Source organism: Streptomyces sp. NPDC001634 (assembly GCF_040298185.1).
Taxonomy (GTDB): domain Bacteria; phylum Actinomycetota; class Actinomycetes; order Streptomycetales; family Streptomycetaceae; genus Streptomyces.
Genome location: NZ_JBEOZU010000017.1, coordinates 1 through 55708, shown reverse-complemented (window position 1 = coordinate 55708; position 55708 = coordinate 1). Strand labels below are relative to the sequence as shown.

General features: G+C 70.7%; 55 protein-coding genes (1 of these 55 cut by a window edge). 28 read left to right on the top strand and 27 right to left on the bottom strand.

From position 1 onward, the window contains the following. Positions 1-2382, bottom strand: partial view of an AfsR/SARP family transcriptional regulator gene (locus ABT186_RS13685; RefSeq protein WP_351925150.1) — the 5' portion only. The gene continues 990 nt to the left of window position 1, outside the view; 2382 of the gene's 3372 nt are visible here — the first part of the coding sequence; it begins with the start codon at positions 2380-2382; its stop codon lies beyond the left edge, outside the window. A gap of 49 nt (positions 2383-2431) precedes the next feature. After that, positions 2432-2977, bottom strand: coding sequence for a Uma2 family endonuclease (locus ABT186_RS13680; RefSeq protein ID WP_351225412.1), 546 nt, complete (start codon positions 2975-2977; stop codon positions 2432-2434). A gap of 134 nt (positions 2978-3111) precedes the next feature. On the opposite strand from ABT186_RS13680, the gene ABT186_RS13675 reads away from it, so the two are divergent. After that, positions 3112-3912 (top strand): site-2 protease family protein, encoded by an 801-nt coding sequence (locus ABT186_RS13675; protein WP_351225410.1) that lies wholly within the window; start codon positions 3112-3114, stop codon positions 3910-3912. A gap of 36 nt (positions 3913-3948) precedes the next feature. On the opposite strand, the gene ABT186_RS13670 is transcribed toward ABT186_RS13675, so the two are convergent. Together ABT186_RS13670 and npdG are read right to left on the bottom strand one after the other, a co-directional pair. Continuing rightward, complete coding sequence (locus tag ABT186_RS13670; protein WP_351225408.1) at positions 3949-4131, bottom strand: hypothetical protein; 183 nt, start codon at positions 4129-4131, stop codon at positions 3949-3951. Between the two features lie 59 nt (positions 4132-4190). Further along, positions 4191-4895, bottom strand: coding sequence for an NADPH-dependent F420 reductase (gene npdG, locus ABT186_RS13665; protein ID WP_351225406.1), 705 nt, complete (start codon positions 4893-4895; stop codon positions 4191-4193). Between the two features lie 159 nt (positions 4896-5054). Here npdG and ABT186_RS13660 point away from each other — a divergent pair, with 159 nt between their 5' ends. Continuing rightward, positions 5055-5657 carry a hypothetical protein gene (locus tag ABT186_RS13660; protein WP_351925148.1) on the top strand — a complete coding sequence of 201 codons (603 nt, stop codon included), beginning with the start codon at positions 5055-5057 and terminating at the stop codon, positions 5655-5657. A 101-nt stretch (positions 5658-5758) separates the two neighbouring features. After that, positions 5759-7096 carry an MFS transporter gene (locus ABT186_RS13655; protein ID WP_351225434.1) on the top strand — a complete coding sequence of 446 codons (1338 nt, stop codon included), beginning with the start codon at positions 5759-5761 and terminating at the stop codon, positions 7094-7096. A gap of 40 nt (positions 7097-7136) precedes the next feature. Here ABT186_RS13655 and ABT186_RS13650 read toward each other — a convergent pair whose 3' ends face one another. Then, a complete protein-coding gene (locus ABT186_RS13650; protein ID WP_351225402.1) occupies positions 7137-7367 on the bottom strand; it encodes a hypothetical protein in 231 nt (76 codons plus the stop codon). Between the two features lie 60 nt (positions 7368-7427). Here ABT186_RS13650 and map point away from each other — a divergent pair, with 60 nt between their 5' ends. Together map and ABT186_RS13640 are read left to right on the top strand one after the other, a co-directional pair. Continuing rightward, a complete protein-coding gene (gene map, locus ABT186_RS13645; protein ID WP_351925146.1) occupies positions 7428-8285 on the top strand; it encodes a type I methionyl aminopeptidase in 858 nt (285 codons plus the stop codon). Between the two features lie 142 nt (positions 8286-8427). Continuing rightward, the gene (locus ABT186_RS13640; RefSeq protein WP_351225398.1) at positions 8428-9096 is read left to right on the top strand and encodes a biliverdin-producing heme oxygenase; all 669 of its coding nucleotides are present in this window, start codon (positions 8428-8430) and stop codon (positions 9094-9096) included. A gap of 6 nt (positions 9097-9102) precedes the next feature. On the opposite strand, the gene ABT186_RS13635 is transcribed toward ABT186_RS13640, so the two are convergent. Beyond that, positions 9103-9747, bottom strand: a complete 645-nt coding sequence (locus tag ABT186_RS13635) for a PhzF family phenazine biosynthesis protein (protein ID WP_351225396.1) — start codon at positions 9745-9747, stop codon at positions 9103-9105. A 275-nt stretch (positions 9748-10022) separates the two neighbouring features. On the opposite strand from ABT186_RS13635, the gene efeO reads away from it, so the two are divergent. From efeO to ABT186_RS13615, 4 genes are read left to right on the top strand one after another with little or no spacing between them, the layout of a single operon-like run. After that, a complete protein-coding gene (gene efeO / locus ABT186_RS13630) occupies positions 10023-11189 on the top strand; it encodes an iron uptake system protein EfeO (RefSeq protein ID WP_351925144.1) in 1167 nt (388 codons plus the stop codon). Continuing rightward, complete coding sequence (efeB, locus tag ABT186_RS13625; protein WP_351925142.1) at positions 11186-12460, top strand: iron uptake transporter deferrochelatase/peroxidase subunit; 1275 nt, start codon at positions 11186-11188, stop codon at positions 12458-12460. Before efeO ends, efeB begins: the two co-directional genes overlap by 4 nt. A 3-nt stretch (positions 12461-12463) precedes the next feature. Next, positions 12464-13339 carry an iron uptake transporter permease EfeU gene (efeU, locus tag ABT186_RS13620; protein ID WP_351225390.1) on the top strand — a complete coding sequence of 292 codons (876 nt, stop codon included), beginning with the start codon at positions 12464-12466 and terminating at the stop codon, positions 13337-13339. Further along, complete coding sequence (locus tag ABT186_RS13615) at positions 13296-14297, top strand: SCO2278 family lipoprotein (protein ID WP_351225388.1); 1002 nt, start codon at positions 13296-13298, stop codon at positions 14295-14297. The genes efeU and ABT186_RS13615 overlap by 44 nt, the downstream gene beginning before the upstream one ends. A 15-nt stretch (positions 14298-14312) precedes the next feature. Here the strand turns inward: ABT186_RS13615 and ABT186_RS13610 are convergent, their stop codons facing one another. From ABT186_RS13610 to ABT186_RS13595, 4 genes are all read right to left on the bottom strand, one after another. Continuing rightward, complete coding sequence (locus ABT186_RS13610) at positions 14313-15050, bottom strand: bifunctional DNA primase/polymerase (protein ID WP_351925140.1); 738 nt, start codon at positions 15048-15050, stop codon at positions 14313-14315. Between the two features lie 127 nt (positions 15051-15177). Beyond that, positions 15178-16236, bottom strand: a complete 1059-nt coding sequence (locus ABT186_RS13605) for a small ribosomal subunit Rsm22 family protein (protein WP_351225384.1) — start codon at positions 16234-16236, stop codon at positions 15178-15180. Positions 16237-16963: 727 nt separating this feature from the next. Further along, complete coding sequence (locus ABT186_RS13600) at positions 16964-18142, bottom strand: serine hydrolase domain-containing protein (protein ID WP_351925138.1); 1179 nt, start codon at positions 18140-18142, stop codon at positions 16964-16966. Next, a complete protein-coding gene (locus tag ABT186_RS13595) occupies positions 18091-19413 on the bottom strand; it encodes a multidrug effflux MFS transporter (RefSeq protein WP_351925136.1) in 1323 nt (440 codons plus the stop codon). Before ABT186_RS13595 ends, ABT186_RS13600 begins: the two co-directional genes overlap by 52 nt. A gap of 136 nt (positions 19414-19549) precedes the next feature. Here ABT186_RS13595 and ABT186_RS13590 point away from each other — a divergent pair, with 136 nt between their 5' ends. Next, a complete protein-coding gene (locus tag ABT186_RS13590; protein ID WP_351225378.1) occupies positions 19550-20308 on the top strand; it encodes an SDR family oxidoreductase in 759 nt (252 codons plus the stop codon). Positions 20309-20551: 243 nt separating this feature from the next. On the opposite strand, the gene ABT186_RS13585 is transcribed toward ABT186_RS13590, so the two are convergent. Then, positions 20552-21739 carry a D-alanyl-D-alanine carboxypeptidase family protein gene (locus tag ABT186_RS13585; protein WP_351925134.1) on the bottom strand — a complete coding sequence of 396 codons (1188 nt, stop codon included), beginning with the start codon at positions 21737-21739 and terminating at the stop codon, positions 20552-20554. Between the two features lie 388 nt (positions 21740-22127). On the opposite strand from ABT186_RS13585, the gene ABT186_RS13580 reads away from it, so the two are divergent. Further along, on the top strand, positions 22128-23600 hold the full coding sequence (locus tag ABT186_RS13580) for an ABC transporter permease (protein ID WP_351925132.1): 1473 nt from the start codon (positions 22128-22130) through the stop codon (positions 23598-23600). Between the two features lie 85 nt (positions 23601-23685). After that, positions 23686-24420, top strand: coding sequence for an ABC transporter ATP-binding protein (locus ABT186_RS13575; RefSeq protein ID WP_351925130.1), 735 nt, complete (start codon positions 23686-23688; stop codon positions 24418-24420). Positions 24421-24442: 22 nt separating this feature from the next. Here ABT186_RS13575 and ABT186_RS13570 read toward each other — a convergent pair whose 3' ends face one another. Then, positions 24443-25441 carry an aldo/keto reductase gene (locus ABT186_RS13570; protein WP_351225374.1) on the bottom strand — a complete coding sequence of 333 codons (999 nt, stop codon included), beginning with the start codon at positions 25439-25441 and terminating at the stop codon, positions 24443-24445. 70 nt (positions 25442-25511) lie between these two features. Further along, positions 25512-25838, bottom strand: coding sequence for a nuclear transport factor 2 family protein (locus ABT186_RS13565; protein WP_351225372.1), 327 nt, complete (start codon positions 25836-25838; stop codon positions 25512-25514). Positions 25839-25992: 154 nt separating this feature from the next. Here ABT186_RS13565 and ABT186_RS13560 point away from each other — a divergent pair, with 154 nt between their 5' ends. The 5 genes from ABT186_RS13560 to ABT186_RS13540 all read left to right on the top strand — a co-directional run bounded on the left by ABT186_RS13560 (position 25993) and on the right by ABT186_RS13540 (position 29411). Then, positions 25993-26565 carry a DoxX family protein gene (locus ABT186_RS13560; RefSeq protein ID WP_351925128.1) on the top strand — a complete coding sequence of 191 codons (573 nt, stop codon included), beginning with the start codon at positions 25993-25995 and terminating at the stop codon, positions 26563-26565. Between the two features lie 39 nt (positions 26566-26604). Beyond that, on the top strand, positions 26605-26931 hold the full coding sequence (locus tag ABT186_RS13555) for a MazG-like family protein (RefSeq protein ID WP_351925126.1): 327 nt from the start codon (positions 26605-26607) through the stop codon (positions 26929-26931). Between the two features lie 75 nt (positions 26932-27006). Continuing rightward, positions 27007-27531, top strand: a complete 525-nt coding sequence (locus ABT186_RS13550; protein ID WP_351225367.1) for a hypothetical protein — start codon at positions 27007-27009, stop codon at positions 27529-27531. 93 nt (positions 27532-27624) lie between these two features. Beyond that, the gene (locus tag ABT186_RS13545; protein WP_351925124.1) at positions 27625-28779 is read left to right on the top strand and encodes a sensor histidine kinase; all 1155 of its coding nucleotides are present in this window, start codon (positions 27625-27627) and stop codon (positions 28777-28779) included. Then, positions 28767-29411, top strand: coding sequence for a response regulator (locus ABT186_RS13540; RefSeq protein WP_351225363.1), 645 nt, complete (start codon positions 28767-28769; stop codon positions 29409-29411). Before ABT186_RS13545 ends, ABT186_RS13540 begins: the two co-directional genes overlap by 13 nt. Before the next feature lie 30 nt (positions 29412-29441). Here the strand turns inward: ABT186_RS13540 and ABT186_RS13535 are convergent, their stop codons facing one another. From ABT186_RS13535 to ABT186_RS13525, 3 genes are all read right to left on the bottom strand, one after another. Continuing rightward, positions 29442-30581 (bottom strand): ABC transporter substrate-binding protein, encoded by a 1140-nt coding sequence (locus tag ABT186_RS13535; protein WP_351925122.1) that lies wholly within the window; start codon positions 30579-30581, stop codon positions 29442-29444. A 339-nt stretch (positions 30582-30920) separates the two neighbouring features. Continuing rightward, positions 30921-33656, bottom strand: coding sequence for a SpoIIE family protein phosphatase (locus tag ABT186_RS13530; protein WP_351225359.1), 2736 nt, complete (start codon positions 33654-33656; stop codon positions 30921-30923). Between the two features lie 184 nt (positions 33657-33840). Beyond that, on the bottom strand, positions 33841-34281 hold the full coding sequence (locus tag ABT186_RS13525; protein ID WP_351925200.1) for an Lrp/AsnC family transcriptional regulator: 441 nt from the start codon (positions 34279-34281) through the stop codon (positions 33841-33843). 80 nt (positions 34282-34361) lie between these two features. Between ABT186_RS13525 and ABT186_RS13520 the strand changes: the two genes are divergently transcribed. The 3 genes from ABT186_RS13520 to ABT186_RS13510 all read left to right on the top strand — a co-directional run bounded on the left by ABT186_RS13520 (position 34362) and on the right by ABT186_RS13510 (position 36291). Then, a complete protein-coding gene (locus tag ABT186_RS13520) occupies positions 34362-35108 on the top strand; it encodes an AzlC family ABC transporter permease (protein WP_351925120.1) in 747 nt (248 codons plus the stop codon). Further along, the gene (locus ABT186_RS13515) at positions 35101-35427 is read left to right on the top strand and encodes a branched-chain amino acid transporter permease (RefSeq protein ID WP_351925118.1); all 327 of its coding nucleotides are present in this window, start codon (positions 35101-35103) and stop codon (positions 35425-35427) included. The genes ABT186_RS13520 and ABT186_RS13515 overlap by 8 nt, the downstream gene beginning before the upstream one ends. Positions 35428-35499: 72 nt before the next feature. Next, entirely contained in the window at positions 35500-36291 is a 792-nt protein-coding gene (locus tag ABT186_RS13510; protein ID WP_351925116.1) for a thioesterase family protein, read from the top strand. A 21-nt stretch (positions 36292-36312) separates the two neighbouring features. Here ABT186_RS13510 and ABT186_RS13505 read toward each other — a convergent pair whose 3' ends face one another. From ABT186_RS13505 to ABT186_RS13475, 7 genes are all read right to left on the bottom strand, one after another. Beyond that, the gene (locus ABT186_RS13505; RefSeq protein WP_351225353.1) at positions 36313-37431 is read right to left on the bottom strand and encodes a hypothetical protein; all 1119 of its coding nucleotides are present in this window, start codon (positions 37429-37431) and stop codon (positions 36313-36315) included. Between the two features lie 82 nt (positions 37432-37513). Then, entirely contained in the window at positions 37514-39595 is a 2082-nt protein-coding gene (gene fxlM, locus ABT186_RS13500) for a methyltransferase, FxLD system (RefSeq protein WP_351925114.1), read from the bottom strand. A gap of 21 nt (positions 39596-39616) precedes the next feature. After that, a complete protein-coding gene (locus tag ABT186_RS13495) occupies positions 39617-40882 on the bottom strand; it encodes a lanthionine synthetase C family protein (RefSeq protein WP_351925112.1) in 1266 nt (421 codons plus the stop codon). Then, positions 40879-43815, bottom strand: coding sequence for a lantibiotic dehydratase (locus tag ABT186_RS13490; protein ID WP_351925198.1), 2937 nt, complete (start codon positions 43813-43815; stop codon positions 40879-40881). The genes ABT186_RS13495 and ABT186_RS13490 overlap by 4 nt, the downstream gene beginning before the upstream one ends. Positions 43816-44052: 237 nt before the next feature. Next, a complete protein-coding gene (locus ABT186_RS13485) occupies positions 44053-44232 on the bottom strand; it encodes an FxLD family lanthipeptide (RefSeq protein ID WP_351225347.1) in 180 nt (59 codons plus the stop codon). A gap of 326 nt (positions 44233-44558) precedes the next feature. Then, positions 44559-44771, bottom strand: coding sequence for a hypothetical protein (locus ABT186_RS13480; RefSeq protein ID WP_351225345.1), 213 nt, complete (start codon positions 44769-44771; stop codon positions 44559-44561). Continuing rightward, positions 44768-45214: an ATP-binding protein gene (locus tag ABT186_RS13475; protein WP_351225343.1), complete on the bottom strand. Its 447-nt coding sequence runs from the start codon at positions 45212-45214 to the stop codon at positions 44768-44770. The genes ABT186_RS13480 and ABT186_RS13475 overlap by 4 nt, the downstream gene beginning before the upstream one ends. A 241-nt stretch (positions 45215-45455) precedes the next feature. Between ABT186_RS13475 and ABT186_RS13470 the strand changes: the two genes are divergently transcribed. The 4 genes from ABT186_RS13470 (at position 45456) to ABT186_RS13455 (ending at position 48692) form a co-directional block, all read left to right on the top strand. Continuing rightward, a complete protein-coding gene (locus ABT186_RS13470; RefSeq protein WP_351225341.1) occupies positions 45456-46742 on the top strand; it encodes an NsdA family TPR-like regulatory protein in 1287 nt (428 codons plus the stop codon). Next, positions 46739-47278: a GNAT family N-acetyltransferase gene (locus tag ABT186_RS13465; protein WP_351225339.1), complete on the top strand. Its 540-nt coding sequence runs from the start codon at positions 46739-46741 to the stop codon at positions 47276-47278. The genes ABT186_RS13470 and ABT186_RS13465 overlap by 4 nt, the downstream gene beginning before the upstream one ends. Beyond that, a complete protein-coding gene (locus tag ABT186_RS13460) occupies positions 47197-47694 on the top strand; it encodes a hypothetical protein (protein ID WP_351925202.1) in 498 nt (165 codons plus the stop codon). Before ABT186_RS13465 ends, ABT186_RS13460 begins: the two co-directional genes overlap by 82 nt. A gap of 533 nt (positions 47695-48227) precedes the next feature. Beyond that, entirely contained in the window at positions 48228-48692 is a 465-nt protein-coding gene (locus ABT186_RS13455) for a hypothetical protein (protein ID WP_351225337.1), read from the top strand. Between the two features lie 108 nt (positions 48693-48800). On the opposite strand, the gene ABT186_RS13450 is transcribed toward ABT186_RS13455, so the two are convergent. Then, the gene (locus ABT186_RS13450) at positions 48801-48941 is read right to left on the bottom strand and encodes a hypothetical protein (protein WP_351925108.1); all 141 of its coding nucleotides are present in this window, start codon (positions 48939-48941) and stop codon (positions 48801-48803) included. A gap of 691 nt (positions 48942-49632) precedes the next feature. On the opposite strand from ABT186_RS13450, the gene ABT186_RS13445 reads away from it, so the two are divergent. From ABT186_RS13445 to ABT186_RS13430, 4 genes are all read left to right on the top strand, one after another. Next, positions 49633-50994, top strand: a complete 1362-nt coding sequence (locus ABT186_RS13445; protein WP_351237247.1) for a bifunctional o-acetylhomoserine/o-acetylserine sulfhydrylase — start codon at positions 49633-49635, stop codon at positions 50992-50994. Beyond that, on the top strand, positions 50991-52142 hold the full coding sequence (gene metX / locus ABT186_RS13440; protein WP_351925196.1) for a homoserine O-acetyltransferase MetX: 1152 nt from the start codon (positions 50991-50993) through the stop codon (positions 52140-52142). Before ABT186_RS13445 ends, metX begins: the two co-directional genes overlap by 4 nt. A 449-nt stretch (positions 52143-52591) precedes the next feature. Beyond that, complete coding sequence (locus ABT186_RS13435; RefSeq protein ID WP_351237255.1) at positions 52592-52675, top strand: putative leader peptide; 84 nt, start codon at positions 52592-52594, stop codon at positions 52673-52675. A gap of 216 nt (positions 52676-52891) precedes the next feature. Then, a complete protein-coding gene (locus ABT186_RS13430; protein ID WP_351237248.1) occupies positions 52892-53455 on the top strand; it encodes a winged helix-turn-helix domain-containing protein in 564 nt (187 codons plus the stop codon). Positions 53456-53696: 241 nt separating this feature from the next. On the opposite strand, the gene ABT186_RS13425 is transcribed toward ABT186_RS13430, so the two are convergent. The 3 genes from ABT186_RS13425 to ABT186_RS13415 all read right to left on the bottom strand — a co-directional run bounded on the left by ABT186_RS13425 (position 53697) and on the right by ABT186_RS13415 (position 55198). After that, positions 53697-54572: a glutathione S-transferase C-terminal domain-containing protein gene (locus ABT186_RS13425; protein ID WP_351237249.1), complete on the bottom strand. Its 876-nt coding sequence runs from the start codon at positions 54570-54572 to the stop codon at positions 53697-53699. Positions 54573-54670: 98 nt separating this feature from the next. After that, a complete protein-coding gene (locus ABT186_RS13420) occupies positions 54671-54826 on the bottom strand; it encodes a hypothetical protein (protein ID WP_351925106.1) in 156 nt (51 codons plus the stop codon). Between the two features lie 132 nt (positions 54827-54958). Continuing rightward, a complete protein-coding gene (locus ABT186_RS13415) occupies positions 54959-55198 on the bottom strand; it encodes a hypothetical protein (protein ID WP_351925104.1) in 240 nt (79 codons plus the stop codon). Between the last annotated feature and the right edge of the window lie 510 nt (positions 55199-55708).

Sequence of the window (55708 nt, the reverse complement as noted above, 5' to 3'; positions counted from 1 at the left end):
CTGCGGCTGGCCGGGGCGGTAGGTCTCGCTGATGACCCGCAGCCTCTCCCTGGCGTGCGATGTCTCCCACGCCTGGATGTCCATGTCCATGCAGGCCAGATGGATGAGATGGGCCCCGCGGCGGGCCTCGTCGAGGAGGTCCGGGCGCATCGGCGGCGGGGCGTCCGTACACCTCTCGGGGATGTCCGGCACCGGTCGGGCGGGCGCCGTGAAGGGATCGGGGCCGAGGGCGACGACCGCGCTGGACCAGGTGCGGACCTCGGATTCCAGATCGCGCATCTGCCAGTACCAGGCCAGGGAGAGCAGCAGGCACAGCGCCTCCTGCTCGTCGCGGGCGGCGACGGCCCGGCGCAGGGCGGTGCGCAGGTTCTCGTACTCCACCTGGAACCGTTCGACCGCGGCGCGCTGGCCCGACGAGCGCAGCAACGGGTCGGTGGTGCGGGCGAGTTCCCGGTAGTGGATGAGGTGGGCGCGCTCGGCGTCGGGTCGCTCGCCGGACTCGTCGAGCCGTTCGCCCGCGTACTCGCCGACGGTCTCCAGGAGCCGGTAGCGCATCTCTCCGTCGCCCGAGGGTGCGGCCACCACCAGGGACTTGTCGACGAGCGAGCCGAGCGCCTCCAGTGCGGCGGGCCCGCACACGGCCTCGGCGGCGGTGAGGTCGCAGCCGCCGGAGAAGACGGACAGCCGGCGCAGTACCGCGTGCTCGTCCGCGTCGAGGAGGTCCCAGGACCAGTCGACGACGGCCCGCAGGGTCTGCTGCCGGGGCAGCACGGTGCGGCTGCCGGAGGTGAGCAGCCGGAACCGGTCGTCGAGCCGGTCCGCGATCTGCCGCGGCGACAGCATCCGGAGCCGGGCGGCCGCCAGCTCGATGGCGAGCGGGAGTCCGTCGAGGCGTCGGCAGATCTCGGCGGCGGCCGCTGCGGTTTCTTCGTCGGCGTCGATACGGAAGCCGGGGCGGGCGGCGGCGCCGCGGTCGGCAAGCAGCTTCAGCGCGTACGGCTGCGGCAGCGGCTCCACCGGGCGCAGCAACTCACCCGGTACGCCGAGGGGTTCGCGGCTGGTGGCGAGGACCGTCAGCTCGGGGCAGCGTTCGAGGAGATGCTCGACGAGGTGGGCGGCGGCGTCCACGACGTGTTCGCAGTTGTCGAGGATGAGCAGCATCCGGCGCCGCGCGCAGTGCTCGGCGAGCCGGACGAGCGGGTCGTCGTGCCGGTCGGTGACGACACGCATCTCCTCGGCTCCGGCACCGCGCAGCACGGTCTCGCGCGCCCCGACGGCGGTGAGCACGGCCTCGGGCACGGCCTCGGGGTCGTCGACCGGCGCCAGCTCGGCCATCCACACCCCGTCCCGCGCCGCGTACGCCACGGCTTCGGCGGCCTCCTGCGACAGCCGTGTCTTCCCGGCGCCGCCGGGCCCGAGCAGGGTGACGAGCCGGGCGGCGGCGAGATCACCGCGAATGGTGTCGATATCGGCGTCCCGCCCGACGAAGGAGGTCAGCCGGGCGCGGAGGTTGCCGGGGGGCAGGGGTGCGACGGCGTTTGTCTTGTGCGGGGGCGTCCGGGAGTGGCTGGAGGTACGGGCTTCGGTCTCGGGGGTGCGCGTCCCGGTCTCCCCGTGCGGCCCTGCGGGAGCGGTGCCATGTCCGGCAGGCTCCCCCGGCTCGAGCAACTGTGCGTGCAGTGCCCGTAGTTCGGGACCAGGGTCGGAGCCGAGACGGTCCGCGAACAGGTGCCGTACGTCCTCGTATGCGGCCAGGGCCTCCGCCGGGCGGCCCGCGTCGCGCAGGGCGCGCAGGCGCAGTACCTGGAGGGGCTCGTCCAGCGGGTGCAGGTCGCACAGGGCGGTCAGCTCGGGCAGGTACTGCTCGCCCTGGCCGAGGGCGAGGGCCGCGGTGAGGCGGGCGCGGTGCGCGTCGAGCCGGCGGGTCTCCCAGCGGGCGGCCTCGGCGGTGCGGTCCGGGAGGTCGGCGAGGGCGGGCCCGTGCCACAGGCTCAGGGCATCGTCGAGGACGACCGCCGCCTTCGCGGGGTCGCCGTCGGCCAGGGCACGCAGGCCCTCGCCGGTCAGCCGCTCGAAGTGGTGCAGGTCGACGTCGTCCGGCGCCGCGGCCAGCCGGTAGCCGCCGTCCGCCGACTCCACCTCGCCCTGGCCGAGCGTCCGGCGCAGCCGCCCGACCAGCGCCTGCAGGGCACCGGTGGCGTCGGCGGGCGGGTCACCGTCCCACACCTCCTCGACGAGGAGGCCGGCGGGAACGGCCCGGCCGGTTCGCAGGGCGAGGACGGTCAGCAGGGCACGCAGCCTGGCCCCGCCGACCGGCACGGGTGTGCCGTCGGCGCGGAGTGCCTGGGTGGTGCCGAGAATGCGATAGCGCACGGGGTCCATTGTCTCCGGGGACGGCAGGACTCCGCTCAGCGGTTTCCGGCACCCGGCTTCAAATGCGGGCGAACTGGGAGGAGTCGAGGGTGAGGGTCTGGTCGGCCACCGGGATCTCGATCTGCTTGCCGAAGGGTCCGGACTGGGCGCACTGGTAGACACCGTTCTCCGGCTGGGTCAGCAGCTTCCAGGAGGCGGAGAGAACGTCGACGATGAGATAGGCCGGAATACCGCGGAGGGCGTAATGCTCCGGCTTGGTGCTGTAGTCACGGTTCTTGCTCTCCGGTGACACGACCTCCACCACAAAGGGCAGCAGTCGCTCGTCGAACTCGCTCCTCCCCGCGTCCCACTGGCCTTCCGGGAGGGCGGAGACGTCCGGTTCGGGCGCGTATCCCTCGCGTGCCGGAATGATCTTGAACTCGCCGATCGGCGTCCAGCCCGGCATGCCTGCCTCGATCTGGTTCAGGATGCGCCGTTGAGTCGTGAGGTGCGCCTGTGTGACAGGTACCACAGTGAGTCCGTTCCGTGTCAGGCGGAGCCGCAGCCGCCTGGGCAGCCGGATACTCTCGAGCGCGTCCGCCACCCACTCATCGGTAATGGTCACACCTCCTTGGTCGGGTCGATTCCAGCCTATCGAGTACCAGGAACCAGTGCTGGTCCGCAGGACGTTCCCCCCACATCACCGATACGGTCGACCCACCACCGCAGCCTCTCACCTGACTCCAGGAGCCCCATCCCATGACCACCGCCGCCACCCGGCGCAGCGACCGCAGGATCAGCCCCGTCTTCGTCGGGATCCTGGCCGTGACGGCGGTCACCGGCTGGGCCACCTGGAGCGGTTTCGCCGAGCAGCCCGGGGTTGCCGTGTTCCTGTTCGTGACGGCCGCGTGGATCGTCTCGCTGTGTCTGCACGAGTACGCCCACGCGCGCACCGCCCTGCACGGCGGCGACATCACGGTCGGCGCGAAGGGCTATCTCACGCTCAACCCGCTGAAGTACACGCACGCACTGCTGAGCATCGTCCTGCCGGTGATCTTCGTGATCATGGGCGGGATCGGTCTGCCGGGCGGCGCGGTCTTCATCGAGCGGGGCCGCATCCCGGGCCGCTGGCGGCACAGCCTGATCTCGGCGGCGGGCCCGCTGACCAACGCACTGTTCGCCGTCGTGTGCACGGCCCCGTTCTGGCTGCACGCGGTGGACGGGGTGCCCCGGGACTTCCAGTACGCGCTGGCCTTCCTGGCCCTGCTCCAGGTGACGGCCACGATCCTGAACTTCCTGCCGGTGCCGGGCCTGGACGGGTACGGGGTGATCGAGCCCTGGCTCTCGCACGGGGTGCGCCGCCAGGTGGAGCCGTTCGCGCCGTTCGGTCTGCTCGCCGTGTTCGCGATCCTGTGGATGCCCTCGGTGAACAGGGAGTTCTTCGACGCGATCTACTCGCTCCTGAACACCCTGGGCATCGACGACGTGCACCGCTACTGCGGCCAGGAGCTGTACCGCTTCTGGCAGGGCACGAACGAGTTCTGCTCGTCGGGCGGCTGATCCCGCAGCCGGTACTCGGCCGGACTCGGCCGGGACTCAGCCGGTGACGGAATTGCGCCGGGCGCGGTCGCGGCGGGCGTAGTACCACGTCATGTTGGACGTCAGTCCCGCGAGCAGGATCCAGACGATCCCCAGCCAGCTGCCCATGACGAAGGAGACGACGGCCGCGGCGACGGCGAGGACGCAGACCGTGAGGGCGTAGAGGGCGAGGCGGGGCATGGGTCGGCTCCTGTCGGGGGACACTGCTTCGACTTCGACGACCAGTGTCCCCCATGAGGTCATACGTCCGTGATCCGGAGCCCCGCGTGCGCCTTGTACCGCCGGTTCACGGAGATCAGGTTCGCCACGAGGGACTCGACCTGGTGGGCGTTGCGCAGCCGCCCCGCGAAGATGCCGCGCATGCCGGGGATCCGGCCGGCCAGCGCCTGCACGATCTCGACGTCGGCGCGCTCCTCACCGAGGACCATCACATCGGTGTCGATCTGGTCGACCTCGGGGTCCTGGAGAAGGACGGCGGACAGATGGTGGAAGGCCGCGGCGACCCGCGAGTCCGGCAGCAGTGCGGCGGCCTGTTCGGCGGCGCTGCCCTCCTCCGGCCTGAGCGCGTAGGCGCCCTGCTTGTCGAAGCCGAGCGGGTTGACGCAGTCGACGACGAGTTTGCCCGCCAGCTCCTCGCGCAGGGACTCGAGGGTCTTGGCGTGGCCCTCCCACGGCACGGCGACGATCACGATGTCGCTGCGCCGGGACGTCTCGGCGTTGTCGGCGCCCTCGACGCCGTGGCCGATCTCCTCGGCGGCGGTCTGCGCGCGCTCCGCGGCACGCGAGCCGATGATCACCTTCTGGCCGGCCCTGGCGAGCCGGTAGGCGAGGCCCTTGCCCTGCGGTCCGGTACCACCGAGCACGCCGACGACGAGCCCGGAGACGTCGGGAAGGTCCCAGGGGTCCTTGGCGGGGGCCTTGGGTGCACTGTCGGAAGAGGTCATGGGCCGACTCTACGTGCGCCCCGGCCCCGTACGCCGCTCGGGTGAGGGCCCTCACGGGAATCCGGCGGACGGCGATCGTCTTCGGTCCGGTGCCCGTGTCGGGCGAATTCGCGGTGAACCCGCGGTCAGGAGTGGCCGGTTACGGCAGGATGTTTTCGCATGGACGCCGTACGGGTCGCGCTGCTGCGGGAAGTGCTCGCCGGGACCGAGTGGCTGGGGGCCACGCGGCGGTTCGCCGGGGCGCTGCGGGGGTCCGTGGTGTCGTACGGGGGCGGGCTGCTGCTCGTGGGCACCGAGGCGTACGAGCCGTGGCATCTGGCGGCGCACCTGGTCGACGAGGCGGCGTGGTCGGGGACTCCGGAGCTGTCGCCGACGCTGGTGCGGCACGGGGCGCGGGCTACGGATCCGGCGCATCTGGCGGTGGGGCTCGGACGGCTGTCGGCGGCGCGGCGCGGGGAGACTCTGCTGGTGGTGTCGCCCGCCGCCCCGGGGGCCGGGCTGCTGGAGCGGGTCCACGACGCGCGGCGGGCCGGCGCGACGGTGCTGGCGCTGGAGTCCGGGGACCGCGACCTCACGGCCATGGCGCACGAGTCGCTGACGGTACTTGCGGACACGGACCTCGGTCTGGACACGGTGCAGCACTTGGTGAGTGCGGCGGCGGGTGAGAACGCGCTGCCGGCCCCGCGGGGACAGCGGCGCTTCCGGGACCGGTTGTCGCGCCTGGCCGACCAGTTGACGGCGCCGCCGCCGGCGCGGTGGTGAGCGGCCGGAAAACCAGTTGTCCGGGGCGTCGGTTCGGCTGAGCATGGCCCGTCGTGACCGACGATGCGCCCGCCTCCCCCGTAACAGTTCCCGAACCGGCCGTGGCAGCCGAGGACGCGCCGTCCCCAGGCTCCCCGGCCGCCTCCCGGCTGCGGGCGCTGCTCCCGGACCTCGCGCCCTGGCGCGCGTCGGCGGACTTCCGCAGGCTCTGGCTGGCCGGGCTGATCACCAACTTCGGCACGTTCCTCACGTTCGTCGCGGTGCCGGTGCAGCTCAAGGACCTCACCGGCTCGGCGGCGGCGGTGGGCGCGATCGGTGCCGTGGAGCTCGTACCGCTGATCGTCTTCGGTCTGTACGGCGGCGCGCTCGCCGACGCCTACGACAAGCGGAAGCTGATCCTGTTCACCGAGGCCGGTCAGGGCCTGCTGTCGGCCGTGCTTCTGTTGAACGCGCTGCTGCCCGAGCCCGCCGTCTGGCCGCTGTACGTCGTCGCCGCCCTGTCCTCCGCGCTCGGCTCGCTCCAGCGCCCCGCCCTGGACTCCCTCGTGCCGCGCATCGTCGCGCACGACCACCTCCCGGCCGCGGCCTCGCTCAACTCGCTGCGCTGGACGGTCGGCGGGGTCGCGGGCCCGGCGGTGGCGGGCGTGGTCGTCGCGTACGCAGGGCTCGGCGCGGCGTACGGCGCGGATCTGGTGACCTTCGTGGTGTCGGTGGCGCTGGGCCTGGGGCTGGCTGCATCGCCCGCCGCCCGCGAGGCCGCCGGACCGTCACTCAGATCGATCGCGGAGGGCGCGCGGTACGCGTGGAGCCGCAAGGAACTCCTGGGAACGTACGTCGTCGACATCGCCGCGATGTTCTTCGCGATGCCGCTGGCGGTGCTGCCGTTCCTCGCGGACGAACTGCACGCCGAGTGGTCGCTGGGGCTCATGTATGCGGCCGTTCCGGCCGGATCGCTGATCGTGTCGCTGACCAGCGGCTGGACGTCACGCATCCATCGGCACGGGCGGATGGTGGTCCTCGCGGCGGCCGGGTGGGGGCTTGCGATCGCGGCGGCGGGGGCCGCGGGAAACGTCTGGCTGGTGCTGCTCTTCCTGACCCTGGGCGGCGGCCTCGACATGGTCAGCGGGATCTTCCGCGGCGCGATGTGGAACCAGACGATCCCCGACGAACTGCGCGGCCGCCTGGCAGGTATCGAGCTGCTGTCGTACTCGGTCGGCCCCCAACTGGGCCAGGTCCGCTCGGGCGGCACAGCGGCGTGGACGAACGTCCGCACGTCGGTGTGGTCCGGCGGCCTGCTGTGCACGGGCGCGGTGGCCCTGATGGCCCTGTGCCTCCCGGGCCTGATGCGGTACGACGCGCGCACCAACGAGCACGCGGTGGCCCTCCGGGCGGAGCGGGAGGCTGGGGGCCGCCGCCCCCAGACCCCCGCATCGGCCTGAACGGCCTCGTCCTCGAACGCCGGACAGGCTCAGTGGCGCTTCAGTCGTCGTCCGGCTCTCCCGCGGGCGTGTCGTGCCACCGCGGGTCCGTCTCCCACTCCTCGTTCCGTTCCTGGGCGATCTCCATCGCGTGCTCCGCCTCCTCGCGGGACGCGTACGGCCCGAAGCGGTCCTTCGCAGGGCACTCGGGGCCCTCTTCGACCTTCTGGTGGACCAGGCAGTAGTACCACTCTCCGGGCTTCCCGACCGTCCGCTTCCTGAACAGCGCCATCGCAGGAGCTCCTTTCACCAGGGCCATGGTCCCGCACACCCGCTGGATACACTCGCTGGCATGACTGGCCAGTCGCTGCTCGTACCAGGAGAGCTGTCTCCCACCCGTTCCGTACCCGGAAACATCCGCCGCCCCGAATACGTGGGCAAACCCGGGCCGGCCCCGTACACCGGTCCGGAGGTGCAGACCCCCGAGACCATCGAGGCGATGCGCGCAGCCGGGCGGATCGCGGCGCAGGCGATGGCGGAGGCCGCGAAGATCATCGCTCCGGGCGTCACCACGGACGAGCTGGACAAGGTCGCGCACGACTACATGTGCGACCACGGCGCCTACCCTTCCACGCTGGGCTACCGCGGCTTCCCCAAGTCGCTGTGCACCTCGGTCAACGAGGTCATCTGCCATGGCATCCCGGACTCCACGGTCCTGCGCGACGGCGACATCATCAACCTGGACGTGACGGCGTACATCGGCGGCGTCCACGGCGACAACAACGCCACATACCTCGTCGGAGACGTGGACGACGAGTCCCGGCTGCTGGTCGAGCGCACCCGCGAGTCCCTCGAACGCGCCATCAAGGCCGTCAAGCCCGGCCGCCAGATCAACGTCATCGGGCGGGTCATCGAGTCGTACGCCAAGCGGTTCGGTTACGGGGTCGTGCGGGACTTCACCGGGCACGGGATCAACTCGTCGTTCCACTCAGGGCTGATCATCCCGCACTACGACAGCCCGCACGCGACCACGGTGATCCAGCCCGGCATGACCTTCACCATCGAGCCCATGCTCACGCTCGGCACGCACGAGTACGACATGTGGGACGACGGCTGGACCGTGGTGACGAAGGACCGCAGGCGGACCGCCCAGTTCGAGCACACGCTGGTCGTGACGGAAACCGGCGCGGAGATCCTCACGCTGCCGTAGCCGCACCCGTGCACACCATGAGAGCCCGCTCCGTCCACGGAGCGGGCTCCTTCGTGTGGACCGGACCGGCCTCGGGTGGGTACGCCCCGGGATCCGGGGTACCGTTTTACCGACAGGGTGTCGGTAAAACCTTGGAGGTCCCATGCACACGCCGGACACGTCCCGCACGGCGTTCTCGGCACTCATCCGCACCGCGTCCCTCGATCAGCACAGGGAGGCGAACACCTCGGCGTTCATCAGCGGCCTGCTGGGCGGCAGACTCGGAGTCGACGCGTTCACGCGGTACACCGAGCAGCTGTGGTTCGTGTACGAGGCCCTGGAGTCCGGCGTCGAGCGGCTGACCGCCGACCCGGTGGCCGGCCCCTTCGTACGGCCGGAGCTGTTCCGGCTGACCGCGCTGGAGCGGGACCTGGCGCACCTGCGCGGTCCCGAGTGGCGGGAGCACATCACGACGCTGCCCGCGACACGGAGGTACGCGGCGCGGGTACGGGAGTGCGCCGAGCGGTGGCCCGGCGGATACGTCGCCCACCACTACACCCGCTACCTGGGCGACCTCGCCGGCGGTCAGATCATTCGCGACACGGCGGAGAGGACATGGGGCTTCTCCCGGAAGGGTGACGGCGTCCGGTTCTATGTGTTCGAGGGGATCCCCAACCCGGCGGCCTTCAGGAGGACGTACCGGACACTCCTGGACGGGATCGGGGTGGACGACCTGGAGAAGCAGCGGATCGTGGCCGAGTGCAGGCGGGCGTACGCGCTCAACACGGCGGTCTTCCGGGCGCTGAGCGAGGAGTTCCCGCTGAGCGCGTAGCGACGGTCAGCGCTCCAGGAACACCCTGCCTCCGACCTCCACCCACCCCTCCGGCTGCGGTGCCGTCAGGATCTGCGAGCCCGCCCCCTGGACGATGTTCAGCGCGCGGCCCAGCCGGGCCGTCAGCAGCAGGGCCGCCGCGCCCGTCGCCTCGTCCTCGTCGATGCCGTCGTCCCGGCCGGGGAAGGCGCGGGCGCGGATGCGGCCCGCGGGCTCGTCCTCCCAGGCCCAGGCGTAGATCCACTCCCCGGGCGGAGGCACGGGCAGGTCGTCCACCTCGGCGGCCGTCGCGTACTGCCGCAGCGTGCGCGGTGGCGCCCACTCCGGGCGGGCCTCGATCCAGCTGAACTCGCCGTCCAGGCGGACCCCCACCACCCCGGCCGGGGTGACGAGTTCGGGCACGTCGAGCAGCCAGGCCGTGCCCACGCAGGGGTGCCCGGCGAACGGCAGCCGCAGGGTGGGCGTGTAGATGTCGATGACGCCGCGCTCGGGGTCGTCGACGAACACGGTCTCGCTGAAACCGAGCTTCGCGGCGAGCTCCTGGCGGTCGCTCCGCTCCGGGATGATCGAGCCCTCGCGGACGACGCCGAGCTCGTTGCCGTATCCGCCGCTCGGCCCGCAGAAGACGCGCAGCACGTCGTAGTCAGTCACGCGGGCATTGAAGCATCACGCGGGGCGGCGGGGGCGTCCCATGCGGAGGCAAACGGTTCACCCAGCCGAACCACCTCTTGCTTGACCTTTCCTTGACCATGCTTTGGGGCTCGTTTTGAGTCGTCGTGATCAAGCCGTTTCTGTGATCTTCTCGTGGCGCCGATTCAAGGGCCGGGTGGGTATAGCCGAGGTAATGCTCAGGTAAGTTAGGTAAGCCTCACCACACCGCGCGGGCTCCCTCCGCGCGGTTCGTCCGTCGTTCTCCAGGAGACTTCATGCGAGCCGTCCGGCTGTCCGTCCTCACCGCCGCCACCGCGGCGGCTCTGACCGTCGTAACCGGGTGCACGGAGAAGAGCGCGGCGGAGGACTCCGACCACCTGATCCAGGTGACCGCGACCGACTCGAAGTGCGAGCTGTCGAAGAAGGAGTTCCCGGCCGGGCACATCGAGCTGGCGGTCGAGAACAAGGGCGCCAAGGTGACCGAGGTCTACCTGCTCTTCCCGGACGACCGGATCGTCGCCGAGCGCGAGAACATCGGCCCCGGCACCGAACAGAAGGTCACCGCCGAGGTGAAGGCCGGTGACTACCGGATCGCGTGCAAGCCGGGCATGAAGGGCAAGGGCATACGCCAGGACGTCACGGCCACCGGCAGCGGCAGTGCCGCCAAGCGGAACCCGAAGCTCGACCAGGCCGTCGCCGACTACCGCGAGTACGCGCAGGAGCAGGCCGACCAGACCCTGCCCAAGGCCAAGGCCTTCACCGAGACGATCAAGGCCGGTGACCTGGAGGCCGCGAAGAAGGCCTACGCGCCCTCGCGTCTGGGCTGGGAGCGCACCGAGCCCGTCGCCGAGTCCTTCGGCGACATCGACCCCAAGGTCGATGTCCGTGAGGACGGTCTGGAGGACGGCCAGGACCCGGCCACGGACTGGACCGGCTGGCACCGCCTGGAGAAGGCCCTGTGGCAGGACAAGAAGATCGGCGACCGCGAGAAGGAACTCGCCGGCCGGCTGATGAAGGACCTCACCGACTGGCAGAAGCGAGTCGGCAAGGCCGAGATCACCCCGACCTCCATGGCCAACGGCGCCAAGGAACTGCTCGACGAGGTCGCCACCGGCAAGGTCACCGGCGAGGAGGACCGCTACTCCCACACCGACCTCGTCGACTTCAAGGGCAACGTCGAGGGCGCGCAGAAGGCGTACGAGCTGCTGAAGCCGGTCGCGCAGACGAACGACTCCGCCCTGACGACGGAGCTGGACAAGCAGTTCGCGGCACTGAACACGCTGCTCGACAAGTACCGCTCGGACAAGGCCTCCTACGACTTCGTCTCCTACGACAAGGTCGGCAAGGACGACCGCAAGCAGCTCTCGGACGCGGTCAACGCGCTCGCGGAGCCGCTGTCGAAGCTCGCCGCCGCGGTCGTGAAGCAGGGGGCCGGATCATGACGGACTCGACCACTCCTGAGACCTCCTCGTCCGCGCCCTCGCGACGTGCGCTCATCGGCTGGGGCGGTGCGGGCCTCGCGCTGGGCGCCGCCGCGGCAGGCGGTGCGGTGGCCATGGCCCGTACGGGCGACGACATGGACCCGGCCGCGGCCGCGACCGGCGCCGCAGTCGAATTCCACGGCGCCCACCAGGCGGGCATCGCCACGCCGGTGCAGGACCGGCTGCACTTCGCCGCGTTCGACGTGAAGACCGACGACCGCGCCGAGTTCGTGCAGATGCTCAAGGACTGGACGGCGGCCGCGCGGCGGATGACCGCGGGCCAGGCGGTCGGCGGGGGCGCGTACGGCGGGCTCGCCGAGGCGCCGCCGGACGACACCGGTGAGGCACTGGGTCTCAAGCCGTCGCGGCTGACGCTGACGATCGGCTTCGGGCCGTCGCTCTTCCAGAAGTTCGGGCTCAAGGACAAGCGGCCCGAAGCGCTGGTGGACCTGCCCAAGTTCCCCGGCGACAACCTGGACAGGTCCCGCACCGGCGGCGACCTGTGCATCCAGGCCTGTGCGGACGACCCGCAGGTCGCCGTGCACGCGATCCGCAACCTGGCCCGCATCGGATTCGGCAAGGTGGCCATCCGCTGGTCCCAGCTCGGTTTCGGCAAGACCTCGTCGACCACGCCGGACGCCCAGACCCCCCGTAATCTCATGGGGTTCAAGGACGGCACCCGCAACATCGCGGGCACCGAGACGGACCGGCTGAAGAAGTTCGTGTGGGTCGGCGACGGCGACGGCGCCGCGAACTCGGCGTGGATGACCGGTGGTTCGTACCTCGTCGCCCGGCGCATCCGCATGAACATCGAGACCTGGGACCGCACTTCGCTGCAGGAGCAGGAGGACGTCTTCGGCCGTGACAAGGGCGAGGGCGCCCCGGTCGGCAAGGCGAAGGAGCACGACGAGCCGTTCCTGAAGGCGATGAAGCCCGACGCGCACGTCCGGCTCGCGCACCCCGACTCCAACAACGGGATCACGATCCTGCGCCGGGGCTACTCCTTCACCGACGGCACCGACGGCCTCGGCCGCCTGGACGCGGGCCTGTTCTTCCTCGCCTACCAGCGCGACGTACGCAAGGGATTCATCCCGCTGCAGCGCAGGCTGTCGGCGTCCGACGCGCTCAACGAGTACATCCAGCACGTGGGTTCGGCCGTCTTCGCCGTCCCGCCCGGCGTCCGCGACAAGGACGACTGGTGGGGCCGGACGCTGCTGACCGAGGAGGCGTAGCCAGTGTTCTCCAACTATCTGATCGGCCTGCGCGAAGGGCTGGAAGCCAGTCTCGTCGTCTGCATCCTGATCGCCTACCTGGTCAGGACCGGCCGCAGGGACGCCCTGAAGCCCATCTGGATCGGCATCGGGATCGCGGTCGCCATCGCGATGGGCTTCGGCTGCGTCCTCGAATTCGGCTCCCAGGAGCTGACGTTCCAGGCGCAGGAGGCGCTCGGCGGCTCCCTGTCGATCCTCGCGGTCGGCCTGGTGACCTGGATGGTCTTCTGGATGCGGCGCACCGCCCGGCATCTGAGGTCCGAGCTGCACGACAGGCTTGATGCGGCCCTGCAGTTGGGCACGGGCGCGCTGGTCGCCACCGCCTTCCTCGCCGTCGGCCGCGAAGGCCTGGAGACCGCGCTGTTCGTCTGGGCTTCCGTGCACGCGGCGAGCGACGGCACCCCGCGCCCGCTGATCGGCGTGGCGCTCGGCCTGGCCACGGCGGTCTTCCTCGGCTGGCTGTTCTACCGCGGCGCCCTGAGGATCAACCTCGCCAAGTTCTTCACCTGGACCGGCGGCATGCTGGTCGTCGTCGCGGCAGGCGTGCTCGCGTACGGCTTCCACGACCTGCAGGAGGCCGGCTGGCTCCCGGGCCTGACGCACCTGGCCTTCGACATCAGCGACACCATCCCGCCGGACAGCTGGTACGGCACCCTCCTGAAGGGCGTGTTCAACTTCCAGCCCGACCCGACGGTCCTTCAGATCACGGTGTGGGCTCTGTACCTGGTCCCCACACTCGCCGTCTTCCTCGCCCCGGTAGGGTTCGCCTCCGGGAAGGGGAAGGTGAAGGTCACTGATGAGCAGGGATCGCGGGGATCGCAGCCCTCGAACGCTTCGTAGTCTGCACCGGTTCGCCCTGGCAACGGCGACGACGGCCGTTCTGTCCGTGACGGCGAGCGGCTGCGTGGTGGTCCACGGCGAGCGGGAGGTCGTACCGACGGCGACACGTGCCGAGGCCGCTCGTGCGCTCAAGGACTTCACCGCCGCGTACAACAAGGCGGACAAGGCGAACGACCGGTCCCTGGACGCGGACCGGGTCACCGGCGCGCTCGCCGACATCGACCGCGGCAAACTGGAGGCGGGCCACAAGACCAACCCGGGCGGCAACCCCAGCCACGTCCCGCTCAAGCTGACGGACGCGAAGTTCACGATCCCCGCCAAGGCGGGCTGGCCGCGCTGGTTCGTCGCCGACACCCGCGCCAACAAGGGCAGCGCGGACGCCCATTGGCTGCTCGTCTTCACGCGCTCCGACCCCAACAAGGTGTGGGCGGTGTCGTATCTGACGATCCTCGCGGCGGGCGACGTACCGACGTTCAAGACCGACAAGGACGGCCGGGCCGAGCCCGTCACCAAGGACGACGCGGCGCTCGCCGTGCAGCCGCGCAAGCTCTCCTCGGCGTACACGACATACCTGCAGAACGGCGGGAACACCTTCGCGCCCGGCACGCACACCTCGCAGTGGCGGGCCACCCGGCAGGAGAACGCACGTCGGCCGGGTCTGGCCCGGCAGTACATCGACGAGCCCCTGACGAACGGCGACTACGCCCCGGTGGGGCTGCGCACCACGGACGGCGGCGCACTGGTGTTCTTCACCACGCGCCACTACGAGAAGCAGACAGCCGCGCAGGGCGTGAACATCAACATCACCGACCCCAACATCAAGGCCCTGCTGACCGGCGAGCCCAACCAGTCCCTGACGCTGGAGTTCGTCTCCAACCAGGCGGTACTGGACCCGACGAAGGGTCAGGTGAAGTTCCTGAGCCGGGTGGAGGGGCTGACGGGGGCCACAGGGGAGTAAGGGCGGCGCCGGGGCTCAGGACCGGTGGGGCCAACCGGCGAGCCGGTCCTCGGAGGCGGCCCCGGCATACCGGGCGCATGCGTCCGTGAGGGCCTCCAGCAGGCTCAGCGGGTCCGGCAGCGCGTGCTCCGGGCCCCGTACCCATGCGACCGTCAGGTCACCGGGCAGCCGTGCTGGCGGTACGAGCACGTACGAACCCCGGCAGTGCCAGCGCAGCCCCGGGTGCTCGTCCATCGTCTCCGGGTGGCAGTCCAGTGCGCAGGGCCACCACTCGTCCTCGTCCTCGGGTGTACCGCGCGTCAGCGTGAAGAACAGCATGCGCCCGTCACCGGTCGTGGCGACCGGCCCCACTTCGACGCCGGAGCCGAGCAGCCGCTCCAGGGCCTCGTCACCGGCCTCGCGCGGGACGTCGAGCACGTCGTGCACCATCCCGGTCGCGGTGATGAAGTTCGCCTCCGGCTGGTGGCGGGCCCAGCGCTCGATCTGCGCCGTGTCGGTGGTGGACTGCGTCTGCCAGGCGAAGGAGACGGGATGGCGGGCGGGCGTGGGACAGCCGACGCGGTCGCAGGAACAGCGGTAGCCGGCGGGATGCGCGGCAGGCGCGAGCGGCAGCCCGGCGGCGGCAGCGGCCAGCAGCATCGCCTCACGGCCGCCGTCGCCGGCGTCCTCCTCGAGACGGGCGGGACGACGTCCGCGCAGCCACTGGGAGATCCTGCCCTGCCCGCTCGTGCGGCGGCCGAACTCTGCGCTCATCTATCCCCTCGCCTCACTGCCGTGGTCCGGAAGCATGCCCTATGGTCCCACCATCCTGCGCCTCGGATGACCGGAGTCCACATCCGGGGTACCTGGGGCGATGCCAACCGCGGACCTGGATCAGGGGTTATTGCGGAATTTCGCGCGATGTGTCCGGCCGGCCGGTGGGCGAGGGCGCGCCGGGCTGCGGCGGCTGGTCCTGGCCGGGCGGCGGCCAGGCGTCGCCCCAGTCCGCGTCGCGGGCCGCCTTGTAGAGCACACCGTGCCGTTTGGTCACGGTGTCTCGGCGCAGGGACTCGTCCGGGCTGCACAGGTCGAGGAGCACCTGGCCCTTGCGGATCTGCGGTTTGCGCACGACCCGCGAGGCGGCCGGCGTCACCGGGAAACGGGCCGCGGCGACGTAGCTGAACTTCTCGTCCTCGTACGGCAGTGAACCGCCCTTGACCTGCCGGTGCAGCGAGGAACGGCTGACCCGGGCGGAGAAGTGGCACCAGTCCTCGCCGGGGACTATGGGGCAGGCGGCGCTGTGCGGGCAGGGGGCGGCGATGTGGAAGCCGGCTGCGATAAGCCGGTCGCGGGCCTCGATGACGCGGGTGTAGCCGTCCGGGGTGCCGGGTTCGATGATCACGACGGCCTGGGCGGCGGTGGCCGCGGCGTCGACTACCGAGGCGCGGTCGGCGTCGGTCAGCTCGCCGAGGACGTACGAGACGGTGACGAGATCAGTGCTCTCTATGGTGAGCGCCGATCCGATACGAGAGCGGTGCCACTCGGCGGTCTTGAGCGCCGGGTTGGCGGCGGCGATCTCCCGGCCCAGCGCGAGCGCGGGCTCGGCCCAGTCCAGCACGGTGACCGGGCGCTCCCCGTCCCAGGTCGCGCTCACGGCCCAGGTAGCCGCACCGGTGCCGCCGCCGACGTCCACATGACTCGTCGGCGCCCACCCGGGCACGGCGTCCGCGAAGGCGTCCAGCGCCGCGCGGACCGCCTCGAACGTCGCGGGCATCCGGTACGCGGCATACGCGACCACGTCGGAACGGTCCCTGAGCACGGGCGCGTCGGTCGGGGTCCGCCCCCGGTAGTTGGCGATCAGCCGTTCCACGGCCTGAGCGGCCTGCCGGGGCGGAAGCCCGTCGAGCAGCCCGGCGAGGGCGGCACGGAGGGTGTCGGCTGGGGAGACGGGGGCGTTCACGTGCTGATTCTATGGGCGGGGCGGGGGTGTGAGCGGTGCTCACGGTGGAGGGCGGTGCTCACGTCCGCGAGCGGTGCTCACGCGAGAGAGTGGCGCTCACGCGAGAGAGTGGCGCTCACGCCGGAGAGCGACGCTCACGCAAGAGGGCGGTACTCGCGGCGGAGGCGGTGCTCACGCCGACGGGCGGCCGGTGCTCACGTCGGAGAGCGGTGCTCACGCCGGGCAGTGACGGTGGCGCGGGAGGCCGGTGGCCACGCGGAAGATCAGTGCTCACGCTGAAGACCCGCACTCACGCCTGAAGATCGGTGCTCACGTCGGAGAGCGGTGCTCACGCCGGGCTGTGGCGGTGGCGCGGGAAGCCGGTGGCCACGCGGAAGATGAGTGCTCACGCTGAAGACCCGCACTCACGCCTGAAGATCGGTGCTCACGCCGAAGATCGGTGCTCGCTCTCTAGAGCACCGCTCTCCGTCGAGGTCGGCATCCACCACCATGTGCACCGCGCCCAATGCGAGCAGTGCTCACAGCCGGGAGCGGTGCCCACACCCACGAGCAGCGCTCACACCCGAAGGCACCACTCACCTCCCGGAGCAGCGCTCACACCCGAAGGCACCGCTCACCCCCCAGAGCAGCGCTCACACCCGAAAGCACCGCTCACCTCCCGGAGCAGCGCTCACACCCGAAAGCACCGCTCGCCCGCCTGAGCAGCGCCAACCCCCGAAACCCCCCCTCACGTCCCCCGCACCGCCCGCGCCACCCGGTCCCCCGCCGCCACCCGCGGCCGGTTGTCCGGGGGCCGGCGGTGTGGATGGACCGTGTTCGCCAGCAGGACCAGGAATGTGTCCGTCGCCGGGTCCAGGACCAGTGACGTGCCCGTGAAGCCGGTGTGGCCCGCAGCGCCCCGCCCCGACAGCCCGCCCATGAACCACGGCTGGTCGACCGCGAAGCCCAGCCCTGGCGGGGTGAGCATCAGTTCGACGAAGTCGGGGCCCAGGATGCGCGCAGGGCCGTACGAGCCGCCGGCCAGCAGCGCCCGGCAGAAGACGGCCAGGTCGCGTGCCGTCGAGAAGAGGCCCGCGTGCCCGGCCACCCCACCGAGCGCCCATGCGTTCTCGTCGTGGACCACGCCCCTCAGCATCCCCCGGTCCGCCTTCGCCCACGGCCGCCGCTGGTCCTCCGTCGCCGCCGCGCCCGGGCACGGCCCGAAGCGCGTCGCCGTCATCCCGAGCGGCCGGGTGATCCCGTCGCGGACGAGGACGTCGAGCTTGCGGCGGGTGATGCGTTCCAGGACGTACTGCAGGAGCAGCAGGTTCAGGTCCGAGTAGCAGTACGTGCCCGGCACGCCCACCGGCGCCTCCGCGCGCAGCAGCGCGAGCCGTGCCGCGTCCGACTCGCAGTCGTACAGCGGGAGTTCGGGCCGCAGCCCGGAGGTGTGGGTGAGCAGTTGCCGCACAGTGATCCCGTGTTCTGCCGCCGCAGGGAAGTCCGGCAGGTACGCGGCCACGCGTGCGTCGATGCCGAGCGTGCCGCGCTCCAGCTGCTGCATCGCGGCGACCGCCGTGAACAGCTTGGTGAGCGAGGCCAGGTCGAAGGGGGTGTCCACGGTCATCGGCACCCTGGCCGCCGACGGCAGCTCCACCCCTCGGTCCGCCTCCGCGTCGTACGCGGCGTAACGGACCGCCCAGCCCACCGCCTCCTCGACGGCGATCACCGGGCCGCGCCCGGCGACCACCACGGCGCCCGCCGCCCAGGGGCGCCGTCCGCCGACGGCGTCGCGGATCTCGCGTACGAGGAGACGCAGTTCCTCGGGATCGAGCCCGGCCTTCGCCGGGGTGTCGATGCGCAGTCTCGGTGCGGTCAGTTCTCCTCCCCCAACTTCTCGGCTGCTCGTCCGTTCCAGGGACGGCACAGTGCCACGAAGCAGGCGACGGCCACCAGTGCGGCCGCCAGTTGGACGACGGCCATCGGGACGGCGGTGTGCTCACCGGCGATCCCGACGAGCGGTGAGGCGACCGCACCGATGAGGAAGGAGGACGTGCCGAGGAGCGCGGACGCGGAACCGGCGTTGTGCCGGGTGCGCATCAGGGCGAGTGCCTGGGTGTTGGGCATCGCGAGGCCCATCGCCGACATGAGGACGAAGAGGGCCGCGGCCACCGGGGCAAGGCCCACCTCGCCCAGGACACCCGTCGACATCAGCAGCAGCGCGGTCGCGGCGAGCGTGATGACCGCAAGGCCGACGGCCAGCACCTTGTCGAGGCTGACCCGGCCGACCAGGACCTTGCCGTTGATCTGCCCGACGATCACCAGGCCCACGGAGTTGAGGCCGAACAGCAGGCTGAAGGTCTGCGGGGAGGCGCCGTAGATCTCCTGGATCACGAAGGGGGACGCGGAGATGTACGCGAACAGCGCGGCGAAGGCGAAGCCGCCCGCGATGGTGTAGCCGGTGAAGGCGCGGTCGGCCAGCAGCGTCCGCATGGAGCGCAGGGCCTCGCCGACTCCCCTGCCGTGCCGCTCGACCGGCGGGAGCGTCTCGGGCAACTTCACCCACACCAGCGCCGTGAGCGCGGCCCCGACGGCCGTGAGGACGACGAACACGCCGCGCCAGTCGGTGACGCGCAGGATCTGGCCGCCGATCAGCGGCGCGACGATCGGTGCGACCCCGGAGATCAGCATGAGGGTGGAGAAGAACCGGGCCATGGCCACGCCGTCGTACAGGTCACGGACGACGGCGCGAGCGATCACGATCCCGGCAGCGCCCGCGAGCCCCTGCACCAGCCGGAAGGCGACGAGGGCCTCCACCGAGGGCGCAAGCGCGCAGAGCACGGTGGCGACGACGTAGACGACGAGGCCTGTCAGCAAAGGGCGCCGGCGTCCCCACTTGTCGCTCATCGGGCCGACCAGCAGCTGGCCGAGGGCCATGCCCGCGAGGCAGCCGGTGAGGGTGAGCTGCACGGTCGCGGCGGGCGCGTGCAGGGACTTCGTGACCTCCGGGAGGGACGGGAGGTACATGTCCATGGCCAGCGGCGGCGTGGCGGTGAGCCCGCCGAGGATGAAGGTGACGAGGAGACCGGTACGGCGGAGGGCGGCGCCTCGGCTGTCGGGTACGACAGCGGGTGCCGCCTCGGTTATGTGGCCTTCCGGCTCCTTGTGGTCGTGCGTGGTACAGCCACGCTCGGGCATCTGCCGCTCCCTCTTCATTCGGTCCGCCCCCTATGGTCTCAGCTCGAACGGGGTGGCCGGGGCCGTGTACCGAGGGGCGGACACCCCGGGGAGGCGTGACCCGCGGGTCGCGCGGCCGCTCGTAGGCTGCGGGGCCATGGATGACAGGCAATCGAAGATCGCGGTGGTGACCGGCGCGGGGTCCGGGATCGGCCGTGCGGTCGCGGTGGAACTGCTGGGCGCGGGCTGGTCGGTGGCCCTGGCGGGGCGTCGCCCCGAGACGCTGGAGGAGACGGCGGCTCTGGTGCCCGGGGGCGCCTCCGTCGCCATACGCACCGACGTGTCGCAGCCGGCGGACGTCGCCGCGCTGTTCGCCGCCACCGTGGAGCGGTTCGGGCGGGTGGACCTGCTGTTCAACAACGCGGGGATCAACGGGCCCCGCGAGGTGCCGGTCGAGGAACTGCCGTACGACGACTGGCGGCACGTGGTGGACACCAACCTCAACGGGGCGTTCCTGTGCGCGCAGGCGGCGTACCGGCAGATGAAGGGGCAGGACCCCCAGGGCGGGCGGATCATCAACAACGGGTCCGTCTCGGCGCACACGCCCCGGCCGCACTCCGTCGCCTACACGGCCACCAAGCACGCGCTGACCGGCCTCACCAAGTCGTTGTCCCTGGACGGGCGGCCGTACAACATCGCGGTCGGGCAGATCGACATCGGCAACGCGGCGACCGACATGACCGCGCGGATGCGGACCGGAGCACTCCAGGCCGACGGCGAGGTCGCGCCCGAGCCGGTGATGGACGTGGCCGATGTGGCGCGGACGGTACGGCACATGGCGGAGCTGCCGCTGGAGGCAAACGTGCAGTTCGCGACGGTGCTGGCCACGACGATGCCGTACGTGGGGCGCGGCTGACGGGGGCCGCGCCTCGACAGTGGCCCAATCTGCACAATCGGAATATCTAACTCCGCACGATTTCTGCACGTGACGGGCTTATGCTCAACATCTCCTCCACCAGAGCTTCACACTTGGAGCATGGAGCTTCCGGGGACCACATCAAAAGGGGGGAGGCGGCAGCCGTTCCGCGGTCCGGGCAGGGGGTGGACCTCGCGAGGGACCGCGGGGTACGCGCCGGACCGCGGAACGGCTGCCCATGCGTCAGTGCTCTTGACCGCCCTCGTCCGTCGCTGTCGCCCCCTTGCGCCGGCGCACCCGTAGCGCGTACGCCCCGCCCGCCAGCAGTGCCGCCGCTCCCCCGGCCGCGCCGGCCAGGCCCCACGACGAGCCGCTCTTGGCGGCCGAGGCCTCCAAGCCCGCCGCCCCCTTCCGCGCGCCCCCCGTCGACGAGGGCGTCACCTTCACCCCGCCCTCGCTGAGCGGATCGACCAGCGTACCCACGGCCTCGGCGGTACCCGCGTGTGCGAAGCCCCAGTCGAGCAGGGCGGCGGTCTCCTGGTAGACGCCGTTGCCACCGGGCCGGGGATGCATGACGGTCACGAGGAGGGTGCGTCCGCCACGGGTGGCGGCGCCGGTGAACGTGTTGCCGGCGTTGCTGGTGTAGCCGTTCTTGACGCCGATGAGCCCCCGGTACGTGCCAAGGCCCCACGCGCCGGTCAGCAGACGGTCGGTGTTCTGGATCTGGAAGGTCTTCTTCCCGCCCGCCGGGAAGTCGGCGGTCCGCGTCGAGCAGTAGCCGCGGAAGTCGTTGTTCTTCAGGCCGTGGCGGGCGAACAGCGTGAGATCGTACGCGGAGGAGAGCTGCCCCGGGTGGTCGAAGCCGTCCGGGCTGACCACATGCGTGTCCAGGGCCTGCAGGTCCTCCGCCCTGGCCTGCATCTCGGCGACGGTCCGGGCGATCCCGCCGTTCATATGGCTGAGGACGTGCACGGCGTCGTTGCCGGAGCGAAGGAAGACGCCGAGCCACAACTGCTCGACGGTGTAGGTGATTCCGGGCTTGATGCCGACCAGGCTGGATCCGGCCGGGACGTCCGCGAGGTCGGCGTCGGTCACCCTGTAGGTCCGGGTCGGCTCGAACTTCTTCAGCACGGTGTCCGCGAACAGCATCTTCAGCGTGGAGGCGGGCGCCAGCCGCTGGTGCGCGTTGTACGCGGCGAGCACCTCGCCGCTGTCGTGGTCGGCGACGAGCCAGGAGCGGGCGCTGAGCTTCTTCGGCAGGTCGGCGGCCCGCTGCACCTGGACGCCGGAGCGGGCCAGCCGCTCACCGCCGATGGTCGTGGCAGCGGACGCGGGTGCGGCAAGGGTGAGCGGCGCGACGGCGGCGAGCCCGAGCACGGCGCGGCGGGACATCCGCGCGGCACACGGGGAGAGCGGAGAAAAAGCACGCATATCCCGGGACCGTACAAAGCGACTGAGCGGCGGCACACAGCGGGGTGACAAAAGCGCGGCAAAAGCCCGGTCATGATGGGGTCACAACCGTGGCGAAGAGGACGGCGAAGAAGGCGCGCATTACGCGGGCCCGCCCTTGTGCGCCCCTCCACCGTCCCACCAGGAGGAACACGCCGGGCGGGCCCGCCTCTCTTCACCAACCACCCACTGAACAGGGGTTTCCTGGCATTACACCCTGAACGACTTAGGAATCGGCTGTCTTACGGAATTCTGATCCCTGGCGTCACTTTCTCACCCCACGCACATGCCTTCCTCAGGGTGGCTCAAAGGTTTCTCCCTAGCTTGTGGCCGCGCCCACAGCGGGCGCCAAGAACCTTCGAGGAACGGGATGTTTGGCATCTATCTCAGACGCGAGCTGAGCCGTCGCAAGAAGGCCGCTCTGGTCATCGCGATGGGTCTGGCGCTCGGTATCGCGCTGGTCATCACCGTCAACTCGGTGTCGGCCGGTATGCAACAGGCGCAGGACAAGGTCCTGAAGTCGCTGTACGGGCTCGGCACCGACATGACGGTCACCAAGGCCATGTCTGCGCCATCCGGGAACAACTCGCAGGGACCCGCCTTCAAGTTCGACGCCAAGTCGAACAGCAGCACAAAGCAGAGCTCCGACCAGGTGACGCAGGGTGGTCAGGCCCTGAAGTCATCGCTGGTCGAGGAGGTCGCCTCGCAGAAGGGCGTGGCAAGCGCGGTGGGCGCGCTGAGCCTGAACGTCACCAAGGTCAACGGCTCCTTCACCCAGGGCAAGGCGAAGACGTCGACGTCGTCCGGCAGCTCCCAGCAGCAGGGCGGCCCCGGTGGCGGAGGCGGCGGCAACGGTGGCGGCCAGCCGCAGGTCCAGGGCGGCGGCGCCTCCTTCGACGTCAACAACTACTCCGTGGCGGGCGTCGACGTCACCAACCAGGCCCTCGGCCCGCTCGCCGCGATGAAGATCACCTCGGGCAGGACGTTCACGGCGTCACAGACCGACGCCAAGGTCGCCGTGGTCAGCACGTCGTACGCCAAGGAGAAGAAGTACAAGGTCGGCTCGACCTTCACGATCTCCGGCACCAAGTACACCGTGATCGGCATCGCGACACCCGACAGCAGCGAGTCCACCACCGACGTCTATCTGCCGCTGAAGCAGGCGCAGACGCTGGGCGACGCGAAGAACAAGGTCACCACGATCTACGTCAAGGCGACCGACTCGAAGCAGATCGCGACCGTCAAGAAGACGATCCAGAAGAACATCTCGGGCACGACGGTCACCACCTCCTCCGACCTCGCCTCCACCGTCTCCGGCTCGCTGTCCACCGCCTCCAGCCTGGCGGCCGGCGTCGGCAAGTGGCTGTCGATCGTGGTCCTGGCCGCCGCGTTCCTCGTGGCCGCGCTGCTCACCTCTTCCGCCGTCTCCCGCCGGGTGCGCGAGTTCGGCACCCTGAAGGCGCTCGGCTGGCCGGGCCGCAAGGTGACCCGTCAGGTTGTCGGCGAGTCCATCGTGAACGGTCTGCTCGGCGGCGTCCTCGGTATCGCGCTGGGTCTCGGGGCCGCGTACGCGGTGACGGCGATCAGCCCCAGGCTGACCGCGCAGCTCGGCTCCTCCGGTGGCGGCATGGGCGGCGGCCCCGGCGGCGGTCCGGGCGGCGGCGGCCCCGGCCGGCAGGCGGCCACGAACACGATGGAGATCGCGCTGTCCGCGCCGGTCTCGGTGACCACCATCGCGCTCGCGGTGGCCCTGGCGGTCACCGGCGGTCTGATCGCCGGTGCCATGGGCGGCTGGCGCGCCTCCCGAATGCGCCCCGCGGACGCCCTGCGCAGCGTCCAGTAACCCCTCCCCGGACCGGGGCGCCGTGTCCGATTCCCCCCAGGCCACGGCGCCCCACCCCTTCTTCCACGGACTCCACGGAGAACCCATGTACAAGCTCACCGGCGTCACCAAGCGCTACACGCGCGGCAAGGAGACGGTGGAGGCGCTGCGCGGCATCGACCTCTCGATCGAGGACGGCGACCAGCTCGTCATCCAGGGCCCCACCGGCGGCGGCAAGTCCACCCTGCTGCAGATGATCGGCGGCCTGGACCGCCCGTCCTCAGGCAGCGTCGAACTGGACGGCGTGGACCTCGCCACGACCGGCGAGGCCAAGCTGACCCGGCTGCGCGCCCAGAAGATCGGCATCATCTTCCAGGCGTTCAACCTCATTCCGACGCTGACCGCGCAGGAAAACGTCGAGACCGCGCTCGTCCCGCTCGGGGTGAAGCCGGCGGACAGACGCGAGCGGGCGGCGGAGGCGCTGCGCTCGGTCGGCCTCGGCGAACGCCTCGGCCATGTTCCCTCCGAGATGTCCGGCGGCCAGCAGCAGCGCGTCGCCATCGCCCGCGCCCTGGTCAAGCGGCCCAAGGTGCTGCTCGCCGACGAGCCGACCGGCAACCTCGACGAGGGCACCCGCGACGACATCATGGCGCTGCTCGAAGGCTTGTGGCACGAGTACGGGCTGACGTTCATCCTGGTCACCCACGACTCGTCTCTCGCCCGCCGCGCCCCGCGGCTGGCCACCATCAAGGAGGGCCGGCTCACGCTGACCGAGCAGGGCGGGGCGCGCCGGGCCCCGCAGTACGCCGGGCAGCAGCAGTACGGCGGTCAGGGGGACTGATCCGCGCGCTCGTCGGGGCCGCTCACCGCCCGAGTATCCGGTCGACCTCGGCCAGCTGCCCGGGGGTGAGCGGCCCCTTCTCGATCGCGCCCGCGTTCTCCTCGGCCTGGGCGACCGAACGGAAGCCGGGGATCGGGACGGTGCGCGGGCTGCGGGCCCAGATCCAGGCGAGTGCGCCCTGGGCGGGCGTACGGCCGTTGCTGGTGAGGATGTCCCTGAGGGCGTCGACCCGCCGGAGCCACTCCGCGTCGGCGCCCCCGCCTTCGGAGAAGCCCGGCAGCCACGCGGGCGGAGTGTTGCGGATATCGCCGGATTCCAGGGCCCGTCCCGCGGTGTGCTTGCCGGTCAGCAGGCCCATGGCGAGGGGGCTGCGGTTGATGCTCGCCAGGTTCGACTCCTCGCACAGGGCGAGGAGTTCGGGTGCGTCCTGGAGGATGTTGAGGCGGTGCTGGACGGCTGCACAGTGCGGGCCTTCGGCGAAGACGGCGGCCCGCGCAGGGTCGTCGGTGCTCCAGGCGTACGCGCGGATGAGTCCCTCGCGCACGAACTCGTCGCACTGGTCGCGGAGTTCGGCGGCCCGCTCCGGCTCGGCGTCGGAGAGGTGCAGCTGGTAGAGGTCGATGTGATCGGTGTCGAGGCGGCGCAGGGAGGCGGTCAGCGCGCGGCGGGCATACGCCGGGGAGTCGTCGCTGCCGACGAGCAGCCGGTGTTCCTCGTCGATGACGTTGCCCCACTTGGTGGCGAGGACCACGTCGGCCCGCCGTTTGCCGAGGGCGCGCGCGAGGATGCGCTCGCTGTGCCCGGTTCCGTAGGCGTCGGCCGTGTCGAAGAAGGTGACGCCGAGGTCGAGGGCCCGCCGGATCGCCCGTACGGACTCCTCGTCGTCGACCTTGCCCCAGCCGAGGGGCTGTCCGTCCGGGGTGCTCCACTCGCCGCCGATGGCCCAGCAGCCGAAGCCGAGGGCGCTGACCTCGATACCGCTGCGTCCCAAAGTCCTGTTCGCCGTGCTGTTCGTCTCCATGGCCGAAGACGCTAGGAGTTGGAGCACACTTCAAGGCAAGCCCTTGTGCGGGCCCGCGCCCGATGGGCCGTTACGCCTGTCCGGTCTCGAAGCGTGTGATCCGGCCGTCGTCGTCCATGGTGAACGTCCACCGGGTGCGCATCTCGCCCCAGGTGTCGTTGCGGTAGCTGGCGATGAGGGAGCGGCCGCCGTTGGACTCCTTGTCGACGTCCATGTGGCCGTGGGAGGAGAAGATCTCCCGGTCGATCCAGTCGGCGAGGTCCCGCTCGGAGCCGTCGTCCGCCATGGTGGCGCCGGGTGCAAGGAGCGCCATGAAGCCCTCGCGGTCGTGGGAGTTGACGGCGGTGACGAATGCCCGGACGGCCGGGTCGCTGAGTCTGGCTGTCTGAATCGTCATGTGTGCCAGCGTCACACCGGTCCCGTGGACCCGCCACCCGAGTCCCCCCGGACCCGCCACCCGAACGGCGTCACGAACGGGCCGCGACGGTGCGGGTGATGGGACGGTGGGAACGCGGAGGGAACCGTTCCTGCTGCCTGCCCCGGGAGTGACCGTGACCTGTATCGACCGACGTGACGTGGGACTTCTGCTGCTCCGGCTGGGCACCGGCGGCGTGCTGGCCGCACATGGCGCCCAGAAGCTGTTCGGCTGGTTCGGCGGCGGCGGAATCGAGGGGACCGGGCAGTTCATGGAGTCCGTCGGCTACCAGCCGGGCAGGGTGAGCGCGAGAGCGGCGGGGCTCGCGGAGGCCGGTGGCGGCACACTGCTGGCACTGGGCTTTGCCACACCAGCGGCGGGCGCCGCGGCGGCCGGGGCGATGGCGGGAGCGGCGGCGGTGCACGTACCGAACGGGTTCTTCGCCATGAGCGGCGGCTACGAGTACGCGGCGACACTGGGCCTCACGGCGGCGAGCCTGGCCGTGACGGGCCCCGGCCGGCTCTCGGTGGACGCGCTGTTCGGCCACGCCGTGAACCGCGACTGGATGGTCCCGGCGGCGTTCGCGGCGACGGCGGCTGCCACGGCCCTGGTGGTGGGGGCGCAGAACCAGCGGCTGCGCAAGAAGGAGGAGAGGGCGGAGGGGGAGCAGGACGCCCTGTTCGAGGAGTATCCGTCGTTGCGGGAGTAACCCGTTCGAGGAGCAGCCGCGGCATGGCAGGCTGCGGGTATGAGTGAGCACGACACGTCCGCGGACCTCTGGGAGTCGATCGACCGGCTGCACGCATGGCTGGACGCGAACCGGGCGCACGACGGAGCGGAGGGTCTGCTGCTGCGCATACTGAAACTGTCGGAGGAGGTCGGAGAGGTGGCGCAGGCGGTGATCGGCGCGACGGGCCAGAACCCGCGCAAGGGCACGACGCACAGCTGGGACGACGTCCAGTCGGAGCTGTGCGATGTGGTGATCACGGCCCTGGTGGCGCTGCGTACCCTGACCCCGGAAGCGCGCGAGGTCTTCGCGGCGCACCTGGAGAGGGTCGGGAGACGCTCACTCTGAGCCGGCTCATTCGGGGCTACGAGCTCCTGAATCAGATCCCGGACAGAGTTCCGGACGGGGGAGGCGGGGGACGGCATGGCCGACAACGCGTTCTGGATCGCCTCGCTGACCGCGGGCACGGCGGTCCTGGCGAGCTGGGTGGGCGGCCTCGGGACGGCGCGGGCGGCACGGATCCAGGCCGATACGACGACACAGGCGCAGCGGGTGGAACGGCTGCGGGAGACCCGGCGCACCGCGTACGCGAACCTCATCGAGCGGGGACAGCAGATGGGCGACCTGTACTGGAAGGTGTCGGACCTGTGCGCGAGCGGCGACGCCGACAGGCGCCTGCCGGAGCTGAAGCGGTTGCGGGACCTCCTGCGCGACGAGTACAGCGCACTGCGCCACTGCACCTGGATCGTGTCGCTGGAGGGCCCGCCCGAGGTCGCCGACGCGGCCGAGGCGCTGCGGCGCAGCACCACCCCTTCCTACCGGGCCGTCGAGGCCATGCTCGACGGCGACCGGGAGGCCGCCGACCGGTTCGACGCGGCGTACGGGCCTTTCTGGCAGGCGCTGCGGGACTTCGTCCAGCGGGCGCGTGAGGCGCTGCGCATGATGTGAACCGTGCGTCGCGCGCCGGGGGCAGCCCGCCACACCCCGTGCCGCGGGCAGCCTGCCGCACCCCGTGCCGCCACGGCGTCTAGCCTGGTCGGCATGGGGACGACGGTGCGGCAGGCCGCGCGCGCGACGGTCCGGCTGTTCCTGGCCGCGGCGATGACGTTCGGCCTGTATCTCTTCATCACCGTCCTGCTGATCACGGCCACTGCCACACTCGCGGTGGTGGGGGCGTGGATGCTGCCCGAGACGGTGCTGCTGATACGCCGGATAGCCGGGGCGAAGCGGCAGATGGTGGCCGCGTGGACCGGCCGGGAGATCCCGGAGGCGTACCAGCTGCTCACCGGCACCGCGCGCGAGCGCGTCCGCGCGGCCGTCCGAGACCCGGGCACGGCCACCGATCTGCGCTGGATGATCGCCCAGTACGTCTACGGCTGGCTGTTCGTCCTGGCGGTGCCGCTGTGGCCGCTCGGCCTGCTGGTCGACGGTGTGGGGTGCGGGCTGCTGCACCGCCGGGCGGTCGTCCTCCCGCTGATCGGCCGCCTCGCGGATCTGGACGCCCGCTGGTCCGAGGCCCTGCTCAAGCCCTCCCCCAAGGCCCGGCTGGCCGTCCGGGTCGAAGAACTGGCCCGGACCCGGGCGGGCGCGATCACCGCGCACGGCGCCGAACTGCGCCGCATCGAACGGGACCTGCACGACGGCACCCAGGCCCGGCTGGTCTCCCTGTCCATGCGGATCGGCCTCGCCAAACGCGCCTACGACCGTGATCCCGAGGCCGCGCGCGAGATGCTCGACGACGCCCAGGACCTGGCCGAGGAAGCGCTGGCCGAACTGCGGCACGTCGTGCGGGGCATCCACCCGCCGATCCTCACCGACCGCGGGCTCGTCGGGGCCGTCCGGGCGCTGGCAGCCGGCAGCGGACTCGATGTGGCCGTGCGGGTCGACGGGCTGGAGGACCCCGGGGTACGGGCACCGGCCGCGGTCGAGGCGGCCGCGTACTTCGTGGTGGCCGAAGCCCTCACCAACGCCGCCAAGCACAGCGGGAGCACCCGGGCCTCGGTCCGTCTGGAACGCCTGCGCACCGGCCTGCGGACCGTCGTACGGGACGAGGGGCTGGGCGGTGCCGACGAGACGGCGGGCTCCGGACTGCTGGGCATGCGCCGCAGGGTCGCCGCGCTCGACGCTACCTTCGCCGTGAGCAGCCCGGCTGGGGAGCCGACCGTGATCGAAGTGGAGCTGCCGTGCGTGTGGTGATCGCCGAGGACAACGCCCTGCTGCGGGAGGGCCTGGTCCTGCTGCTGAGGTCGGCGGGGCACGAGGTGGTGGCCGTGGCCGGCAGCGGGCCGGAGATCCTGCCCGCGCTGCTGGAGCACCGCCCGGACGCGGCCGTGCTCGACGTACGGATGCCGCCGGACTTCCGTGACGAGGGCCTGCGGGCGGCACGTGAGGCTCGCGAGAAGATCCCGGGCCTGCCGGTGCTCGTGCTCTCGCAGTACGTGGAGGAGTCTTACGCCGCGGAACTTCTGGGCGGCGGCGCGAGCGGACTCGGATACCTGCTCAAGGACCGGGTGGGCCGGGTCGACGAGTTCCTCGACGCGCTGCAGCGGGTGGCGGCGGGCGGCACCGCCCTCGACCCCGAAGTCGTCACCGAACTCCTGGCCCGCCGCCGCGGCTCGCGCCTGGACTCCCTCACCCCGCGCGAGCGGGAGGTGCTCACACTGATGGCCGAGGGCCACGACAACACCACCATCGCCAGGACCCTCGTCGTCACGGAACGCGCGGTCAGCAAACACATCGGCAATGTGTTCCTGAAGCTGGGCCTGCCGACCGGCGACAGCGGACACCGCCGGGTGCTGGCCGTGCCGGCGTACTTGAACAACACGTAGCGACGCATAACCGTCTGCAGCGCGCATCCCTCAGCCGGACATGGCCTTCGCCCAGCCCTGGTCGACCGTGTTCCTCGCCTTCTCCAGTTGCGCGTCCGTCGGGAACTGGGGCGTTCCCTCCACCGTGGGCAGCCGTGCGGCGGCGGCCGTGTCGAGCGTGCCGTCCTTCCTCATGACGTCCATGAGCACCGGGAAGGCATAGCCCTCCAGCCGGAGGTTCTGGCCCTCCGTGCTGAAGAGGTACTCCAGCCACAGGCGTGCGGCCGCCGGGTGCGGGGCGTGCTTGTTGACCGCCAGCGCGTAGTACTGGGCGAAGCTGCCGTCGAACGGGATCGCGACCTGCCAGTTCACGCCTTTGTGGCGAAGCTGGTCGGCGTAGCCGAGGTTGACGTAGTCCCAGTTGATGCTGATGGGGGTCCGGCCGTCCTCGACCGTTGCCGAGGTGGACGGGAGGGGGTTGAAGTTGCCGGCCTTCTTGAGCTTCCCGAAGAAATCGAGGCCGGGCTGGATGTCGTCGAACGACCCGTTGTTCGCCAGCGCGGCCGCGTAGACGCTGGAGAAGGCGGTTTGCGACCGCGTGGGGTCGCCCTCCAGCGCGACCTTGCCCCGGTAGGCAGGCTTCAGCAGATCGGAGAAGGTCTCGGGACAGGGCTTGACGCGGTTGGCGTCGCAGCCGATGGAGATGTAGCCCCCGTAGTTGTTGGCCCAGAGGGCCCCGGGGTCCTTCTGGTTGCCGGGGATCGAGTCGAACGCGGCGACCCGGTACGGCGCGAGCAGGTTCTCCCGCGCCGCTGTCCGCGCGAAGGTGTCGCCGACGTCGATCACGTCGGGGGCGTCCGGCCGGTTCCCGCTCCTGCGCACGGCGTTTATCTCGTCCTGGCTGTGGCCCAGCGGATTGTCGACCGTGACCTTGATCCCGTACTTCTTCTCGAAGCCGTCGATGAGGCCGCCGTAGTCGGCCCAGTCACGGGGAAGCGCGATCGCCCGCAGCGCGCCCTCGTGCTTCGCCGCCGCGATCAGCGCGCTCATGCCGCCCGCGTCCTCGGCGGAGGTGGCCATCGCCGGGTTCTCGGGCCGGGCGAGCGGTGGGCTGCCGCACCCGTGCAGGCCCAGTGCCGCGAGGGCCAGGCAGCCGGCGACGGCCGCTGCTCGGGCACGGGGTACGGTCACGACGGCTCCAGGGCGTGGGGATGTGGAACGAGAGTTGTCACCGTCCGGCTGGGCGAGCCGCTGTGGTCGCCGCGCGATGGGCCGCGCGGCGCGGTCGTGGGGTTCCGGAAACCGGATCCACCGCGTCCACGAAGTGGTCATCGAGGCCAGCGTACGCGGCACGCCGGGCTGCCGCGCAGGTCGGGCGCTACGCACGGCCCCCTGACAGCCGTACAGGTCGGCGGTCCGCACGGCCCCCCGACAGCCGCGCAGGTCGGGCGGTCCGCACGGCCCCCCGACAGCCGTACAGGTCGGCGGTCCGCACGGCCCCCCGACAGCCGTGCACGATCCGGGGTCCCGTCACAGTGCCGAGTCGTCCCACTGATCGAGCAGCATCTCGCCGACCTCCTCCGTCTGCGGCGTGGCTCCGCCGTGGAGGGACTGTTCGGCCCAGATGATCTTCCCGGTGGGCGTGTAGCGGGTGCCCCAGCGCACGGCGAACTGGGCGACCAGGAAGAGTCCGCGGCCGCCCTCGTCGGTGACGTTCGCCCGGCGCATCCGGGGTGAGGTGCTGCTGCCGTCGGAGACCTCGATGATCAGAGTGCCCGCGGCGAAGCCGCTGATCGGCTCCGTGCGGAGCATCCGGACGGTGATGGGCTCGGCGCCGTAGCGGACGGCGTTGGTGATCAGCTCGCTGAGGATGAGTTCGGCGGTGAAGGCGGTCTCCTCCAGGCCCCACTCCGTCAGCCGGCGGACGCAGGCGGTGCGCACCGGGGCCACCGCCGCGGGGTCAGGGGGAACGTCCCACCGGGCGATCCGCGCGGGGTCGAGCCGCCGGGTGCGGGCCACCAGCAGCGCGACGTCATCCCTCGGCCGGTCGGGCAGCAGGGCTTCCACCACCACCGCGCAGGTGGCCTCCGGGGTGCGGTCGGGCCCGGTCAGGGCGGCGCGCAGGGCCTCCAGGCCGGTGTCCGGGTCACGGTCGTGGCCCTCGATCAGGCCGTTGGTGAAGAGCACGAGCCGGGAGCCCTCGGGCACGCTCAGCTCGGCGCTCTCGAAGGGCAGGCGAGCGCTCAGTCCCAGGGGCGGGGAGACGGGCACCTGGGGGAAGTCCACGCTCCCGTCGGGATGGACCACCGCCGGTGCCGGATGGCCCGCGCCGGCGATGGCCAGCTGCCCGGAGGCGGGATCGTAGACGGCGTACTGGCAGGTCGCTCCTGTGATCCCCTGCCCGTCCTCCCCGGCGGCGGCCTCGTCGGCGTCGATCTCGGCGACCAGTTCGTCCAGCTGGCACAGCAGCTCCTCCGGGGGCAGGTCCAGGCCCGAGAAGTTGTGCACGGCGGTGCGCAGCCGCCCCATGGTCGCGGCGGCGTGCAGGCCGTGGCCCACGACATCGCCGACCACCAGCGCCACCCGGGTGCCGGACAGCGGGATGACGTCGAACCAGTCGCCTCCGACCCCGGCCCGGGCCGGCAGATAGCGGTAGGCCACGTCGAGGGCGGACTGCTCGGGCATCCCGCGGGGCAGCAGGCTGTGCTGCAGGGTGACCGCCATGTTGTGTTCACGGGTGAAGCGGCGGGCGTTGTCGATGCACACCGCCGCCCGGGCGACCAGTTCCTCGGCGAAGGACACGTCCTCGTCCTCGAACGGCGCGGAGGTGTCCGCCCGCCAGAAGCACGCCATGCCCAGCATCACCCCGCGGGCCCGCAGGGGGACCACGAGCAGGGAGTGGATGCCGTGGTCGAGGATCCGCTGGGCGCTTTCGGGGGCCTGGGCCCGCCAGCCGTCGGAGGCGCTCAGGTCCCTCTCCAGTACCGCTCGCTCGCCGGCCGCCGCCACGGAGAAGGGGTAGGCATCTACCAAACGGATGAGCTCGCCGACGGGGTGGAGGAGATGGTTCTCGTCGCCCACGGCCGCGATGCGGCGCATCTCGGTGGTGGCACCGGAGGACTCCTCGCCGTGCAGGACCGGGTCCAGCAGCTCGACGGTGACGATATCGGCGAACCGGGGCACCGCCACCTCCGCCAGTTCCTCGGCGGTGCGCTTCACATCCAGCGTGGTGCCGATCCGCATTCCGGCGTCGTAGAGCAGTTTCAGCCGTTCGCGCGCCCGCTCGGCCCGGCCGGAGAGAGCCTGCAGCTCGGTGGTGTCCCGCAGCGTCACCACGCTGCCGGCCGGTCCATGGGGTGCAGTGGGCCGCTTGTTGACCGCCAGGAGCCAGTCGCCCGCCAGGTGCACCTCGTCCGTGGCCGGACGGTCGGAGGCCAGCAGCTCGCCGAGGTCCTCCTCCAGACCCAGATCGGTGACGTGGCGCCCCTCGGCGTCCGCCGGCAGCTCCAGCAGCCGCCGGGCCTCGTCGTTGGCCAGCAGCAGCCTGCCGTCGCCGCCGATGATCAGCACTCCTTCTCGCACGGAGTGCAGGACCGCGTCGTGGTGCTCGTACATCCGGGTCATCTCGGCCGCGCCCAGGCCATGGGTCTGCCGCCGCAACCGGCGGCTCACCAGGCCCGCTCCACCCGCGGCGACGACGAGGGCCACGGCGGCGCCGCCGAACAGGACCGGCAGCTGCCGGTTCAGCCGGTGCTGCAGCTTCTCGACCCTGACGGGAACGGAGACGATGGCGACGACCGAGCCGTCGGGCGCCCTGACGGGGACCGCCGAGATCACCGAGAGCCCCAGGGACCCATGGAAAGTGCTGGTGAACGGCTTGCCCGCCGCCGCCTGCGCATAAGGGCCGATGATGTGTTTCCCGAGCTGGTGCGGGTCGCTGTGGGTGATGGTGATCCCGTCCAGCCCGTACACGATGACGGCGTCGACACCTGCGGACTTGCGCGCCGCCTCGGCGTGCGGCTGCAGCTCCGCGGTCGGGTGGGGGCTCTTCAGCGCCGCCACGATCCCCGGGGAGTGCGCGAACGTCTCCGCCACGGCGAGCGTCCGGTGCCGGGCGTCGGCCATGCTGTCACGTCGGGCCTGCACCACGAGAGCCACCAGCGCGGCGGCGACAAGCAGCACCACCACCACCAGCTGCACGAGAAAGACCTGGCCGGCAAGGCTGCGCATGCTCAGCAGGGAGCGCAGGCCGGTCTCTCCCCCCATGCTCCTCCCGGGCGCATCGGGCACCCCACGCCTCGATTGACCCGAACCTCCGCTCATATCCCCTTTCTATCGTTTCTTGGCCGCCGACCACGAGGCGAACGGGACGGGCAACGCCTTGCAGCAGCGACCGCGCGGCACCGAACGCCCCAGCGAGGTGGTGGCGGTCGAGGGCCCGAGGGCCGATTCATCGGCCCGGCTTGACGGTCTTCATCGTGAAGTGCGAGGTGACGTTCCTGATCCTGGGAATGGTCATCACCCGCCGGCTGAGGAACGTCTCGTACGCGGGCAGATCGGCGACGGCCACGCGCACGAAGTAGTCGGGGCTGCCGAACAGCCTCCGCAACTCCAGTACTTCCTCGGCCTGCGCCAGGGTCTCCTCGAAGCGCTCGACCGTCTCCGCATCCTGCGCCTCAAGGCTGAGGTCGATCAGAACCTCGAAGGAACGACCCACGGAGGCAGGGTCGATCACCGCACGGTAGCCCCGGATGACACCGTCGGCCTCCAGCCGCTGCACCCGCCGCAGACACGGCCCGGTGGTCAGCCCGACCCGCTGGGCCAGCTCCACATTGGTCAGCCGCCCGTCCCGCTCCAGCTCGGCAATGATTGCCTTGTCGATCGCGTCCACAGCAAGAATATTGCACAGGAGAGGAATATCAGGGCAATATTCGCAACCATGTGTCACGGCTTCCACGAGACGATGGACCCGTGCAGGAAGACGTACTCACCCGCTCGGCCACTGCGGAGGCCACGGCCACCCGCCGAACCCGGACAGCGCTGGGCGTCCGCGACTCCTTCTCCGCGGGCCTCGGCATCTTCCCCCTCGGTATCGCCCTCGGACTGCTGATCATCCAGGCCGGACTGCCCTGGTGGCTCGCCCCCGCCCTGTCCCTCGCCGCGTTCGCCGGCTCCCTGGAACTGCTGCTCGTGGGCATGATGGCCACCGTCACGCCACTCGCCGCGGTCGCGCTGACCGTCCTCGTGGTCAACTTCCGGCACGTCTTCTACGCCTTCTCCTTCCCGCTCCACCTGGTCAGGCACCCGATCGGAAAGGCGTACGCCGTCTACGCCATGATCGACGAGGCATACGCCGTCAACGCCTCCCTCCCCGAGCACGAGCGCTCGGCACCGCGGCTGCTGGCCATGCAGATCGCGTGCGAGACCTACTGGGTCGGCGGCGGACTGGTCGGTGTAGCCCTGGGCACGGCACTGCCGGCGCCGATCAAGGGCCTGGAGTTCGCCCTGTGCGCCCTGTTCACCGTGCTCACCCTGGACGCGTTCCGCTCCCGCAAGGAGCTTCCGTCCCTGTTGCTCGCGGGCGCGAGCGTCACCGTGGCCCTGGTCCTCACCCCGGGTGCGGCCGTGTTCACCGCGCTGCTGCTCTTCGTCGGCCTGCTCCTGGCCCGCCACGCCGCCACTGCCCGCCGCACCGGCCAGGAGGCCACGCATGCCTAGCACCTCGTACCTCATCGCCGTCCTGACGATCGTCTTCACCATCACCCTCGCCCTGCGCGCCGTCCCCTTCGCCGTGCTCGGCCGACTGCGCGGCTCGGCGATCGTGCAGCGGCTGGCGGTGTGGATGCCCGTCGGCATCCTCGCCATCCTGGCCGTGACCGCACTGCACGGCACGATGACGACCGACCCGCACGGCACCTGGTACGTGCTGCTCGCCGTCGCTGTCACCATCGGCGTCCACCTGGCCTTCGGCCGCCGCACCATCCTCAGCGTGGGTGCCGGTACGGCCGTGTACGTCGTCCTGCTCAACGCCCTCTGAACTTCGCTGAACTTCGCTGAACTTCGCTGAACTCCCCTGAATCCCCCTGACCTTCCCGAGGAGAAGCGCCCGTTGAACCCCGAGAGCTACTACGCGTCCGTCGACCGCCACCGCTACAAGCCGACGACACACGCGGGCGGGGCCTGGGACACGGACGAGCAGCACTTCAGCCCGCTGGGCGGGCTCGTCGTCCACGCCATCGACCGCCACCGGGCAGCAGGCCCGGACAACGGCCTGGTTCTTTCCCGTATCAGCTACGACATCCTCGGCCGCCTCGCCCTCGACGAGTGCGAGATCCAGGTGGAGACCATCCGTCCCGGGCGGACCATCGAGCTCCTCGAAGCGGTCGTACGGATCGCCGACCGCCCTGTCGTCCGGGCCCGCGCCTGGTTGCTGGCCGATGCCGACACCACCGCGGTCGCGGGCGGCCCCGACGACCGGCTCACCCCGCCCGGGTCACTGGCCTCGTGGCCGATGTCCGACATCTGGCCCGGCGGCTATATCGCCTCCCTGGACGTCCGCCCGCTCGCGCCGCCCCGGCCGGGCCGTACGACCGCCTGGATCTCCACGCCACTCGATCTGGTCGCCGGCGTTCCCGTCAGCCCGCTCGCGTCGTATCTCGCCCTCGTCGACACCGCCAATGGCATCGCCGTCCGGCAGCCGCCCACCGCATGGATGTTCCCCAACGTCGATCTGACCGTCCACCTCCACCGCCAACCACGAGGCCCATGGACGGGACTGGACACCACGGTCACCTTCGGCCCCTCCGGCCAGGGCCTCACCAGCACGGTCCTGCACGACATCGACGGCCCGGTCGGACACGCCCAGCAGATCCTCACGGTCCGTCCCCTGCCGGGGGCATGAGGAGCCCGGGCTGTGCGTCCATCAGACTCTCTCCGTATCGGAGGGGTGTGCAAGGCTGTCCCGGATCGCGCTGTCGCCGGCGCGCAGAGCCGCCATCAGTTCTGCCAGTACTTCGTCCGGGATAGTCCCTGCCCCGAGGGCGCAGGCACGCACCAGGGATCGGCAATCCTGTTCTTGCTGGCCGGTCGCGATCGCGGCGAACAGAGAGTGCGCCAGCGTTTCGCGGGCCGCATAGCCGTCTTCGGCGTCCGTCGTCCTGCGGTGAAGGTCCTCGACGATGCGATGCGCGGCTGGCGAATCGGTGGAACCTATCGCGTCGAGGATGGTAAGGCCGAGCCGGATATCGAAGACAGTCATCCCAGGTTCGGCCTGCCGTTCAAGATAGGTGGCTGCCAGGTCCGTCAGCCGGCCGTCGAGTGGTTGCCCAGCGTCGTGTCGACACAGGACGGTCAGGCATGCCGTGACGGCCTGTTCCCACGGGTCGCCGGGCGTCGTGTCGGAGAGGAGAGCAGCGGCCCGCGTCGTGTCACCGGTGACGAGAGCAGCGAGGACGGCGACTTGGCGCCCGTCGAGCATCCGTTTGCCGATGCCGCGGTGAGCTTCGATATGTGTCAGGGCCTCGGCCCAACGTCCCTCGGTAGTGAGGGTGCGCGTGCCATCGGCGAGGAGCACGCGCCACAGCCACGCGCTGACCTCGTGGTGGCCCTCGTCGGTCGTGGTGAGGTCCGCCGGTACCGCGACGCCGTCGAACCGAGCAGCTGTGCCCGCCTCGACGGCCTCATACAGGTCGAGCAGTCGCTGACGGCCCTCATCGGTGCGGCCGGCACGGATCTGAAGGCGGGCGAGATTGACGACAGGTTCCAGTCCGCGGATTGCGCTCATTCCGGGCAGGGGGCAGGCGTGGAGGTAGGCGGCGGCGTGCTGGTGGCACATCTCTCGTGCGAGGTCGGGAAGGTCGAGATCGGAGGCGATGAGCGCGGCCTGGTTGTAGACAGCAGATGCGAGCCCTCGATCGCTCTTCTTCACCGCGGTGTCGGCGAGTTCGACGAGGCCGCAGACGCGCTCGGGCAGGGGCGGGCAGGCAGGCCGGAATCGGGCGACGAGCGGAAAGCGCTGGGCTACTGGTCCGTGCGGGTCCATGTGTCCCCCAGGATGTGAGTGAGGGGTGCTGAGGCGAGGGTGCCCGCCGGCTGCTTGCTGGCGGGCACCTAAGCGCGGGGCGTCACTGCCAGTCGACGACGATGCGGTTCAGCGGGGTGTCGAGAGCGAAGAGGCCGGGGCGCTGCTCGGTCGCGGGGGCGGCGAGGGGCTGGATTTCGAATGTGGCCTCACGGTCGCGGTACTCCCGGTCCCAGGTGCGGATGGCTACGGCAACCTTCGCGACCAGCTCGTCGCTGCCGGGGCCGTGGCCGATGACGCCGAACTCCCAGAGCCTGTCGCCTTCGGGAGTCCTCTCCTTCGACAGGCGCCGGGCGAGGTAGGTGACAGCGCCCTTGTCGACGGCCGCGGTCGACGAGGGGTAGGGGTCCTCGGTGAGCAGACCGCCCTTGGCGCTCTGGGGGAACAGCATCCGGATCAGGCCCGAGGGAAGGGAGCAGGTGAGGAACACTTCCATCCACTCCGGCGATTCCATGGCGCGGACCGTCATGCCAGTCCACTCCTCGGTGCGCGGCTGGTCCAGGACACCGGCGAGGGCGTCGGCGTCGATGTTCTGGCCGACGGGGGCCTGGAGCCGGACGGTGCCGTCCACGCTGAGCGGGATGACTTGGCGGTCATCGTCGGCAATGCCCCGCCGGAGCGGCATGAAGGTGTTCATCTCGCTGCTGAGGGACATCCATCGGCCGTCGCGCTGTTCGTAGGCGATGGAGCGGGACACCGTGCCCTTGAGACGCTGGGGGACGAGGAGCCGGCCGCCGGGTGCGAGCTGCTGCAACCAGGCGTGTGGCACGCCGTGCGCGCCCACGGTGGCGATGATCCGGTCGTACGGCGCTCCTTCGGCGTAGCCGAGGGCCCCGTCGCGGGTCACGGCCTCGACGTTGGTGATCCCGGCGGCGTCGAGGTGCGCGCGGGCGCCCTCCACGAGGTCGTCGTCGATGTCGAGGGTGGTCACGTGTCCGCTCTTGCCGACCAGGTCTGCGAGCAGGCCGGCGTTGTAGCCGGTGCCGGCGCCGAGTTCGAGGATGCGCTCGCCGGGCTGGGCGTCGAGCTGGTCCAGCATGAGGGCGACGACGCCGGGCTGGGAGGCGCAGGAGATCGACGTGCCGTCGGTGTCGTACTTGATGTGCACGGGTGCGTTGGCGTAGGCGTCTTCGAGCGACGCATCGGGTACGAACACGTGGCGTGGCACGGTCCGCAACGCGGTCTCGACGGCGGGCGTGCGGGCGTGCCCGTCCGCGCGAAGCCGGTCGACCAGGGCGTTGCGGAGGCGCTCGGCGTCCGCCCTGGGGGTGGCGATCGTGTCGGTGTTCACCGCGCTGACGCTATCGGCGTCGGCCGCTGCCTCCGTGGGCGGCGCGGTGTTGTCACTCGTTCCCATGATTACCTCTCGTGCGATGTTGGACAGGGCGCTTTGGTCGTCCCGGAGGAGACCTGCGCGGTTGGCGTGGAAGATCACGTGATGGGTGATGACGGCGCGCAGGCCGCGGGTGAGGGCGCCGCGGTTTGCGAGGTCAGCGAGCGTGGCCCCTGCCCGTTCGAAGGCGGTCGCCCAATCGTCGTGCGGGTGAAGCGGGCCATCCGGGCGGCAGAGTCCGTGGGCGTCAGTGGTCATGAGTTTCCGCATGGCCGGGGCCAGTTCGGCGGCTCGTTCGGGTGGTGGAGGGGTGCTGGTCGGCCGGAGGGCGGCGACCTTCGCCCATACGTCGCCCTGTTCGAACCAGTCGAGTCCGGCACTGCGCATCATGGCGCTCGCCAGCAGGACGGCGGTCTCCCGGCGGCCCAGGTGCTTCGGGCTCGGCTCGTAGGTGAGCAGGTGGCGGGAGTCGCTGTGGAACAGTTCGTGGGCCGCTTCCATGGCCTCGGGCCCGCCGAACGTGTCGGTCTCGGGCTCGTAGATGCAGGTCAGCGACGACACGGCTATGCCGTCGCCGACGAGATCACTCAGTAGCGACTCAATGGTCGGCGAGGGTTTGTCGGCGAGGTACCGCAGCGGCCAGGGCTGCTTGTTCATGAACCACCAGCCGGTGAGCTGCCCCTCGGCATCGGCATCGATCAGGGCGGGGCCGAGACGTTCGGCGATGGCGCGCCGGGCGCTCTCGCGGTCGACGAAGGTGATGTTGTGCTGCTGCCAGCGGTCGGGGGCCATAGGGGTCCTTCGGTCGGTGGATCAGGCGATGAGCAGGCAGGCGTCCCAGGCGGACCGGGGCGGTGCGGCGGTGCTGGGCGCGAGGAGGGCCAGGGCTATGCCGGCGGCGCCGTCGAGTAGGCCGGGTCCTCGTTCCTCGTCCTGAATGAGCGCCGTGGCCACGAGGTCGGGGTCGGTGCCCGGCGGGTGGACCGCAGCCAGGAGTGCCGGAATCGCGGCACGGAGTCGGCCCACGGTCGAGGGGTGGGCGTCGTCCGCCATACGGGCGGCGAGGTGGGCGAGGCCGGCGAAGCCGTGACACAGGCCGTTGTCCGTCGTGGCCTTGAGCTGGTCGGCATCGGTGAGGGCGGCCACGAGCGCGTTCTCCGCGTTGATCTGACGGTCGGTGTCGCCGAGGGCGAGCGCGGCGAGTTGCTGGGCGCGGGTGAGGCCGGCGGTGCCGTAGCACCATGACGGTCGCCGGGGCGTGGACGGGGCGAGGCGACCGGTACGCAGCTCGCCCCGGGTGACCCAGTACGGCCAGGCCGGTCCGCTGCCAGTCTCCTGCTTCCAGCGGTCCAGCCACGCCAGGATGGTGCGCAGTGCTGCGTGGTGCCCGTCGGCGACGACGCCGTTCCGGGCGGCGAGGGCCAAGAGCGCGAGCACGCCGCCGATGCCGTGTGCCATGCCGGTATTGGCGTGCCCGCCGGGGAATCGGTTGTCCGGGCTCCCTGAGGGACCTGTCTCCGTCCACCAGCCCGGCAGGGTCTCGCCGTGGTGGGTGATCGGTTCGGTGAGGCGTACGCAGTAGTCGAGGACGGCGCGCGTCGTGGGGCTGCCGGGGTTGCGGCGAAGGAGGTAGGCGCCGTAGCCAATGAGGCCCCGGATGGTGTCGAACTCGGCCAGCTGCGGCAGGCGTCCTGCGTCGATGCGGCGGTGTGCGGCGTCGAGACGGCAGCCCACGTCGACCTCGATCTGTCGGTCCATCGTGTTCAGGGCGCGCTGGTAGGAGCCAGGGAGGTGGTCAGCGGCGCAGGCCAGGGCGTGGGCGAAGGCGGGCGCCCCATAGAAGGGGTGGCTGTCGGGGCCGCTGGTGAACGGCTGGCGGGAAGCGGCGGCAAGCCAGTCGTGGGCGCGCTGCCACGGTCCGAGGCCGTTCGCAGCTCGTTCGATGTGCAGGAGCGCGATGCCGGGAGGGCCGTAAGCGAGGTGTTGCCGGTGTTCCCGGGGGCCGAGAGGCGCCGTGTGGGGATCGGCGAGCTGGGAGGCGACGGCGTCGACCAGGTCGAGCGCGGGATGGTCGATCACGACGGCCTCCTGGTGGTACGGGCGGTCCAGGCCAGGGCGGTGGCGCGTGCCAGGTAGAGGCACACCTCTTCCTCGGGGAAGTTCACCGCGACGTGCCGCACGAAGTGGACGTGCAGCAGGGAGGTCAGCACGTCATCGACGGCGATGCCCTGGGTGTCCGGGCCCGGCAGGTGCGGGCGGTACGCGGCGAGCGCCGTAGCCCGGTCTGCCCATCCCGACACGATGGCCTCGCCGCCCGGGACTTCGCGCAGTGCCGCCCAGTCGTCGGACGGGTTGGCGAGCCGTACGGCCTCGGTGAACTGCGGGCGCGGAACGGCTGCGGGGGCTCTCGGCGGGATGTGGTCGGTCAGCCAGCGCATCGCGGCTTCGGTGCTTCCGAGGAACGCGGAGGCGATGGCGACGGTTTGGGCTGCCACCAACGCACGCTGGTTCGGGCGCTGTTGCTGCGCGAGCTGAGCCAGGATGGCGCGTGAGTCCGCCCGGAACACCTCCTCGGCCGCCTCCCATGCGGCGCCGGAACCCCAGCGGCCCATCTCGCGGTAGGAGGTGGGGTACCGCAGATCGGCCAACAGGCCGGCTCTGCACAGTTCGTCGGCCCACGCGCTCACCGTGCGGGCCGTCTCGGCGAAGGCTCCCGGGTCGGGAAGGGCGACGCGCACACGGAGGTGCTGGTCCGGGTCGCGGAACCGGATGAACCACCATGGCGGGTTACCGAGTTGTTCGAGGAGGCCGGGGAGGTGCTGGGAGAGCAGGGCGTCTTGGCGGCGGGGGTCTCCGTACAGAGCGGCGAGCAGCATTGCCGAGGAAGCGGGGGTCTGCATCTGGACCGGAGAGAGAGTACGGGCTCGGGTGGGGGCGGGCAGGGGCGGCCACGCCGATGGCCGGGTTGCCTTGAGGGGCACCACGACCTCGTGGGTTCGCCCCTCGCACCAGCCATACACCTCCGGTTCCGGGGCCTCGACGAGCACGGCCAGGCGCGTAAGGTCGAGGTGCTGGCGCAGAAGCGTCCGGTGGCCGGCCTCGTCGAGGTCGAGGAAAAGGCGCCGGTCGTCCTCAACGAGGCAGACGCGGCGAGGCAGTCGCCGCCGGGCTCGCCAGTCGCTGAGGGCAGCGTCCCACTCGGCCCGAGGGCGAATGTGGCCGGGCAACTCGGCCGCCTCCAGCCGCCAGCGTGCAGCAGCCAGCACCGTACGCCCGTACCGCAGGCGCGGAAGGAAGGGCATCGCCGCTGCGACACCCCAGTCGAAGACGGTGACCTGCGCGCACTGGGCGCGGGACAGCTCGGTAAGGAACCGCACCAATGGCGGAGTGTGCGTGCGGAGGTTCAGCGCGTGCATCCCGACGGCCTCAACGCGGTGGCCTCGCTCGGGGACGGCTAGGTACATGCGGCGGCCATCGCACCCCACGGCCAAATCCTCCGGAGTGAGGACAGCGTCCTGCGGGGCACGGTGCTCCTGGAGGCTGATCACGGTCGGCAGGACCTGCGGGGCGCGGGTGACGTGAGCACTCTCTGGGAGCAGCGGCGGGAAAGACAGCTGTGCGGGCACGGTATTGCCGTCCGCGGCCGGGAGGTGGGCGAGTTCTGCACCCAGGGCCGCGCCGTCGGCTGGAGCCAAGACGCTGAGGAACCGGCCCATGGAAACACCAGCACCACGGGACACGCTCAGGATCTCCAGCCGGAACCGCCCGCGCTGCAGCTCCCCCAAGCCGGCCGCGTGCACCCGTACCCCGACCTCCAAGTGCGGTGGCACCCGGGGCTCGTCGGGACCCACGGCCAGGGCTGCAACCAGTTCGTCGGTGAGGATCACCTCGTCGCAGCCGTCGAGCGCGGCGGCCTGCGCGAGCCGCACAAGGGCGTCATCCCGGGCGGAGACGCGGGGCCTGCGCGCGCCGGTCGGAGTGCCCGGGTAGCCGTCGGGATAGCCAGTACCGCTGTCCGCCACGGCCTTCGCGAGCGGCACCATCGTGCCGATGCCGTACCGCTCGTAGAACCGTTGGTGGTAGTCGTTCCACGCGGCGGTCCCGTACGGGCGGGTGCTCAGCCGGGTCAGGATGAGGGCGACGCGCTCGATCTCCCGGGCTACCTCGTCCGGCAGAACGATCTGGGCATCCAAGCGCAGGTCAAGCGCGACGGGGTGGCGGCGCAGACCGTGAACGAGGGCCCGCATGCGCGCCGCGCCCCTGTTCCGGTCGACGCGCGTGGCGGACTCCTCCAGGGCCGCCCGGACCGCGTGCAGCTCGCGCACCGTCTCTGCGACTGGGGCGAGGTTTCCGGCGTCGATCGCGTCGAGTTGGCCGAGCAGATATCCGAGGGCGTCGGTTTCGGTGCTCGGCGCGTGCAAGCTCGTGATCAGCACCCGCCGCCGGATCAGCTCAGCCAGCAGACGACGCGCCTTCTCCAGCCCCGCATCGGGGAAGTCCGCCCGGAGCTTGTCCACGAGCGTGCCGACCCGGATCGGCGCCCGGATCGAGGCGAGGACCAAGCGCACTGGTTCGGTCAGGGCCAGGGACGCCTCGACCGCGCGCGTCCGGTCGTCCTGGACGTCGGGCTGGAATGGCACGATGAGCCGGTCTCCCCGGCTGGTCACGGTGTTGTTGACGACGACGGGCAGCCGGTCGAGGAGGTCCGGACACGACTCCAACCGTTCGACCACGGCGGCCAGCCACTCTGCCCCCGCGCGGCCGACGGCCACATGCTCCTCGCCCCAGTCTGCGCGCGCCTGCGGGCCGAACTCCGCGGTGGCCACGCCGGCGAACAGGCCGAAGGGAGTTGCCCGGTGCTGGGCCCGCAGCAGGTAGCGGGCTACGGACAGCGCGGCGCGCCGCACGTCCCGCGGGGGAGGATGCTCGGCCGTGCACAGGGCCCGTACCTGCGTGGCCAGGACCGGGCTGGAGTGCTGTAGTGCCTCGGCGACATCCTTGTTCGCCCACACCGCGCGCAGCCACGCCGCACAGGCAGACGAACCGCTGGGCGAGCGGTCATCGAGGTCAGGGCACGGAGGAACCGGCAGCGAAGGCCGGGCCACGGCGCGTACGAGAGCGGTAGAGCCGGTTCGGAACGCTGCGGACGGAGCAACCACCAACTACCTCCGTAGACGAGGGGACGGGCGGCTGGTGCCGCCGCGCGCCGGGACGCGACGGCACCAGACCGAAGTGACCTCGGGTTCGGGTCAGGCGACGTTGGTCGTGCAGGCGCCGCAGGTGGACCCGCAGTTGTCGTCGGTCAGGTTGACCAGGCCCGCCGGGTCGGCGATCTCGACGAGGGAGACGTCCAGGTCGAAGCCGTCCGATGCCCCCGGGATCTGCGGGCGGACTTCGGTGCTGCTGGGAACTACGGTGTTGCGTGTCATGCTTCAACTCCTCGCGATTATTGGTGTGTTGCTGGGCTGGATGCCCACCAGGTGCCGTCATGGGGAGATTTGCCAGACGGTTGGCTCCCTGGACGGTTCCTGGCCGCCCGGCACGAGGGGACGTGACCCGCGCAGGAAGTCCTCGCGGCTGTCTGCCTCGCGCCGGGAAGTCGTGCGTCGGGGGCTGATCAAGCGGGCGCCGGTCGCCGCTCCATGAAGTAGGCGAGTGCCTGGGCCTTGAGGCGGTCGAGGCACGGCTCGCACGCGTAGAGCGGGGCGTGCTGCCCGTCCCACTGCATCGGACCGATGGGAGAACGTCCCCTTTCTCAGATGGTCGGGATGGTCGATCCGGCGACCTCGCAGTTGGGAGCGCAGGCCCACAGCTGGAACGGCAGGCCCCAGTGGCGTACCTCGCCCAGCCGTCGGCCGCTCGCTCCCAGTGGGCGGGCGCAGAGGGCGCAGTCCATGGCCATCTGCTGGCGGGCCCGCAGTCGGGCGACATCCGGAAGGGGCGAGGGTGCCGTGCCTGGGATGCTCACTCGTCGCCCTCGATGCGGAGCTCGGCCCAGACCTCTTTGCCCCATGGACGCCTGCCCGAGCCTTGCAGGTCGTAGCCCCAGCGATCGGCTATGGCATCGATGAGGAGCAGTCCGCGACCCGACTCGTCGTCCTCATCGGCCTGGCTGAGCGCCGGCAGGCGCGACGGTTCTCCGTCCACGACCCCGACACGTACCCGTGTCGCGCTCGGCCGCCCGAAGATAAGACGGATCTCGGAGCACGGGGTGTGCCTGGAGGCATTCGCGACCAGCTCTGTGATGATCAGCGCGGCTCGGTCGGCGAGCTCGTCGAGGTGCCATACGCCAAGGACGTTCCGGACGAGTTCGCGGCCGACCCCGGCCGTGGACGGCTCGCACGGGAAGCTCTGGCTGTACATGGGGTGGCCGACGGAGCTGGCCTCAACTGGTGTTCTCAGACTCGTCATAGGGTGGAGCCTTCGTGTTGTCTCGGCGCCCGGCCCACCCCCGCGGGGGAACCTCAGGGGTGGGCCGGGCCGTCAACAGCCGCCCGCACGGTGGGGCGTGGCGGGCGACCGGCACCAAGACAACTCCCTTTCAAGGCAGGGTGATTAGGGCGATCAGCTGTCCACTCAGCGGAAGTACCTAGGGTGATTTGACCGTCCATTTACCTGGTGGGTAAGGGGGCGGGAGAGCTACCGTGCGTGAATGGACACCACGCGCAACACCGTTCTTGAGGCGTGGATGGCCGAACACGGCTACAGCTCCAACAGCCTCGCTGACGCTGTGAACAGGGCTTTAGAGGGGCTGACCGGGCGGCCGGGCGGCCTCGACGGCTCATCGGTCCGGGCCTGGAAAGCCGGCCGGGTCACGTGGCCCAAATCGGCTACCCGCAAGGCACTTGAGGACGTCAGCGGCCTACCCGCCATCGCTTTAGGGTTCGTGCCACGGGGCCGGCCCTCGTCCGCCCCGGCCCCACCGCAGCAGGAGGACCCCGACATGAAGCGCCGTACCCTCGTCGGCGGCATCGCGGCGGCTGCCGCCGCAGCAGCAGCCGCGCCCGGCACCGCATCGCCGCGCCGTATCGGCATGAGCGACGTCAACCGCCTGAACAGGCGCTTCGCTGAGATCATCGCCAGCGACCACCGCCACGGCGGACAACTCGGCATTGAACAGCGGGCCGCCGCGCTCGCCGACGAGGCCCTGAACCTCCAGAACGCCGGCAGCGCCACCCAGCGCGTACGCAGCAGCCTCTACGCCTCCGCAGCGGCCTTCCGCTCCTCGGCGATGTGGGCCGCCATCGACGGCCGCCGCTACGACGTCGCCAAGGCACACATGCGCGAGGCCCAGGCCCTCGCCGAGATGTCCGGCGACCAGGCGATCAAGTTCCGCATCTGGAGCCACGCGGGCACCATGTACCGCCACATGGGCCGCCCCGCCGACGCGTTGGCCGCCAACGACGTCGCCCGCAACCTCCACCTCACACGCCGAGACCCCCTGTTCGCCTCCCTCGCCATGGCCCGGCAGGGAGCCATCCACGGCGCGGCGCAGGACCGCACCGGGACCCGGCATGCATTCGAGCAGGCCCAGGACGCCATGCTGCGCGCCGACCCCGCCGACTACCGGCCGGTGTGGATGCTCGCCTTCTATGACCAAGCAGAGCTGGACTCCCTGGCTCTCTCCGCGCACTTGGCACTCGGCGACTACCCGACCGCCGAGTACCACGCCCACCGCTGCCTGTCCGCCCTCCGCCCCCACATGGTCAGGTCCCGGGCCATCACCACGACCCGGCTCGCACACGCCCAGCTCGCCCAGGGCGACGCCGAGGCCGCCACGGCCACCGCGATGAGAGTCCCCGCCGACGCCGCCACCCGACACGCCCGCGTGTCGCGCATGCTCCAAGAATTCGGAGCCGCACTGCGCGCCACCGCGCCCGGCAGCACCACCACCCAGACCTGGACCGAGCACACCGCCACCTGGAGGATGGCCGCATGACCACGGCGCCCGCCACCGAACTGCGCACCTTCACCGCTCTCGACACCATCCGCGGCGATCTGCTCGACGTGTACGCCGACGTGCGCGCCCCGCTGCTCCACCTGCCGAACTACGCAGTCACGGCATTCGGCGAGCGCCTCGACCGGCACGGCACCGAACCAGGGTTCACGGCCGTCCTCGCGTACGCGGACGGTCATCCGGTCGGCTACGCCTACGGCAACACCATCGAGCAGGGCGACCGGTACTGGCAGCGCACCAGCCCGACGCCGCCGGAGAAGTACACCGAGCGTCCGGCCGTGGCCCTGAAGGAGATCGGTGTCCGGCCGGCCTGGCGCAAGACCGGCACCGCCCGCCGCATCCACGACGCCCTCCTCGCCACACGCGACGAGCCGTACGTCACGCTCATGGTCAACCCGGCCGCCGGCGACGGAAAGGTCCACGCTCTCTACAAGTCGTGGGGCTACGAGGACATCGGGCAAAGCCAGCCCTCACCGGCCTCACCGGTCCTCACCGTGATGCTCCGCGCCGTCCGCTGAACGGCCCCACGACTCAACCACCCGGCTTCGTCAGAGCCAACCGACGGCGTATCTACCTCAACACCTACCAGGACCAGCTCGCCGTCCAGAAGATCCGTCGCAACAAGCAGATCACTGCCCTGGATCTGTCGGAACTGGAGCAGATCTTTGTCGAGGCCGGCCTCGGCACCACCGCAGACATTGACTGCATCAAGGACCGCCGTCGCCGCCGAAGACGCGGCCTGATCAAGAGGTACAGAGGAGAGGAAATGCGTCCAGAAGAGGTCACCGACGAGTGCCCTGGGACGGGGCAGCATGGGCACATGGACGAAAGCGCGCCGGGCGACGAGTGGTACGTGATCTGCCACGTGTGCGGGGCGAAGTGGTCGGGAGGCAGCACCCTTCTCGTGCCTCACAGGGACTGGCGCAAGCGTTGAGGGCTCGGGCTCGCGTTGCGTGAGCGGACGAGTCAGCATTCGGTGAATCCTGCTGTCACGGCCGACAAGGCGACAAGTGCCTGAACAGGCAGAACAGCACCACCCGGCATGGCCAGGTCTCCCCCGACAAAGATCCAATCCCACCCTCAAAGCGAGTGTCGCAGGTTCGAATCCTGCCGAAGGCTCGAACCTGCGCAGCACTCGCTCGGCACTCCGTCTGACGAGCCAAGTCACGCCCCGCCGACCGCTGCCAATTTCACAACCGTTGCACAATCACGCGGGAACCCCCGGGAACCCGCACGTAGAAGCGGGAACCTCCTCCCAACAAAAAATGGCCCTGCCCCGGGTAAACCCCAGGTCAGGGCCACAAAGGCAGACGAGTCGGGCTGCCGACGGCCCGGCGGCTGGCTGCACATCCCGGACGACACGCCCGCCACCGACATCGGCCTGCCCGTGGGCGACAAAAACCCGGATATCGGCATCCTCAAACCAGGACGCGGCAGGCCCCCGACTCCGCAGAGCCAGGATGCCAGGTGGGTCCCGACTACTACGCATGGTTCCAGCGCGCACTGGCCCACGCCGCAGCCGCCGGTCTGACGGCCTTCGCCGGCGACGGGGAATCCACCGCCGCGCTCCTCACCACACGCCAGGGCAGCGACTTCTTCCAGGGCTTCGCGCACGCCGCCTCCGGCAGCGTCCAGGACACGGCCTACACGCTGCTCGGCGAGAAATTCGAGGGCACGGATCATGTCTTCCGCCTCAACGGCGAACGTGTCCAGGCCTTCTCCGGCGTCGCGAAAGACATACTCGACGCCCTCGTCACCAGGAAGAAGGACAAACGGTACGCCGACGTCGCGGCCTACCGGCACCGCGTACATGCATGGAGGACCAAAGAGCACGGGACATATTGGGACCGCCGCTGGGACGGCGTGGTCTCGATCAGCCGCGACGGCACAGTGCTGGCCATGCGTCAGATCCCACCGTTCCAGGACGAGTAATCCGCATCGTGTCCGCGACTCCTGGCGTCGAGCAGGACGACGACCCTGCCGGTGTGTGCGGTGCACCGCACACACCGGCAACTCCTATGGTCACCTCCCCGAACGCGGTCAGGCCGCGGACTGCCGGACCGGCTCCAATCCGATGACCTTGCGGTAGGCGCGGTCGCCGTAGTCGTCAATGGCGTAGTGCCAGGTCGCCCGGTTGGGGACGAGGACGACCACACCGCACGCGTGGGCCTCGCGCTCCATAGGCTGTCGAATCCGACCACCGCCGTGAGATGTCGATGACGGGGAGAGCGGTGGGCTGTGCCATGGGATTCCTTCGCGGCGGCAGCGGGCCCGGACGCGGCGGTGCGCCGGGCAACGGTCGTAAGCGGCTGATTGCCGACAGGGCAGAGATGGGCGCGTCGAGAGCGGGGCGTCGGGAGGGACAAGCGGGGGCCGTTACACGGCGGTCAGCGACAGATCTGGTCGAACTGGTCGGCGCGGCGGCTCCCCCAGAACGGGTCGAGCAGCACCGTGTGTGCCTGGCCAGTGGTCTCCATGGCCGGATCGAAGCACACGTTTGCAGGTGCGTCCACTGACCGTCCCGACGGGTAAGACGGACACCAGGGCGGCCGGCAAGCGAGGAGCCCGAGGCATCGCTCCCTTTTCCAAGTCATGCTGGTGCGCCGTCACCATCTGTGGTTACCTGAGCCCATGACCCTGCTTGTGACCCGCCGCCACGTTGACTACGTGCGTGTCACCACCACGGGTTGTTCCGCCGTGAGCTGACGCCGCGCTCCGGCATCTGATCCCCCTCTCTTCACCCCGCGCCTCTTCACCTCGCGCGCTCTCTGCACCATCGTGCCGCGCCCTCCTCCGGCCTGCCCTCTTTCCGGTCCGGACGGCAGCCGCGCGGTCTCTACACGCACCCGCACGCCCCGCACAAGGGAGAACCATGAGCCAGCCGATCGACTCCGTCACCGCCGGCCACACCCCCGAGGACGAACCAGCCGGTCCCGACACCTCGGCCTGGTCGTTCGAGACCAAGCAGATCCACGCAGGCGCCGCGCCGGATCCGACGACCGGGGCGCGGGCGGTGCCGATCTACCAGACCACCTCGTTCGTCTTCCGCGACACCCAGCACGCCGCCGACCTGTTCTCGCTCGCCGAGCCGGGCAACATCTACACCCGTATCCACAACCCCACCCAGGACGTCTTCGAGCAGCGGATCGCCGCCCTCGAAGGCGGAGTCGCCGCGGTGGCCCTGGCCTCCGGGCAGGCCGCGGAGACCCTCGCCATCCTGACTCTGGCGAGGGCGGGCGACCACATCGTCTCCAGCACGTCCCTGTACGGCGGCACCTACAACCTGTTCCGCCACACCCTGCCCAAGTTCGGCATCGAGGTGTCCTTCGTCGACGACCCGGACGACCTCGAAGCCTGGCGAGCGGCGATCCGGCCGAACACGAAGGCCCTGTTCGCCGAAACACTCGGCAATCCGCGCGGCAATGTGCTCGACGTACGGGCGGTGGCCGACGTCGCGCACGCAGCGGGCGTCCCGCTGATCGTGGACAACACCGTGCCCACCCCTTACCTGCTCCGACCCATCGAGCACGGCGCCGACATCGTCGTCCACTCCGCGACCAAGTTCCTCGGCGGCCACGGCACCACCATCGCCGGCATCGTCGTCGATGGCGGCACCTTCGACTTCGGCGCGCACGCCGACCGCTTCCCCGACTTCAGCGAACCGGACCCCAGCTACCACGGCCTGCAGTACTGGCCCGCGCTCGGCCCGGGTGCCTTCGCCGTCAAACTGCGCGTGCAGTTGCTCCGCGACATCGGGCCCGCCCTCTCCCCGCACTCGGCCTTCCTGCTGCTGCAGGGCGTGGAGACGCTCAGCCTGCGCCTCGAACGGCACTCCGCCAACGCGCAGGCCCTGGCCGAATGGCTGGAACAGCGCGACGAGGTCGCCGCCGTCCACTACCCGGGCCTGGAGTCCAACCGGTGGTACGAGGCAGGGCAGCGCTATCTGCCGCGCGGCGCCGGCGCGGTCCTGGCCTTCGAACTGCGGGACGGCGTCGAAGCAGGCAAGCGGTTCGTCGATGCTGTCGAGCTGTTCAGCCATCTCGCCAACATCGGCGACGTACGCAGTCTCATCATCCATCCGGCGTCCACCACCCACAGCCAGCTGGACGAGGCGCAGCTGGCGGCGACCGGCACCTCGCCCGGCCTGGTCCGCCTGTCGGTCGGCATCGAGAACCTCGTCGACCTCAAGGCGGACCTGGAGGCAGGCTTCCGCGCGGCGAAGGGCGCGTCCTGAACACCGTACTGGCGACCTCCGAGGTCCCCCTCCCGCCGGCCTCCGGGGCCTGGCGGGAGGGGGATCCTCCGGGGCGCCGCCGATGGCATGTGAGGGAGAGCCCGCTGCCGTTGGAGGCTGGAGGTGAACTGCCCGGTGTGCGGCTCGCGTTCGAGACCTGGGGGCGGCTTGCACCGGACCGCTCCAATGCCGTACTGGTGCTCCACGCGCTCACCGGCGACAGCCATGCCGCCGGGCCGGCCGAACCTGGTCATCCCACACCCGGCTGGTGGGACGGGCTCATCGGGGCCGGTCGGGCACTGGACACCGACCGCTGGTTCGTCGTGGCCCCGAACGTGCTGGGTGGCTGCCAGGGCAGCACCGGACCGGCGTCCTTCACCCCGGATGGACGCCGCTGGGGTGGCGGCTTCCCGTTCCTGACCCAGCGTGACCAGGTGGCCGCCGAGGTGGACCTGGCCGACGCGCTGGGCATCGACCGCTGGGCACTGGTCGTCGGCGGGTCGATGGGCGGGATGCGGGCGCTGGAGTGGGCCGTGGAGCATCCGGCACGCACGGCGACGCTCCTGCTGCTGGCCACGGCGGCCGCGGCGAGCGCGGAGCAGATCGCCTGGGCGAACATCCAGCTCCATGCCATCCGCAGCGACCCTCACTGGCGCGGCGGCGATTACCACGACGCCGGCCCCGGACTTGGCCCGCACGCGGGACTCGGCCTGGCCCGTCGCCTCGCCCACGTCACTTACCGCAGCGAACCGGAACTCCAGGTCCGCTTCGGCCGCGCGCCGCAGGGCACGGAGGATCCCTGGAACGGCGGCCGGTACCAGGTCGAGTCCTATCTCGACCACCACGCTGCCAAGCTCGTGCGCCGCTTCGACGCGGGCAGCTACGTCACACTGGCAGAGGCCATGAACAGTCACGACATCGGTCGCGGCCGAGGTGGTACGCGCTCCGCCCTGAGCCGTGTGACGGCCAGGACCCTGGTCGCAGGCGTCGACTCTGACCGTCTCTATCCGCTGCCCCAGCAAGCGGAGTTGGCAGCCGGGATTTCTACAGCGGATCACGTCCGGGTGGTCGAATCCCCGTACGGTCACGACGGTTTCCTCATCGAAGTGGGACAAGTCGCCGCACTCGTGAGCGAACTCGTCGGCTAGACGGCGCCGGGTGGCCGCGTGGGCTCGGCCTCCAGCCCTCGCCGTCGCGGTGACATTGTGCGGCGAAGCGGTGTTCCTGGGCGTGGTCATGAATTTCCTCGCGTCGGGACCGACCAGCTTCCTGCTCCGTACGGCTCCTGGGAGTCCAGAGCGCCTACGACGACCCGAGCCTCGCCGGGCTACCGGCCACGACTACGTCGTCACTGTCGGCATCCTGTTCCTCACCACGACCCGGCGCCGTGGCCGCACGCCGCCGTTGTACCGGTCCTCCCGAAGCCGCCTCATGCCGCCCGATCTGATGCCCTGTCTGGGCGCCGACTGCCGCTGTTCGGACCACTGAGACGTCAACCGCCACTTCCAGCAGCCCACCTCAGTGAATTTCCCCACCATCCCTACTGATTTAGTAGAGAAACGTTGACGCCGTCGTTGCGCTCACCCACCATGGGGCCATGTCCCGCGCGCAGCTTCCCCTGGTACGCCGCCGGCACGTCGACTTCCGTCGCGTGGCCAGCGCCGTCTGCCGACGCGGCTAGGAAGCGACCGGCGCTTTGCGGCGCACCTGGTCGACCATCGCTCCTCTCTCCTTTGACTCGCAGGGCTGACAGATGGCTGAGCCGTCGCCGCACCGGGTCTCCAGCGACCTCCCATCGAACAGTCGCTCCGGCTCGCCTGGCTTTCCGCCTCTCTGGCTCGGCGCCTCGTCCTGCCCCCCCATACAACTCCCCATACGCCGGGAAGGAACTACAGCTATGACGTCGGCATCCTCGCATCACGCCACTCTGCTCCACGCCTCGTCGGCTGCCCCTCGTCGCCTGCATCTTGTGCAGGAAGACACGCAAGAGGAAGGAGGGGACCGCACACCTCCCGACGACGGATCACCGCTCGTCGGCTATCTGGTCTTCCTTCCCAAGGATGTCGACCCGGCCGCCCTCTTCGCCGACGCAGGACTGCGGCCACAGATCCACCCGGTCACCTCCGACGCCGTACCGCTCCCGACGCGTACGCCGGGCCCGTCGGTCCTGGCCGGTGACCCGATCCGTATCGACACCGAGCGCCATGTTGCCGAGCTGGAGGGAGATGAACTCGACCTCACATACCTGGAGTTCGCCCTGTTGGCCCAGCTCGTGATTCATCCGCATCGAGTCCACACACGCGAACAGTTGGTCGAGCACGTGTGGGGACACACCCACTTGGGGGACGGACGCACCGTCGACGTGCACATCGCACGTCTGCGCCGAAAGCTGGGCGCGGCCCACCGGCAGCGGATCGTCACCGTGCGACGCGTGGGGTACAAGTACGTGCCCGAGGCCTGACGGCCGCCCGGGGCGGTTCTGCGATCGGGACACCAGTCAGTGGTAATCGAGGTCGTCAGTGGCACTCCGGGTCTCGTTGGACGCCCAGCGTCTGCTGACGCCGACGCGTCCATGGCGGAAAGGGCTGCTCACGTCGGTATCAGCCGTGTCATGGGCAGTTACGCAGCGGGGCGGGGGCTGCGGTGGAGGTCGTATTGCAGTTGCGCGAAACAGCCGCAGCCAGGCGTCCGTCCGCATCAGGTCAGCCGGGCTGTCGCACGGCCTCTGGCTCCTTGCGCGGTGCGCACGCCATCCAGTCCACGATCTGTACCGCCGCCCCGGCGGCCTCTGTGCCACGGCAGTGGGCGTGGTGCCTGCGGGCGATGCCGTCCAGGTCGAGGCGGGAGCCGAAGGCGGGGTGTGCCGCAAGCCGCCGTGCGTACGCCCACACGTGGGGGTGCTCGGTGATGCGGTGCACCGCGGCGGCGTCCAGGTGGTGGCGGTGCACCGTGTCCAGCTGCACGAGCGCCACCCACAACTGGACGTCACCGAGCGTGAGTTCACCGCCCAGCACGTGCTCCCGGGAGGCGAGTTTCCACTCCAGCACATCCAGCGTGCGCAGCAGGGTGGCCAGCGCGGTGTCGCGTGCCGCCGGGTCGCCATCGGACTGCCCGGCGCGCTGGGCGGCCCAGGTGATGCCCTGCTCGCAGAGTCGGCCAACGGTCTCGATGGCCTTCTCGGCACCGCGGGGGTAGAGATCGGGACCATGTCCACCGAACCGCCGAGCCAGATCCCGCAGGATGTCGGGGGTGTGGGTACTGACGATCGTCCCGGTCCAGTTGTCGCTGAGGACCGGCGCCACGGCCGGTCCTGGGTACTGGTGCGAACTGGCTTCGTACAGCGGGCGCAGTGCCAGGTGTCCGCCGTCCGAGGCGTCGGGCAGGGCGGGCAGCAGCGTGACCGGGAGGGTGTCGTCGAGGCCGAGCAGGCTGTGCGTGATGGCGATCTGCAGGCAGTGCGGACAGGACAGCGCGAGGTGGAGTCGGTAGCGCTGCGGCGCGGCGTAGTAGCCGCTGCGCGCGTCACCGCCGATCCTGCTCCGGAAGGACGGCACTGCTGTCGGGGATGTGGCGGACATGCGTCTCCCTGAGGTGCTCGGTCGCAGGCATACGGGCATACGGGGGCGACGGCTCGCGGCGGCTTCGGCACGGCCGGGATGCGGTGCTGGCGTGAGGATCAGGCGCGGGTGGGCGTGGAGCCTTCACCGTGCGGGGAACTCGCCGCACTGCACACGCGCAGGAGATCGATGTGGCGCCGGGACGTCAGCAGGGGCAGCGGACGGACGGCGATGCGGACGGCTCGACGGCCGAGATCCAGCACAGAACAGTCCATCTTTCCCTACCAATTCACTATGATTTCCCGTACTGGAGTGTCGAGCCACGGCCGAGCCCCGTCAAGTGGGCGCGTTCCACCCACGCCAGAACGTCTCACCACATGAGAAGGCCCGCCGGGCCACCCGTGCGATCAGGCCACGCGGTCGGTCTTGCGGGCAGCGAGCAGCGCGCGGACCGCCTCGACGGCGGCGCCGTAACGGAGGGGCCGGCGTACCAGCGCAGCGGTGCCCGCCGCGGCGGTCGCCTCGGTGACGTAGACGGCCAGGTCGATCTCGCCGCGGTCGACAGCATCCGGCAGCCGGGCCGAGCGGTCGATCCGCACCCGGACCTCGGCGCCCGGACGCACTTCCTGTACGGCCTCGGTGAGCACCGGGAGGATCTGGTCGGCACATCGAGCGGGTCGCCGATCAGTTCTCCGCTACGCGTGAGCGATCCCGAGCGTCTGAGAAAACCGCTGACACGCTGGGCCAATCGCCATCTATCCCGAATATTGAGATAGCATCGTCCATCATATGAACACCATCTTGGGATGAGTGCGACCTTCTGCCACGATCCCTAGCAGCCAGGTAGGAAAACTAGGGATCAGGGGGTGGCCGTGGGAGCGCTCAGTTGCGCAGACCGGGTGCTGCCCGTGCTGACCACGCGTCGTCACATCGACTTCGGCCGTACGTCCAGTTCCATCTGTCGGCCGGTCTGAGACCTCAGCACGCCATTCCACACCTCCTTGATCACCCCTCCTGCCCTGAGAGGACACCTCCGTGTCTGCCGCAAGACCGCTCACCACTCTGCGCACCTTCGCCGTCATAGCGGCGCTCCCGCTCCTGCTGACCGCCTGCGGGTACGGCTCCAAATCCACCGACGACGGCAAGCAGACCCCGGC

Excerpts from the sequence above, each read along its gene's own strand:
- ABT186_RS13445 (WP_351237247.1), top strand. The coding sequence starts at position 49,633 with ATGAGCCAGCCGATCGACTCCGTCACCGCCGGCCACACCCCCGAGGAC.
- ABT186_RS13615 (WP_351225388.1), top strand. The coding sequence starts at position 13,296 with ATGAGCAGGGATCGCGGGGATCGCAGCCCTCGAACGCTTCGTAGTCTG.
- efeO (WP_351925144.1), top strand. The coding sequence starts at position 10,023 with ATGCGAGCCGTCCGGCTGTCCGTCCTCACCGCCGCCACCGCGGCGGCT.
- ABT186_RS13595 (WP_351925136.1), bottom strand. The coding sequence starts at position 19,413 with ATGCCCGAGCGTGGCTGTACCACGCACGACCACAAGGAGCCGGAAGGC.
- ABT186_RS13675 (WP_351225410.1), top strand. The coding sequence starts at position 3,112 with ATGACCACCGCCGCCACCCGGCGCAGCGACCGCAGGATCAGCCCCGTC.
- npdG (WP_351225406.1), bottom strand. The coding sequence starts at position 4,895 with ATGACCTCTTCCGACAGTGCACCCAAGGCCCCCGCCAAGGACCCCTGG.
- ABT186_RS13650 (WP_351225402.1), bottom strand. The coding sequence starts at position 7,367 with ATGGCGCTGTTCAGGAAGCGGACGGTCGGGAAGCCCGGAGAGTGGTAC.
- ABT186_RS13590 (WP_351225378.1), top strand. The coding sequence starts at position 19,550 with ATGGATGACAGGCAATCGAAGATCGCGGTGGTGACCGGCGCGGGGTCC.
- ABT186_RS13565 (WP_351225372.1), bottom strand. The coding sequence starts at position 25,838 with ATGACGATTCAGACAGCCAGACTCAGCGACCCGGCCGTCCGGGCATTC.
- ABT186_RS13640 (WP_351225398.1), top strand. The coding sequence starts at position 8,428 with ATGCACACGCCGGACACGTCCCGCACGGCGTTCTCGGCACTCATCCGC.
- ABT186_RS13530 (WP_351225359.1), bottom strand. The coding sequence starts at position 33,656 with ATGGGGGGAGAGACCGGCCTGCGCTCCCTGCTGAGCATGCGCAGCCTT.
- ABT186_RS13435 (WP_351237255.1), top strand. The coding sequence starts at position 52,592 with ATGTCCCGCGCGCAGCTTCCCCTGGTACGCCGCCGGCACGTCGACTTC.
- ABT186_RS13550 (WP_351225367.1), top strand. The coding sequence starts at position 27,007 with ATGGCCGACAACGCGTTCTGGATCGCCTCGCTGACCGCGGGCACGGCG.
- ABT186_RS13470 (WP_351225341.1), top strand. The coding sequence starts at position 45,456 with ATGGACACCACGCGCAACACCGTTCTTGAGGCGTGGATGGCCGAACAC.
- ABT186_RS13575 (WP_351925130.1), top strand. The coding sequence starts at position 23,686 with ATGTACAAGCTCACCGGCGTCACCAAGCGCTACACGCGCGGCAAGGAG.
- ABT186_RS13450 (WP_351925108.1), bottom strand. The coding sequence starts at position 48,941 with ATGGAGCGCGAGGCCCACGCGTGCGGTGTGGTCGTCCTCGTCCCCAAC.
- fxlM (WP_351925114.1), bottom strand. The coding sequence starts at position 39,595 with ATGGCCCCCGACCGCTGGCAGCAGCACAACATCACCTTCGTCGACCGC.
- ABT186_RS13570 (WP_351225374.1), bottom strand. The coding sequence starts at position 25,441 with ATGGAGACGAACAGCACGGCGAACAGGACTTTGGGACGCAGCGGTATC.
- ABT186_RS13610 (WP_351925140.1), bottom strand. The coding sequence starts at position 15,050 with ATGAGCGCAGAGTTCGGCCGCCGCACGAGCGGGCAGGGCAGGATCTCC.
- ABT186_RS13585 (WP_351925134.1), bottom strand. The coding sequence starts at position 21,739 with ATGCGTGCTTTTTCTCCGCTCTCCCCGTGTGCCGCGCGGATGTCCCGC.
- ABT186_RS13430 (WP_351237248.1), top strand. The coding sequence starts at position 52,892 with ATGACGTCGGCATCCTCGCATCACGCCACTCTGCTCCACGCCTCGTCG.
- ABT186_RS13475 (WP_351225343.1), bottom strand. The coding sequence starts at position 45,214 with ATGACGAGTCTGAGAACACCAGTTGAGGCCAGCTCCGTCGGCCACCCC.
- ABT186_RS13555 (WP_351925126.1), top strand. The coding sequence starts at position 26,605 with ATGAGTGAGCACGACACGTCCGCGGACCTCTGGGAGTCGATCGACCGG.
- ABT186_RS13420 (WP_351925106.1), bottom strand. The coding sequence starts at position 54,826 with ATGGACTGTTCTGTGCTGGATCTCGGCCGTCGAGCCGTCCGCATCGCC.
- ABT186_RS13660 (WP_351925148.1), top strand. The coding sequence starts at position 5,055 with ATGGACGCCGTACGGGTCGCGCTGCTGCGGGAAGTGCTCGCCGGGACC.
- ABT186_RS13580 (WP_351925132.1), top strand. The coding sequence starts at position 22,128 with ATGTTTGGCATCTATCTCAGACGCGAGCTGAGCCGTCGCAAGAAGGCC.
- ABT186_RS13515 (WP_351925118.1), top strand. The coding sequence starts at position 35,101 with ATGCCTAGCACCTCGTACCTCATCGCCGTCCTGACGATCGTCTTCACC.
- ABT186_RS13670 (WP_351225408.1), bottom strand. The coding sequence starts at position 4,131 with ATGCCCCGCCTCGCCCTCTACGCCCTCACGGTCTGCGTCCTCGCCGTC.
- efeB (WP_351925142.1), top strand. The coding sequence starts at position 11,186 with ATGACGGACTCGACCACTCCTGAGACCTCCTCGTCCGCGCCCTCGCGA.
- map (WP_351925146.1), top strand. The coding sequence starts at position 7,428 with ATGACTGGCCAGTCGCTGCTCGTACCAGGAGAGCTGTCTCCCACCCGT.
- ABT186_RS13425 (WP_351237249.1), bottom strand. The coding sequence starts at position 54,572 with ATGTCCGCCACATCCCCGACAGCAGTGCCGTCCTTCCGGAGCAGGATC.
- ABT186_RS13505 (WP_351225353.1), bottom strand. The coding sequence starts at position 37,431 with ATGGACCCGCACGGACCAGTAGCCCAGCGCTTTCCGCTCGTCGCCCGA.
- ABT186_RS13485 (WP_351225347.1), bottom strand. The coding sequence starts at position 44,232 with ATGACACGCAACACCGTAGTTCCCAGCAGCACCGAAGTCCGCCCGCAG.
- ABT186_RS13465 (WP_351225339.1), top strand. The coding sequence starts at position 46,739 with ATGACCACGGCGCCCGCCACCGAACTGCGCACCTTCACCGCTCTCGAC.
- ABT186_RS13545 (WP_351925124.1), top strand. The coding sequence starts at position 27,625 with ATGGGGACGACGGTGCGGCAGGCCGCGCGCGCGACGGTCCGGCTGTTC.